Origin of the sequence: Mesorhizobium prunaredense (assembly GCF_900156895.1) — a bacterium.
Taxonomy (GTDB): domain Bacteria; phylum Pseudomonadota; class Alphaproteobacteria; order Rhizobiales; family Rhizobiaceae; genus Mesorhizobium; species Mesorhizobium prunaredense.
This window is the reverse complement of sequence record NZ_FTPD01000017.1, coordinates 57,672-106,083: the sequence shown is the minus strand read 5'-3', so window position 1 is coordinate 106,083 and position 48,412 is coordinate 57,672. Positions and strand designations below refer to the sequence as shown.

Annotated in this window: 43 protein-coding genes and 3 pseudogenes (1 of these 46 running past the window's edge); 28 read left to right on the top strand and 18 right to left on the bottom strand. The window is 60.1% G+C overall.

Annotated elements, in window-relative coordinates; genetic code table 11:
• The 3 genes and pseudogenes from BQ8794_RS14975 to BQ8794_RS14965 form a co-directional block, all read left to right on the top strand.
• On the top strand, window positions 1-731 hold a 731-nt coding region (locus BQ8794_RS14975; RefSeq protein ID WP_244554971.1), incomplete at its 5' end, for a cation:dicarboxylate symporter family transporter.
• A gap of 287 nt (window positions 732-1,018) precedes the next feature.
• Entirely contained in the window at window positions 1,019-2,083 is a 1,065-nt protein-coding gene (locus BQ8794_RS14970; RefSeq protein ID WP_008878216.1) for a LacI family DNA-binding transcriptional regulator, read from the top strand.
• Window positions 2,084-2,244: 161 nt separating this feature from the next.
• Window positions 2,245-3,021 (top strand): annotated as a pseudogene (locus BQ8794_RS14965) (TIM barrel protein); the annotation flags it as partial.
• A gap of 76 nt (window positions 3,022-3,097) precedes the next feature.
• On the opposite strand, the gene BQ8794_RS14960 reads toward BQ8794_RS14965, so the two are convergent.
• Entirely contained in the window at window positions 3,098-4,015 is a 918-nt protein-coding gene (locus tag BQ8794_RS14960) for a LysR family transcriptional regulator (protein ID WP_077378867.1), read from the bottom strand.
• A 158-nt stretch (window positions 4,016-4,173) separates the two neighbouring features.
• Here BQ8794_RS14960 and BQ8794_RS14955 point away from each other — a divergent pair, with 158 nt between their 5' ends.
• From BQ8794_RS14955 to fabG, 4 genes are all read left to right on the top strand, one after another.
• Window positions 4,174-4,764 (top strand): NodA family N-acyltransferase, encoded by a 591-nt coding sequence (locus BQ8794_RS14955; RefSeq protein WP_008878221.1) that lies wholly within the window; start codon window positions 4,174-4,176, stop codon window positions 4,762-4,764.
• A 224-nt stretch (window positions 4,765-4,988) separates the two neighbouring features.
• Window positions 4,989-5,270, top strand: a complete 282-nt coding sequence (locus BQ8794_RS14950) for an acyl carrier protein (RefSeq protein ID WP_008878222.1) — start codon at window positions 4,989-4,991, stop codon at window positions 5,268-5,270.
• Complete coding sequence (locus BQ8794_RS14945; RefSeq protein WP_077378864.1) at window positions 5,271-6,479, top strand: beta-ketoacyl-[acyl-carrier-protein] synthase family protein; 1,209 nt, start codon at window positions 5,271-5,273, stop codon at window positions 6,477-6,479.
• Between the two features lie 322 nt (window positions 6,480-6,801).
• Window positions 6,802-7,539 carry a 3-oxoacyl-[acyl-carrier-protein] reductase gene (gene fabG / locus BQ8794_RS14940; RefSeq protein ID WP_077378861.1) on the top strand — a complete coding sequence of 246 codons (738 nt, stop codon included), beginning with the start codon at window positions 6,802-6,804 and terminating at the stop codon, window positions 7,537-7,539.
• Window positions 7,540-7,631: 92 nt separating this feature from the next.
• Here fabG and BQ8794_RS36460 read toward each other — a convergent pair whose 3' ends face one another.
• Both BQ8794_RS36460 and BQ8794_RS14930 read right to left on the bottom strand, forming a co-directional pair.
• On the bottom strand, window positions 7,632-7,976 hold the full coding sequence (locus tag BQ8794_RS36460) for a hypothetical protein (protein WP_008878225.1): 345 nt from the start codon (window positions 7,974-7,976) through the stop codon (window positions 7,632-7,634).
• Window positions 7,977-8,274: 298 nt separating this feature from the next.
• Complete coding sequence (locus BQ8794_RS14930) at window positions 8,275-9,258, bottom strand: LysR family transcriptional regulator (RefSeq protein WP_008878226.1); 984 nt, start codon at window positions 9,256-9,258, stop codon at window positions 8,275-8,277.
• Window positions 9,259-9,555: 297 nt separating this feature from the next.
• On the opposite strand from BQ8794_RS14930, the gene BQ8794_RS14925 reads away from it, so the two are divergent.
• From BQ8794_RS14925 to BQ8794_RS14885, 9 genes are all read left to right on the top strand, one after another.
• On the top strand, window positions 9,556-10,146 hold the full coding sequence (locus BQ8794_RS14925) for a NodA family N-acyltransferase (RefSeq protein ID WP_008878227.1): 591 nt from the start codon (window positions 9,556-9,558) through the stop codon (window positions 10,144-10,146).
• Window positions 10,143-10,784 carry a chitooligosaccharide deacetylase NodB gene (nodB, locus tag BQ8794_RS14920; protein WP_077378858.1) on the top strand — a complete coding sequence of 214 codons (642 nt, stop codon included), beginning with the start codon at window positions 10,143-10,145 and terminating at the stop codon, window positions 10,782-10,784. Before BQ8794_RS14925 ends, nodB begins: the two co-directional genes overlap by 4 nt.
• A 14-nt stretch (window positions 10,785-10,798) precedes the next feature.
• Complete coding sequence (nodC, locus tag BQ8794_RS14915; RefSeq protein WP_077378855.1) at window positions 10,799-12,154, top strand: chitooligosaccharide synthase NodC; 1,356 nt, start codon at window positions 10,799-10,801, stop codon at window positions 12,152-12,154.
• 231 nt (window positions 12,155-12,385) lie between these two features.
• A complete protein-coding gene (gene nodI / locus BQ8794_RS14910) occupies window positions 12,386-13,300 on the top strand; it encodes a nodulation factor ABC transporter ATP-binding protein NodI (protein WP_008878232.1) in 915 nt (304 codons plus the stop codon).
• A gap of 3 nt (window positions 13,301-13,303) precedes the next feature.
• Window positions 13,304-14,092: an ABC transporter permease gene (locus BQ8794_RS14905; protein WP_008878233.1), complete on the top strand. Its 789-nt coding sequence runs from the start codon at window positions 13,304-13,306 to the stop codon at window positions 14,090-14,092.
• A 274-nt stretch (window positions 14,093-14,366) separates the two neighbouring features.
• Entirely contained in the window at window positions 14,367-15,104 is a 738-nt protein-coding gene (locus tag BQ8794_RS14900; protein ID WP_077378850.1) for a sulfotransferase, read from the top strand.
• Between the two features lie 155 nt (window positions 15,105-15,259).
• On the top strand, window positions 15,260-16,435 hold the full coding sequence (locus tag BQ8794_RS14895; RefSeq protein WP_008878236.1) for an efflux RND transporter periplasmic adaptor subunit: 1,176 nt from the start codon (window positions 15,260-15,262) through the stop codon (window positions 16,433-16,435).
• 80 nt (window positions 16,436-16,515) lie between these two features.
• A complete protein-coding gene (locus BQ8794_RS14890; RefSeq protein ID WP_077378847.1) occupies window positions 16,516-19,692 on the top strand; it encodes an efflux RND transporter permease subunit in 3,177 nt (1,058 codons plus the stop codon).
• 113 nt (window positions 19,693-19,805) lie between these two features.
• Window positions 19,806-19,964: a DUF3309 family protein gene (locus BQ8794_RS14885; RefSeq protein WP_077378844.1), complete on the top strand. Its 159-nt coding sequence runs from the start codon at window positions 19,806-19,808 to the stop codon at window positions 19,962-19,964.
• A gap of 253 nt (window positions 19,965-20,217) precedes the next feature.
• On the opposite strand, the gene BQ8794_RS14875 is transcribed toward BQ8794_RS14885, so the two are convergent.
• Window positions 20,218-20,901 (bottom strand): transposase, encoded by a 684-nt coding sequence (locus BQ8794_RS14875; RefSeq protein WP_244554970.1) that lies wholly within the window; start codon window positions 20,899-20,901, stop codon window positions 20,218-20,220.
• A 475-nt stretch (window positions 20,902-21,376) separates the two neighbouring features.
• Here BQ8794_RS14875 and BQ8794_RS37025 point away from each other — a divergent pair, with 475 nt between their 5' ends.
• Window positions 21,377-21,508 (top strand): hypothetical protein, encoded by a 132-nt coding sequence (locus BQ8794_RS37025; protein WP_280113299.1) that lies wholly within the window; start codon window positions 21,377-21,379, stop codon window positions 21,506-21,508.
• Window positions 21,509-21,569: 61 nt separating this feature from the next.
• Here the strand turns inward: BQ8794_RS37025 and BQ8794_RS37380 are convergent, their stop codons facing one another.
• From BQ8794_RS37380 to pdxR, 5 genes and pseudogenes are all read right to left on the bottom strand, one after another.
• Entirely contained in the window at window positions 21,570-21,800 is a 231-nt protein-coding gene (locus BQ8794_RS37380) for a hypothetical protein (RefSeq protein WP_425293537.1), read from the bottom strand.
• Between the two features lie 343 nt (window positions 21,801-22,143).
• A complete protein-coding gene (locus tag BQ8794_RS14860; protein WP_077379104.1) occupies window positions 22,144-22,986 on the bottom strand; it encodes a TIM barrel protein in 843 nt (280 codons plus the stop codon).
• 548 nt (window positions 22,987-23,534) lie between these two features.
• On the bottom strand, window positions 23,535-24,164 hold the full coding sequence (locus BQ8794_RS14850; protein ID WP_077378831.1) for an FMN-binding negative transcriptional regulator: 630 nt from the start codon (window positions 24,162-24,164) through the stop codon (window positions 23,535-23,537).
• 722 nt (window positions 24,165-24,886) lie between these two features.
• Window positions 24,887-25,596 (bottom strand): annotated as a pseudogene (locus tag BQ8794_RS14845) (B3/B4 domain-containing protein).
• Between the two features lie 187 nt (window positions 25,597-25,783).
• A complete protein-coding gene (gene pdxR / locus BQ8794_RS14840) occupies window positions 25,784-27,322 on the bottom strand; it encodes a MocR-like pyridoxine biosynthesis transcription factor PdxR (protein ID WP_077378828.1) in 1,539 nt (512 codons plus the stop codon).
• 68 nt (window positions 27,323-27,390) lie between these two features.
• Here pdxR and BQ8794_RS14835 point away from each other — a divergent pair, with 68 nt between their 5' ends.
• Together BQ8794_RS14835 and BQ8794_RS14830 are read left to right on the top strand one after the other, a co-directional pair.
• Window positions 27,391-28,629 (top strand): trans-sulfuration enzyme family protein, encoded by a 1,239-nt coding sequence (locus BQ8794_RS14835; protein ID WP_077378825.1) that lies wholly within the window; start codon window positions 27,391-27,393, stop codon window positions 28,627-28,629.
• Window positions 28,630-28,669: 40 nt separating this feature from the next.
• The gene (locus BQ8794_RS14830; RefSeq protein ID WP_077378822.1) at window positions 28,670-29,572 is read left to right on the top strand and encodes a dihydrodipicolinate synthase family protein; all 903 of its coding nucleotides are present in this window, start codon (window positions 28,670-28,672) and stop codon (window positions 29,570-29,572) included.
• A 287-nt stretch (window positions 29,573-29,859) separates the two neighbouring features.
• On the opposite strand, the gene BQ8794_RS14825 is transcribed toward BQ8794_RS14830, so the two are convergent.
• The gene (locus tag BQ8794_RS14825) at window positions 29,860-30,108 is read right to left on the bottom strand and encodes a DUF982 domain-containing protein (RefSeq protein WP_077379103.1); all 249 of its coding nucleotides are present in this window, start codon (window positions 30,106-30,108) and stop codon (window positions 29,860-29,862) included.
• A gap of 623 nt (window positions 30,109-30,731) precedes the next feature.
• Between BQ8794_RS14825 and nodU the strand changes: the two genes are divergently transcribed.
• Window positions 30,732-32,417, top strand: a complete 1,686-nt coding sequence (nodU, locus tag BQ8794_RS14820) for a nodulation protein NodU (RefSeq protein WP_077378819.1) — start codon at window positions 30,732-30,734, stop codon at window positions 32,415-32,417.
• Between the two features lie 154 nt (window positions 32,418-32,571).
• Here the strand turns inward: nodU and BQ8794_RS14815 are convergent, their stop codons facing one another.
• The 3 genes from BQ8794_RS14815 to BQ8794_RS35935 form a co-directional block, all read right to left on the bottom strand.
• On the bottom strand, window positions 32,572-32,760 hold the full coding sequence (locus BQ8794_RS14815) for a hypothetical protein (RefSeq protein ID WP_008871997.1): 189 nt from the start codon (window positions 32,758-32,760) through the stop codon (window positions 32,572-32,574).
• A gap of 454 nt (window positions 32,761-33,214) precedes the next feature.
• Window positions 33,215-35,509, bottom strand: a complete 2,295-nt coding sequence (locus BQ8794_RS14810) for an ATP-binding protein (protein ID WP_174654455.1) — start codon at window positions 35,507-35,509, stop codon at window positions 33,215-33,217.
• Entirely contained in the window at window positions 35,472-35,987 is a 516-nt protein-coding gene (locus BQ8794_RS35935) for a hypothetical protein (RefSeq protein WP_174654452.1), read from the bottom strand. The genes BQ8794_RS14810 and BQ8794_RS35935 overlap by 38 nt, the downstream gene beginning before the upstream one ends.
• Between BQ8794_RS35935 and BQ8794_RS14805 the strand changes: the two genes are divergently transcribed.
• The 3 genes from BQ8794_RS14805 (at window position 35,973) to BQ8794_RS34745 (ending at window position 37,521) form a co-directional block, all read left to right on the top strand.
• Window positions 35,973-36,302 (top strand): beta/alpha barrel domain-containing protein, encoded by a 330-nt coding sequence (locus BQ8794_RS14805; protein ID WP_077378816.1) that lies wholly within the window; start codon window positions 35,973-35,975, stop codon window positions 36,300-36,302. The two genes, BQ8794_RS35935 and BQ8794_RS14805, sit on opposite strands and share 15 nt — an antisense overlap.
• A gap of 584 nt (window positions 36,303-36,886) precedes the next feature.
• Window positions 36,887-37,135, top strand: a complete 249-nt coding sequence (locus tag BQ8794_RS36450; protein ID WP_008872004.1) for a DUF6074 family protein — start codon at window positions 36,887-36,889, stop codon at window positions 37,133-37,135.
• A 152-nt stretch (window positions 37,136-37,287) separates the two neighbouring features.
• Complete coding sequence (locus BQ8794_RS34745) at window positions 37,288-37,521, top strand: hypothetical protein (protein ID WP_143744570.1); 234 nt, start codon at window positions 37,288-37,290, stop codon at window positions 37,519-37,521.
• A 272-nt stretch (window positions 37,522-37,793) separates the two neighbouring features.
• On the opposite strand, the gene BQ8794_RS14795 is transcribed toward BQ8794_RS34745, so the two are convergent.
• The 3 genes and pseudogenes from BQ8794_RS14795 to BQ8794_RS14785 form a co-directional block, all read right to left on the bottom strand.
• The gene (locus BQ8794_RS14795; RefSeq protein WP_077378813.1) at window positions 37,794-38,546 is read right to left on the bottom strand and encodes an acetoacetate decarboxylase; all 753 of its coding nucleotides are present in this window, start codon (window positions 38,544-38,546) and stop codon (window positions 37,794-37,796) included.
• A 540-nt stretch (window positions 38,547-39,086) separates the two neighbouring features.
• A pseudogene (locus BQ8794_RS36445) lies at window positions 39,087-39,350 on the bottom strand (ribbon-helix-helix domain-containing protein); the annotation flags it as partial.
• A 396-nt stretch (window positions 39,351-39,746) separates the two neighbouring features.
• Complete coding sequence (locus BQ8794_RS14785; protein ID WP_244554969.1) at window positions 39,747-42,002, bottom strand: S46 family peptidase; 2,256 nt, start codon at window positions 42,000-42,002, stop codon at window positions 39,747-39,749.
• Window positions 42,003-42,871: 869 nt separating this feature from the next.
• Between BQ8794_RS14785 and BQ8794_RS14780 the strand changes: the two genes are divergently transcribed.
• The gene (locus BQ8794_RS14780) at window positions 42,872-43,462 is read left to right on the top strand and encodes an SOS response-associated peptidase (protein WP_077378805.1); all 591 of its coding nucleotides are present in this window, start codon (window positions 42,872-42,874) and stop codon (window positions 43,460-43,462) included.
• A 26-nt stretch (window positions 43,463-43,488) separates the two neighbouring features.
• Here BQ8794_RS14780 and ligD read toward each other — a convergent pair whose 3' ends face one another.
• Together ligD and BQ8794_RS37020 are read right to left on the bottom strand one after the other, a co-directional pair.
• Entirely contained in the window at window positions 43,489-44,481 is a 993-nt protein-coding gene (gene ligD / locus BQ8794_RS14775) for a non-homologous end-joining DNA ligase (RefSeq protein WP_167378746.1), read from the bottom strand.
• A gap of 550 nt (window positions 44,482-45,031) precedes the next feature.
• The gene (locus BQ8794_RS37020) at window positions 45,032-45,634 is read right to left on the bottom strand and encodes a cold-shock protein (protein ID WP_077379102.1); all 603 of its coding nucleotides are present in this window, start codon (window positions 45,632-45,634) and stop codon (window positions 45,032-45,034) included.
• A 150-nt stretch (window positions 45,635-45,784) separates the two neighbouring features.
• Here BQ8794_RS37020 and msrA point away from each other — a divergent pair, with 150 nt between their 5' ends.
• From msrA to BQ8794_RS14750, 4 genes are all read left to right on the top strand, one after another.
• A complete protein-coding gene (msrA, locus tag BQ8794_RS14765; protein WP_077379101.1) occupies window positions 45,785-46,303 on the top strand; it encodes a peptide-methionine (S)-S-oxide reductase MsrA in 519 nt (172 codons plus the stop codon).
• 543 nt (window positions 46,304-46,846) lie between these two features.
• Window positions 46,847-47,155 (top strand): recombinase family protein, encoded by a 309-nt coding sequence (locus tag BQ8794_RS14760; protein WP_244554968.1) that lies wholly within the window; start codon window positions 46,847-46,849, stop codon window positions 47,153-47,155.
• Between the two features lie 333 nt (window positions 47,156-47,488).
• Entirely contained in the window at window positions 47,489-48,154 is a 666-nt protein-coding gene (locus tag BQ8794_RS14755; RefSeq protein WP_077379100.1) for a DUF6088 family protein, read from the top strand.
• Window positions 48,151-48,412, top strand: partial view of a nucleotidyl transferase AbiEii/AbiGii toxin family protein gene (locus tag BQ8794_RS14750; protein WP_077378794.1) — the 5' end (the start) only. It continues 782 nt past the right edge of the window; the window shows 262 of its 1,044 coding nt (coding positions 1-262); the start codon lies at window positions 48,151-48,153; its stop codon lies off the right edge, out of view. The genes BQ8794_RS14755 and BQ8794_RS14750 overlap by 4 nt, the downstream gene beginning before the upstream one ends.

Genomic DNA, 48,412 nt, shown 5'->3' with positions numbered 1-48,412 from the left:
AGGCGCTCCTTGCGCCGGTGTTCAAGCTGGTCGGCATTCTGATGAGGGCCGCGCCCGTCGGCGCTTTCGGCGCCATGGCCTTCACCATCGGCAAATATGGCATCGGTTCGGTGGCCAACCTCGCGATGCTGGTCGCGACGTTCTATTTCACTGCCTTCTTCTTCGTATTCGGGATTCTCGGCGCGGTCTGCCGATACAACGGCTTCTCGATCTTTTCTCTCGTGCGCTACATCAAGGAAGAGCTGCTGCTGGTCCTGGCAACGTCCTCCTCGGAGGCCGCGCTGCCCTCGCTCATGGAAAAGATGGAGAAGGCCGGCGCCAAGCGTTCTGTCGTGGGTCTCGTTATCCCGACTGGATATTCCTTCAATCTGGACGGCACCAATATCTACATGACGCTTGCCGCCCTCTTCCTCGCCCAGGCGACGAACACGCACTTGTCGATTTCCGACCAGGTCCTCCTATTGCTTGTCGCGATGCTTTCCTCGAAGGGTGCCGCAGGTATAACAGGCGCCGGCTTTATCACCTTGGCCGCTACGCTCTCCGTAATCCCGAGCGTTCCCGTTGCTGGGATGGCTCTGATCCTTGGCGTGGACCGCTTCATGTCCGAATGCCGAGCGCTGACGAATGTAGTCGGCAACGCGGTGGCCTCGCTCGTTGTCGCCCGCTGGGAAGACGAATTGGACGAAGCGCGCATGAAAGCTGCCTTCTGCGGGAGCTTGCCGAGAGATTAAACCGGCCATCCGCCCCAGCAAGATTGCTGCAGCGCGACTAATCCAGTCGCCGGGCTAACATCCGAACGAAACAATCGGCTCGCTGGCTCTAAACAGTGCTTCGCGGGCCACAGATCAGAAGCGCCAAATGCGGTGAGTACAAGAAATATGGACGCCTTATCGAAACGAACCGTAGATCGACACCCGCGCGGTTGCGCCTGGAGCGCCGTTCATTGGATAGGCTGTCGATCGTGCAGGATGCCGAAATTTTCACTTTGCCGCCCCGAACCGTCGCTGGGATGCGCCGGATGACAGAGAGACAGCCGATCAGAATTGGAGCGACGGCAAAGCGCCCCACAATTGTCGATCTCGCCCGCGAAGCCGGGGTGAGCGTGGCGACTGTCGATCGGGTCCTGAACGCTCGCCTGCCGGTGCGGGAGAAGACCGCGCGGCGGGTCCACGAGGCCGCCCACGCGATAGGCTATCATGCTGCGGGTCTCATCAAACAGCGCTTGCAACGGGATCTGCCGCGCTACCGGCTAGGCTTCATCTTGAGAAAACCGGCCCAGCATTTCTACCAGGAGTTCGCGCGCGAGGTCGAAGCGTCGGTGAGTTCGGCCCAGTCCTTCCACGGCATTCCGCTCATCGAATTCGCGCCATCACATTTGCCCGGGGACCTGACCACCCTCCTTAAGGATCTTGGTAGCCGATGCCACGCGATCGCCATGGTGGCGCCGGACCACCCGAAGATCACGGCAGCAGTCGAGGAGCTCAAGGCGAAAGGCATCCCGGTTTTCTCGCTCCTTTCTGACTTCGCCGCTGGCGTGCGCGAGGGTTACATCGGTCTCAACAACCGCAGGGTCGGGCGGACGGCAGCTTGGATGTTCTCCAAGGCCGCTAAACGGCCTGGCAAGGTGGCGGTGTTTGTCGGCAGCCACCGTTTCCAGGGTCACGAGCTACGGGAAAGCGGCTTTCGTTCTTTTTTCCGTGAGAACGAGCCAGCATTCGAGGTGCTCGATACGCTCGTGAACCTTGAGAAACGACAGATCACTTACGAGGCGCTGCTGGACCTTATGCAGCGGGAACCTGAGCTCGTCGGCTTCTACGTGGCCGGCGGTGGCATGGAGGGCGCTATCTCAGCGCTCCGGGAAGAGGGCAAAGGTCAGGATCTCGTGGCGATCGTGAATGAAATCACGCCGGAGTCACGGGAGGCCCTCGCTGATGACATCATCACGATGGCGGTCGCCACGCCACTGCGCCGACTTTGCCAGGAGCTGATGTTGCTGATGGATCGCGCCATCAAGACCGGCACGGCGGAGACGCCGGGGCAGACATTTCTGCCGTTTGACATCTATCTGCCGGAAAACATCTGAAATGATGTGATCTATCGCCATGGCCGACATTCCTTTCATAAATGCAAGAATCGCTCGATTGACTAGCCTGCTCCAATCAGGTTTGTGCATCGGCCTGCAGTGGGGCGCGCGGAGAAGCCAGACAAGACTGGCGCCGCATTTCTGGAAGGAAAGCTCCGCCCATGCGCCAGGTATCTCCCCGCTTTGCGCTCGAAGACATGGCGGCCCCATCGGTCGACGTCAGTGCAATTTTCGCAGTTGCGCGTGATCAGGGCCTGACCGATGTTCAAATCCGTGACCATCATTTCAGCAATCCTGTTACACACGCCATTTCGGCTGCGCAGGTCCGCTCTGCCGCTACCGAAGCCGGCGTCACGATAACCTCGATGAACGCCTTGCAGCGCTTCGACGACTGGACTCCCACCCGTCGGGCGGAGGCGAACAAGCTGGCCGACTACGCGGCGGCGTGCGGGGCTAAGACGGTCGTGCTGGTGCCGGTCAACCACGGCTCGCGGGCCAGCACTGGCGAGCGCCATGACAGTCTCCGCTTCGCTCTAAACGCGCTCAAGCCGATCCTCCAGTCGCGCGGTCTTGTCGGCCTGATCGAGCCGCTGGGCTTTCGAACCTGCTCGCTTCGATCAAAGAAGGAAGCGGCCGATGCCATTGCCGCGGTTGATGGCCAGTCCGTGTTCCGCCTGATGCACGATACTTTTCACCATACCCTGGCTGGGGAGACGTCCTTGTTTGGCGAGCTTACCGGACTGGTGCACATTTCAGGCGTGAACGACCCGACCTTCTGGATTTACCCGGATTGCTTTCTTGGAGGTTCCGACAATGGCAGTCAGATCCAGGCGCTGCTTGACGATGGCTACGCGGGACCCTTCTCGTTCGAGCTGGTCGAGGAAGTGCGCACGTTGGACGAGCTCGCTGGCGCGCTTGCCGCCAGCATTGATTTCGTCCAGCGCGTGCTGTCGACGCGAAAGCAGTTGGTCGCGGAGGTAGTAAATGGAATGGCGCCTAAAGCCTCCCGTGTTGTCACAGCGGAGCAGCCATGCGAGATGCCTCCTGCATCATTATCTCGCGCATCCAGATGCTTGCCGGATCGGTATTGTGGAGTGCCGGCCACTGGGCGGCTTCGGTGAAAGCGGGAAGCGGCAGCGGAAGTTCCACAATCTGAAGGGGGAAGGTTTTTTCGAAGTGCTTAACCAGCCGGAAGGGCATGGTCGCAATACGAGCTGTGCCGGACACCATGGGTGGGATCATGCTGAAGCCCTGCACGGCCACCTCGACACGTCTTTTAAGACCATGCTCAAGTAAGAACCATTCCTCGACGGACGGCATCAGCGAACGTCCGAACCTGACCGAGACGTGCCTCATCGACAGATATCTCTCGAATGTAAGCTGCCGTGGCAGCTGCCTGTTCGTGGGACAGCCGACGCATACGAGCCTCTCGCCGAACAAGGCCACGCTTGAATGCGCGCTCGACGTGAACAAATCCGGGAGAATTACAAAATCGACGTCGCCGCGCCGGAGACGCTCATCGGGGCTATCGTTGATAGGCAGCAATTCGAAGCTGACGGCGGGGGCTTCCCGGGCAACACGCTCCACGACTTTCTCAAAAAAAACGAGCGTGGCGAAATCGGAAATAATGATCCTGAAGCGGCGATCGGATCGAGCCGGGTCAAACGGATCCGAAGAAATAATCGTACGTTGGATGTGCAGGAGAGCGTCGCGGACTGCGGGACCAAGTGCAGCCGCACGTGACGTCAGAATACGTTCGCGGCCGCTCATGCTGAACAGTTCATCGCCGAAAAAATCGCGCAGCCGGGCGACGGCCGCACTCATCGCCGGCTGACTGAGATTTATCCGGCGTGCCGCCGCCGAGAGATTGCGCTCGGCCAGCAATGCGTCCAGCACGACGAGAAGGTTGAGATCAAGCCCCTTGAAACGCATTTCTGCGGCTATCCATAGAGTGGATACCTTCCATCGAAACAAACGATTTTATCATTGTGCTGAAATCTCGCATGGACAAACACCTGACGCACCGATCACCCGCTGCCTCTATGCCGCGATGAGCGTCTTAAGGACAACCCGAAAGGAGAAAATCTTCCATGCGCTCTGCCGTGCAGTGGAGGTTATGCTGGGAAAATAACTTGCAAGTGGCCGACCATGTCGAGCTCTCCGATTTTTTCCGAAACATCTATGGACGAAACGGAGCCTTCGGCGCAAAGCCATTCGAAGGTGGCCGCAGTTGGGCCGGCGCAAGACCGGAACTCCGCTTTATTGCCAGCGACCCTCAGGGCGTAGCGGCACACATCGGTATTCTGCGCCGCTTCATCAGGGTTGGCGAGGTCGATGTCCTAGTGGCTGAGTTGGGCCTGTATGGCGTTCGTCAGGATCTTGAGAAGCTCGGAATCAGCTTTGCAATGCGCACGGTGTATCCAGTCCTGCAGCAGATGGGGGTTCCATTCGCTTTCGGCACGGTTCGGCACGCAATGCGCAACCATGTTGAGAGGTACTGCAGAGAGGGCCTAGCCACCATTGTGCCAAGCGTCCGCGTCCGTTCGAGCCGCGCAAATGTGCATCACGACCTGCCGTCCACGCGCCTGGAGGACGTGCTCGTCTTGGTTTCGCCGATTGGACGCTCGATGGACGAGTGGCCTTCCGGCACGCTGATCGACCGTAACGGTCCGGAGCTATGAAACTCCGGGACTACATATCTGTCCCGAGTGGCTAGCAAAATCGGCTCCCGGCGACGTTCTTCGCCATCGCAGCCTGCGCCGCAGACCAGCCGGACTCATCCGGCTGGTATGAGCATTAAGCTTTGTCAGTTGCACAAGTTTAATGGCTAGTTTCCCGGACGCGCGCTGCCCAGGAGTCAAGTCACCCCAACGTAAAAACAAGCTGAAATGGAAAGAAACAAATAATGTCTGATCAACTTACAACGGAAATCGTAGAGATAATCAGGAAGCGCGTCGAATCGGAGAACGCCGAGGGAACGACTGCAGCATCCGTCGGCGAAATAACCACTGCGACGGAAGTGACTGGGCTCGGCATCGATTCACTGGGATTGGCGGACGTGCTCTGGGATCTCGAACAGGCCTACGGCATCAAGATCGAGATGAACTCGGCCGAGGCGTGGTCTGATCTCCAAACTGTCGGCGACATGGTGGAAGCCATCCGCGGCTTGCTCAACAAGGCGGCTTGAATGGATCGGCGGGTCGTTATCACCGGACTGGGCGGGCTGTGCGGACTGGGCACCGATGTCGGCTCCATCTGGAGAGGCATGCGCGAGGGCCGATCGGCCATCGGTCCCATTGTCAATGCACAGCTTCACGGGCTGGAGGGCACGATCGGCGCCGAGATCAAGACGCTGCCTGAGCACGACGTTGACCCCAGGCAGCTGCTCGCCATGGGCCGTTTTAGCCTGCTTGCCGTGCTTGCAGCACGCGAAGCCATGCGACAGGCCGGACTTTCCTGCAATGAAGGCAATGCCCATCGCTTTGGCGCAACAGTGGGCGTCGCCTTCGGCGGCTACGATGCGACCGAAAAAGGCTACCGCGACGTCCTTTTGGGGGGAGCGTCCCGCGTTGATCTGTTCTCCGGAGTAAAGGCGATGCCGAGCGCGGCTGCGTGCCAAGTCAGCATGAGCCTCGGCCTTCGCGGGCCGGTCTTCGGCGTCACCACCGCCTGTGCATCGGGCAATCATGCGATCGCCTCGGCCGTAGACCAGATCAAGTACGGCCGGGCCGACGTGATGCTTGCGGGAGGCAGCGACGCGCCGTTCGTGTTTATGATGGTGAAGGCATGGGAAGCGATGCGCGTGCTCGCTCCGGATACTTGCCGGCCCTTCTCCGCCGACCGGAAGGGACTGGTGCTGGGCGAAGGTGCGGGCATGGCCGTACTGGAAAGCTATGAGCATGCTACCGCCCGGGGTGCAACGATTCTTGCCGAGGTCGCCGGCATCGGCCTGTCTGCCGATGCCTCCCACATCGCCGCGCCGGCAGTTCACGGGCCGGAGCGCGCGATGCGCGCCTGCCTTGCCGATGCGAAACTGAATCCCGAGGACGTCGAGTACCTGAACGCGCACGGCACCGGCACCAAGGCCAACGATCAAATCGAAACGGCGGCGATCAAGCGCGTCTTCGGTGAGCATGCTTATTCGATGTCCGTCTCTTCCACCAAATCCACCCACGCGCACTGTCAAGGTGCAGCGAGTGCGCTTGAGATGATCGCCTGTGTGATGGCGATTCAGGAGGGCGTCGTACCGCCGACCGCCAACTATCGCGAGCCAGACCCCGATTGCGATCTCGACGTCACGCCCAACGTGCCGCGCGAGCGTAAGGTGCGTGTGGCCATGAGCAACGCGTTTGCCATGGGCGGCGTGAATTCAGTTCTAGCCTTCAAACACGTATAGTAAGCCTCCGACATGTTTGCCGCAAAGCCCTTCCGGGCGCCGTCGCTTTGCTGGCAGTCTGAAGGCTCTCCCAGTGCACCACCAGTCAGCTCCAGGTGGTCAGGTCGGTCGAGCCGCGCCTGGTCTCGCAGCCGAGGCCGGCCGCGGCCAATTGCGCGAACTCGCCCAACGCGGTTTGGGCTGCATAGACGATTCTACCTCGCAGCAGGGGTCCTGGCGCGGATCAGGAGCGGCGAGGAAGCCACTCATTGGAGCCGAGACTTCTGGCTCGGCGACACTCAGAGGTGACCGAATTCACCGGCCTGAAGAATGAGGAGAAAAGATGTTTGAATTGACCGGCCGCAAGGCGCTCGTCACCGGCGCATCGGGGGGCATTGGCGAGGCGATCGCCCGTGTGCTGCATGCGCAGGGCGCCATTGTCGGCCTGCACGGCACCCGCGTCGAGAAACTGGAGACCTTGGCTGACGAACTCGGCGATCGGGTAAAACTTTTCCCGGCCAATCTGTCGAACCGCGACGAGGTCAAGGCGCTCGGCCAGAAGGCGGAGGTCGAGCTCGAAGGCGTTGATATCCTAGTCAACAATGCCGGCATTACCAAGGACGGTCTGTTCGTGCGCATGGCGGACGCCGATTGGGATAGCGTGCTTGAGGTCAATCTGACCGCCGTGTTCCGGCTGACCCGCGAACTCACCCATCCGATGATGCGGCGCCGGCATGGCCGCATCATCAACATCACCTCTGTGGTTGGCGTCACCGGCAATCCCGGCCAGACCAATTACTGCGCCTCCAAGGCCGGCATGATTGGCTTTTCCAAGTCGCTGGCGCAGGAGATCGCCACCCGCAACATCACCGTCAACTGCGTCGCCCCTGGCTTCATCGAATCGGCGATGACCGACAAGCTCAACGACAAGCAGAAAGAGGCGATCATGGCAGCGATCCCGACGCGGCGCATGGGCGCCAGCGCTGAAGTCGCGTCCGCCGTCGCCTACCTCGCCTCCGATGAAGCAGCCTACGTCACCGGCCAGACCATCCACGTCAATGGCGGCATGGCCATGATCTGAGCACGGGGTGACCGGAGCCCTACCTTGTCGTAGGCATCACGCGACAGGTCTCACCGCCGCGGTTTGCAGGGCAAGTGGTGCTGCAATGCGGATCAAACCTCCGCGGCGCTTGTCGTAAACGGTTCATCCCGCAGCCGGGCCACGGCTGCACTCATGGCCGGGCGAATGAGTTGATGCACGTGCCGCGGCAGCGCAAAGGGGGAATCAAAGCCAGGCCACAGGCCCTCCCAAGGTCGACATGAAAGATCCTTGCCCTCACCGATGCGCTCGGCACTCGCGTGCTTCGTCCTCCTGTCAGGAGGCCGCTTCGATACGGTGGGTTTCGCCCGCCCATCAAGGGCGTCGCCTTCGGCGATCCGAACGCCGACACGGGGTTCAATAGCAACACCATCATTGCCGATCTGAACGAGCGCAGCGCCAAGATCGTGATCCAGCACGATCCGAGGCGCGCCTTGCCGCCGCCTCTCGATCTGGAAGCGTCATCTGATCGAGAACTTCTTCTGCACCCAAGCGTATGCCAGCTGACAACTCCAACCAGAGCTTCGAAGCGACCATCGACCGCACCCGCGGCATAAACCCACGATGGCCCCAGCAAGCCTAGACCAAGGCCAGCCAAGCTGCGTATCCGGACGCGGTACCCGACCCAGAGACATGCACTTCGAGTTCCGCTCCTCGCCCCGGGAGTCTCACAGTCTGCAAGCGCAACACCTGCCAATCAGCTGACGATCTGTCGCCTCAGGCAACATGAGAGTGGGCGGTAACGGCCGACACAAGTCCAGGAGCGCTGGGGGCCTCTCGTGGATTCGCAGGAGTAGCCAGCCGGGATGCTTCCTGCACCATTATCTCCCGCATCCAGATGCTGGCCGGATCGCTGTTGTGGTTGGCCAGCCATTGGACGGCTTCGGTGAAAACGGGAAGCGGCAGCGGAAGTTCGACGACCTTAAGGGGGAATGTTTTTTCGAAGTGCTTAACCAGCCGGAGGGGCACGGACGAAATACGAGCTGTGCCGGACACCATTGGCGGCACCATGCTGAAGCCCTGCACCTCGACTTCGACACGTCTTTTCAGGCCGTGCTCAAGCAAGAACAGTTCCTCCATGGAGGGCTTGCGCCAACGTCCGAACCTGACGCAGACGTGCCTCATCGACAGGTATCTCTCAAATGTAAGCTGCCGTGGCAGCTGCTTGTTGGCGGCACAGCCCACGCATACCAGCTTCTCATCGAAAAGCGCCACGCTTGGATGCGCGCCCGACATGAACATATCCGGAAGAATTACAAAGTCGATGTCGCCTCGCCGGAGGAGCTCATTTGGGTTGTCATCGAGAGGCAGCAATTCGAACGTGACGGCGGGGGCTTCCCGAGCGACACGTTCCACGACTTTTTCAAAAAACACCAGCGTGGCGAAATCGGAAATAATGATCCTGAAGCGGCGATCGGATCGATTTGGGTCAAACGGATCGGACGAAATAATCGAGGACTGGATGCGCAGGAGAGCGTCGCGGACTGCGGGGCCAAGTGCTACCGCACGTGACGTCAGAATACGTTCGCGACCGTTCATGCTGAACAGTTCATCGCCGAAAAAATCGCGCAGCCGGGCGACGGCCGCACTCATGGCCGGCTGACTCAGGTTTATGCGGTGTGCCGCCGCCGAGAGATTGCGCTCGGCCAGCAATGCGTCCAGCACAACGAGAAGATTGAGATCAAGTCCCTTGAAACGCATGGGCGCGGCTATCCATCGAGTGGATACCTTTCATCGAAACAAACGATTTTACCAGTTTTGCTGAACGTCGCATAGGGACCTTACAAGGATGTAAGCAAGCCCTAAAGGAACTTAATGCTTGCGTGGGTGCCGGACAGCATTTCTGGCGTATGCCTTCCGGTGTCGGCCGGATCGCATGTCCAGTGCGGCTAAAGTTCCTCGGTGATCTGCGAAAGCCATATCGCGTCTGCTCGACGCGACAAGCTCCCCGTCATTAGGCGCTTACCTCAGGAAAACACGAACTAATGAGGTCTTTCCATGCGCTCTGAAGTGCAGTGGAGGTTGTGTTGGGAAAACGAGTTGCAACTGCATGAGCATGTCGAGCTCTCAGACTTCTTGCACAAAACCTATGGAGGGACTGGCACCTTCTCCGCAAGGCGATTCGAAGGCGGCCGCAGTTGGGCCGGCGCGAGGCCAGAGTTCCGCGCAATTGGTAGGGACGCGCACGGTGTAGCGGCACATCTCGGTCTACTGCGCCGGTTCATCAAAGTTGGCGAGATCGACGTGCTGGTGGCCGAACTCGGATTGTACGGGGTGCGTCGGGATCTTGAGGGCCTCGGCATCAGCTTGTCGATGCGCAGTCTGTATCCAGCGCTGGAGCAGATGGGCGTTCCATTCGCTTTCGGCACGGTTCGGCACGAAATGCGAAATCATATTCAGAGGCTCTGCAATGCGGGGCTTGGGAAGATTGTGCCGGACGTTCGCATCCGCTCGACCCTGGCAGACATACATCCCGACCTGCCGCCCACACGCTTGGAGGACGATCTCGTCCTGGTCTCGCCGATCGGGCGGTCGATGGACGAGTGGCCGTCCGGCACCTTCATCGAGCGGAACGGTCCGGAGCTATGAAACATCTGGACTGTATATGTGAAGTGCCCAGTGACTGCGCTGACGGCACCGAAGAGCGCAGCGTCTATCTCACGTTTGACGACGGCCCCGATCCCGTTTGGACACCGGAGGTCCTCGACCTGCTGGCGCAACACCGGACACCGGCGACGTTCTTCGTGATCGGTGACGCGGCTGTAGACCGGCCGGAGCTTATCCGGCGAATGATTGCCGATGGGCATGAAGTGGCCAATCACACGATGACTCATCCGGACCTGTCCAGATGCGCACCCGGCGAAGTTGAACGTGAAATCGTTGAGGCGAACAGCGCCATCATGATGGCGTGCCCCCACGCTGCGGTGCGGTACTTTCGTGCGCCGTATGGGAGCTGGACCGAAGAAGTTCTCACAGCCTCGGCGAGCACTGGATTGGCACCCCTGCATTGGTCAGTAGACCCGCGAGACTGGTCTCGCCCCGGCGCCGACTCGATTGTCGATTCAGTTCTTGCCGGTCTCCGCCCGGGCGCGATTGTGCTCCTGCACGACGGGTGCGAGCGCTCTCAAAGCGATCCACGCGAGCAGACGGTTATGGCGCTGTCCCGCCTGATTCCAGCGCTGCACGACCGCGGATTCACAGTCCGACCCCTTCCTCAACATCATTGAACAAACGAGATCTTATGGACCCGCTTACCACAGCCAGTACCGTCGCCGTTTCGTGTTATGCGCTGCTCTCGACCGTTTATAAAGGTATGCAAGCGGTTTACGCGCAGCCGGGACACGTTGCATCAATCTCGGACGACTTGCTCGCCTCCGACCTTTGGCCGAGCGTGGATGTCATTATCCCCTGTTACAATGAGGAGCCGCGTACACTTTCGGCCTGTCTGGCTTCGGTTGCCAACCAGGAATACGCCGGAAAGCTGCACGTCTATGTGGTGGATGACGGTTCTGGAAATCGCAAGGCCCTCACGCCGGTGCATCACGCCTACGTAGACGACCCCAGATTCACGTTTATTCAGCTCCCCCACAATGTCGGCAAACGCAAGGCGCAGATCGCAGCGATCCGTGGCTCGTCTGGAGATTTCGTGCTCAGCGTCGACTCTGACACGACTCTCGAGCCCGACGTGATTGCGAAACTTACCGCAAGGATGCGGGATCCAGCGATCGGCGCCGCCATGGGCCAGCTGACGGCATCCAACCGGAGCGACACTTGGTTGACCCGGCTGATTGACATGGAGTATTGGCTCGCCTGCAACGAGGAGCGCGCTGCGCAGGCTCGCTTTGGTGCGGTCATGTGCTGTTGCGGCCCATGTGCAATGTACCGCCGCTCTTCTCTGATGTCGCTGCTAGATCAATACGAGACTCAGCTGTTTAGGGGCAAGCCTAGCGACTTCGGCGAGGACCGCCATCTTACCATCCTGATGCTGAAAGCAGGCTTTCGGACCGAGTACGTTCCGGACGCGATCGCGGCGACAGTCGTTCCGGATAAGCTTGGACCCTATCTACGCCAACAACTACGCTGGGCACGAAGCACTTTCCGCGACACGCTGCTGGCACTGCGCCTGTTGCCGAGCCTCGATCGCTATCTCACGTTGGACGTAATTGGACAGAATCTCGGCCCATTGTTGCTCGCCGTCGCTGTACTAGCCGGGCTCGCAGAGCTCGCATTGACAGATACGGTGCCTTGGCCAACGGCAGTGATCATTGCCGGCATGACGACCATTCGATGCACCGTGATAGCTTTTCGTGCACGCCAATCTCGGTTTTTCGGCTTTTCTCTGCACACGTTCATCAACATCTTTCTCCTCCTTCCCTTGAAAGCTTATGCGTTGTGTACATTGAGCAACAGTGACTGGCTGTCGCGCAAAAATGCTACCCAGCCCCACGGGAGCAAGAAGCCGATCATCATCGCAAACCCGATCACCAGAGCAAATGGTACAGGCAGCCCGGGAATTGCCGGCTCGAATCGTACGGCGGATCGTTCGCGCGATTCTGCACAGCTGGTTAAGCCTGGGGTTCTTCACAGCTCCGACTGACCGAATAACTTTCGTTGCCAATACGTCGAGAGCTTAGGCATGCATCAACGATCGGAACGGGAACCAGCCGAATGCGATCGTAGGCTTTCGACCCTTTTTTGCACGGGAGCGACACGCGTTTCTCCGCTGTCATTTCCCAAAGGACCAGCACAGATACGGCTGCTCTGGACCAGAACCTCGAACGTAGGCAGCCGGCCGGCCGATTGGCCTGTTTCAGCCTGAGATAGACGCATGTCCAATGTAGCAGTCGACCTTAACGACGTAACCAAGTCATTTGGCAGCAAGCTCGTTGTGAACGGGTTGTCATTCGCCGTGGGTACGGGAGAGTGCTTCGGCCTGCTGGGGCCGAACGGTGCAGGCAAGAGCACGATTGCGCGCATGCTCCTCGGCATGACCCGGCCTGACTCGGGTAAGATCACAGTGCTCGGAGTGCCGGTGCCGGCTCGAAGTCGCTTGGCCCGCAAGGGCATAGGCGTCGTTCCGCAGTTCGACAACCTGGACCTGGAATTCACGGTCCGCGAGAACCTGGTGGTGTTCGGGCGGTACTTCGGCATGAGTACACGGGAGATTCAACGGGTCGTTCCATCTCTCCTCGAGTTTGCCCGCCTTGAGAGCAAGGCGGACGCACGCGTCGGCCAGCTATCAGGCGGCATGAAGCGGCGTCTAACGTTGGCACGCGCGCTGATCAACGACCCCCAGCTCCTTATAATGGACGAGCCGACTACCGGCCTCGACCCGCACGCCCGCCACCTGATCTGGGAGCGGCTGCGTTTTCTGCTGGCGAGCGGAAAGACGATTATTTTGACTACCCACTTCATGGAAGAGGCTGAGCGGCTATGCGATCGGCTGTGTGTACTGGAGCGGGGACGCAAGATTGCCGAGGGCAGCCCTCATGCTCTGATAGACGAACATATTGGATGCAATGTGATCGAGATCTTTGGCGGGAATCCGCAGGAGCTGACTTCGCTGATTAAGCCGTACGTTCAGCGCATTGAGGTAAGCGGCGAGACACTCTTTTGCTATGCGCCCGATCCAGAGCAGGTGCGTGTCCAGCTTCGCGGGCGCGCGGGTCTGCGGATTTTGGAGCGCCCACCAAGTCTGGAGGACGTCTTCTTGCGGCTAACCGGACGCGAGATGGAGAAGTGAATGATGCGTGAAGGTCTTGCGGCGGCACTGCCCGCCAACGCGTGGAACTGGATTGCGGTGTGGCGCCGCAACTATCTGGCGTGGAAGAAGGTCGCATTTGCGTCGCTTCTCGGTACTCTTGCCGATCCGATGATTTACCTTTTCGGGCTCGGTACTGGTCTTGGACTAATGGTAGGTCGGGTTGAAGGCGCCTCGTACATTGCCTTCTTGGCAGCCGGGATGGTCGCGACAGGCGCGATGACCGCATCGACCTTCGAAACAATATACGCGGTTTTCAGTCGCATGCGCGACCTGGGCACCTGGGAAGCAATCCTGCATACACAACTTACCCTGGGCGACATCGTTCTCGGTGAATTGGCATGGGCAGCCACCAAGGCCTTTCTGGCCGGCACGGCAATTACCATTGTTGCTGCCACCCTGGGCTATGCGGCGTGGACGTCCGTCCCCTATGTGCTGCCGGTCGTCGCTCTCACCGGCTTCGCCTTTGCCAGCCTGGCAATGGTCGTCATCGCGCTCGCGCCCAGCTACCACTATTTTATATTCTATCAGACGCTCGTCATCACACCCATGCTGTTCCTGTCTGGCGCGGTCTTTCCAGTCGGCCAGCTGCCAGGCGCCTTTCAGCGCCTGGCGGCCTTCTCGCCGCTGGCGAACTCTATCGACCTGATCCGTCCGGTAATGCTTGGCCACGCGGCAGACAACGTCGGGCTGCATATCGGCGCACTTTGTATGTATGCGGTATTGCCGTTTTTCCTCTCTGCTGCGCTGTTTCGTCGACGCCTGATGCGTTGACGCTGCTGACGACGGCCCGAGAAGGAGGCCTCGATGGATCGCGAACTGGTTACCATCAGAGCTGGAGCCAAGCTGCGTGGCACAGCAACACTAAAGCGAAGCCGCCACTTAGCCATTGCCGCAAGCATCCGCCGATGTCGGCCGCGAAAAGTCTAGGAGCGGTCCGGTTGCATGAGGGCGAATCGAGTCCCCGTTCAAGACATAGCAGCCGAGCTTGTTGTGCCCTGGTCTGCCCTAAACCCTCGCGACCACTACTAGCTGGAAACACATAGCAATGACACACCGCACGCCGACACCTCAGCCTTTTGTTATCCTTGCCATGCCAAGGACTGGCACACACTATCTGGAGGAATTGCTAAATGAGCATCCGACCGTACTAAGCAACGGTGAGTTGCTCAATGAGTATGATACCAATTGGCCCGGGAAGGATCGCCTGCTACGCACCGATCGTGAGCTCCTTGAACAAGCCTATTTGCGCTATCCCACGCCAGACTACAGGAACGTGACGCATATCGGCTGCAAGATCAATGAACCCCAATTTCACGATCGCCCAGCTTTTTTTGCTGAACTGACTCGTTGGCCAGCACTCAAGGTAATCCTCGTAACCCGAAACATATTGGAATCGCTACGGTCCTTTGCACAGGCAAGGCAAAGCGGCCAGTGGCTGAAATTCAGTTCGGACGCCGCTCGGCCGCCGCGCGTCAGATTGTCAATCGCTGACTGCGAGGCTTACTTCAAAGCCGCGGACGATTTCCACGCTCGCATCGAGCACTCCTTCACGCCGAGCCACCTGCTTGTAGTCGAATACGAGAGCCTCCTTCACGAACCCGCTGCTTGCCTGGGAAAGGTTTGGGATTTCCTGGGCGCTCCGGCCATTGAGCTATCTGATCGCGCCCTCCTTCAGCGCCAGGAAACGCGAGCGCTAGACCAGACGGTGCAGAATTTTGATGAGTTGCAGCTCCACTTCGCGGATGGACCTTACGCCCGCTTCTTTGACGTCGGTGGTCTCTGACTGGCGCCGTTCTCGGTTCACGCTCGAAGCCAAGCTTCTGTGCCATCTGATCGTGGTCGCGCAACTGCTGCTTCACCTAGGCTGGCTTCTCCTCTCCGGCATCAACGAGGACCGCTTCCCTCATACAGAGGTGAACCCGCAGTGGAAAAATGACGATGCCTAAAATCAGGTTTCACAAGCTTGCAGCCATTGTTGTGCTTATTGGTTTCGCGGCGTGGATGGTGACAGGCGAATTCTCGTCGGTCGGCAGCGTAGCGGCCAACAAGGCCAAGGCAGCCGAAGTCGAGCAGGGCAAGGCGCCGGACGCGAGCAAGCCGAAGACGGCGCAAGCCGAACCGAAGGCGCCGCTGCGCACGGTCGCGGTGGTGACGCCGCCGCGCAAGACCTATGCGCGCGCCATCCGCATTTCCGGGCTGACCGAGGCCGACAAACGCGCGGTGCTGGCAACCCGGGTCGCCGGCGTCATCGACAGGCTGCCGGTCAGCCAAGGCCAGCACGTCAAGACCGGTGACCTCGTGCTGATGCTTGCCGCCGAAGAAAAGATCTCGATGGTCGACAACGCCAAGCAGCTCGTGGCGCAGCGCACGGCCGAGCTCGATGCCGCCGAGCGGCTCGCCAAGACCGGCAATCTGCCCAAGCTGCAGCTCGACACCGCCCGCTCCAATCTGACCCAGGCGCAATCTCAGCTGGATACCGCGCAGGCCGAACTCGACCGCAACGAAGTCAAGGCGCCGTTCGACGGCGTCATCGACCGGGTGCCGGTGGAACTCGGCAGCTCCGTCATGCAGGGCGGCGAGGTGGCGACCATCATCAAGCTCGATCCGGTGATCGCGCGCGGCGAGATCAGCGAGCGCGACCTCGGCTATCTCAAGATCGGTGACAAGGCCAATGTCCGGCTGGTCAGCGGCCAGACCGTGAAAGGCACCGTGCGCTACATCAGCCGCGACGCGTCGTCGGCGACCCGCACCTTCCGTGTCGAGGTCGCGATCCCCAATGCCGATGGCTCCGTGCCGGCCGGCATGACGGCGGAAATCCAGCTCAGCGCGCTGCCGACCGACGCGGTGCTGCTGCCGCGTTCGGTGGTGACGCTCGGCGACAAGGGCGACCTCGGCATCCGCGCCGTCGGCAAGGACAACAAGGTGGCGTTCTTCCCGATCGACCTCGTCGACGACACGCCGACCGGCCTCGTGCTCGGCGGCATACCGGCCGATGCGCGCATCATCGTCGCCGGCCAGGAACTGGTGAAGGAAGGCGATGAGGTCAAGCCGGTCGAGGCCGACCAGGCGACCATCAACAAGCTGATCGGCGAGGCCACGGCCGGGACGCAGTAGCGCAGGCGTGCCGGCGCCGGGCCTCGCCCGGCGACGTCAGTCCGTTCGCCACTCCCCGACAAGCACAGCAGGCATAAGTCATGGATATCGTCAGACTCGCAATCAACAATGCCCGCCTGACCATCTCGGTCCTGGTTTTCCTGCTGATTGCAGGCTGGGTCGCCTATCAGTCGACGCCGAAGGAAGCCGAACCCGACGTTCCGATCCCGATGATGTATGTCAGCCTGATCTATCAAGGCATTTCGCCGGAGGATTCCGAGCGCCTTCTGCTGCGGCCGATGGAAAGCAAGCTGAAAAGCCTGAAGGGCCTCAAGGAAATGCGCTCGGCCGCCTTCCAGGGCGGCGGCTATGTGCTGGTCGAGTTCCAGCCGCAGACGAACCTGGCGACGGCGCTGCAGGATACGCGCTCCAAGGTGCAGGACGGCAAGGCCGACCTGCCGCAGGCGGCCGAGGAGCCCGTCGTCACCGAGGTCAACATTTCCGAATTCCCGGTGCTGGTCGTCACCTTGTCCGGCGAATTGCCCGAACGCGTGCTGGCCGCCGCGGCGCGCGAACTGCGAGACCGCATCGAGGAAGTGCCCGGCGTCCTCGAAGGCTCGCTGCAGGGCTCCCGCGACGATCTCGTCGAGGTCGTCATCGATCCGATGAAACTGTCTTCCTATGGCTTGCAGCTCGACCAGCTGATCGGCGCCGTCGGCGCTTCCAACAGCCTGGTCGCCGCCGGCAACATCGAGGGGTCGCAGGGCAAATACGCCGTCAAGGTGCCGTCATTGATCGAGACGCCGGAGGATGTCGCGGCGCTGCCGGTGGTCGCCGGCCCCAATGCCGTGGTGCAGGCCAAGGACATCGCGACGATCCGCTCGACTTTCAAGGATGCCGAGACGGTGACGCGCCTCAACGGGAAGCCGGCCATCGCCATCGAGGTCAAGAAGCGCATCGGCGCCAATCTGATCGACACGCTCACCAAGGTGAGGGAGGTGTCCGATACCTTCGTCAAGACCATGCCCGAGGGGATGCACGTCACCTACACGCAGGACAAGTCGGTCTTCGTCAACCAGCTGCTCGGCGATCTGCAGAACCACGTGATGATCGCGGTGATCCTGGTGTTCATCGTCATCCTCTACGCGCTGTCCGGCCGCGCCTCGCTGCTCATTGGCCTCGCCATTCCGTCCTCCTTCCTGATCGGCATCCTGCTGCTCGCCATGATGGGTTACACGATCAACATGATCGTGCTGTTCAGCCTCATTCTGGCGGTCGGCATGCTGGTCGACGACGCCATCATCGTCACCGAGTTCGCCGAACGGCGGATGAGCGAGGGCATGCCTAAGCAGGAAGCCTTCGCGCTTGCCGCCAAGCGCATGGCCGGTCCGGTCATCGCGGCGACGATGACGCGTATAGCCGCCTTCTCGCCGCTGCTGTTCTGGCCGGGCATCATCGGCGACTTCATGAAATACATGCCGATCACGCTGATCGTCACGCTTTCGGCCTCGATGCTCTACGCGCTGGTGTTCGCACCGACGCTGGGAGCAATCTTCGCCAAGGCGCCGCAGCATCATGAGGACGGCAATCGCGACGGCTGGTACATGGCTGTCGTCAAGCAAGCGGTGCGCTTCCCCATCACCGTGATTGTGCTGACCGTCGTCTTGCTGGCCGCCATCTTCGTCGGCTATTCGAAGTACGGCGCCGGCGTCGAGTTCTTCCCGAGTGTCGAACCCGACTATGGCCTGCTCTATGTGCATGCCCGCGGCAACCTTTCCGTGGCCGAAATGGACACGGCGACAAAGATCGCCGAAAACCGGCTGCTTGGCTGGCCGGGCGTGAAGTCGGTCTATACACGCGTCGGCAAGTCCGAGGGCGGCGGCCAGGATGTGCCTGAAGACGTCGTCGGCGTCATCAACTATGAGTTCATCGACTGGCGCGAGCGCAAATCCGCGAACGATATCCTGAACGATCTGCGCGGCGTCATGGCGGGCATTCCCGGCGTCGATGTCGAGGTCCGCGTTCCGGAAGCGGGCCCGCCGACCGGCAAGCCGATCCAGATCAGGCTTTCGGCCGTCGACCCCAAGGGATTGGACGAGAAGGCGCGTGCGGTGGCGGCGCGCATCGCCAAGGTGCCCGGCGTCATCGACATTTCCGACGGCTTGCCGCCGCCCGGCGTCGACTGGGCGCTCGAGGTCGACCGGGCCAAGGCTGCCCAGTACGGCATCAGCCCGACCTCGGTCGGCACCGTGGTGCAGCTTGTCACCAACGGTTTGAAGCTCTCAGAATACAGGCCTGCCGGCGCCGACAAGGCGGTCGACATCCGGCTGCGCTTGCCGGAGGACCGGCGCACGCTGTCGACGCTCGACGAGCTTAGGGTGCAAACCTCGCAAGGCTCGGTGCCGATCTCGAACTTCGTCGTGCGCAAGCCCGAACCGACGGTCGGCATCCTCAACCGCATCGACGGCGCGCGTACCGTGGTCGTCCAGGCCAACGTTGCCGCCGGCGCCCAGGTCGCGGCCGTGCAGCAGGAGGTCACCCGGGCCGTCACCGACATGAATCTCGGCAGCGGCATCCGCTGGAAGCTGGCCGGCTCGAACGAGGACAGCGCCGAAGCCAGCGCCTTCCTCAGCAAGGCCTTCGGGGCGGCGATCTTCCTGATCTTCCTGGTGCTGTTAGCGCAGTTCAACAAGTTCACCAGCGTCTGGCTGGTGCTGTCCTGCGTGGTCATGGCGACGATCGGCGTGTTCCTCGGGCTGCTGATAACAGGCGAGACGTTCGGCATCGTCATGTCAGGCATCGGCGTCATCGCGCTTGCCGGCGTGGTGGTGAACAACAACATCGTGCTGATCGACACCTATGACCGGCTGCGCGAAGAGGGTTGGGACAAGATGGACGCCGTGCTGCAGACCTGCCGCGAGCGTGCGCGCCCGGTGGTGCTGACGGCAGTGTCGGCCATCCTTGGCGTGCTGCCGATCGCCTTCGGCCTTGGGCTGGAAATTTTCCATCATGAGTCGACGATCAATGCGCCGTCGACGCAATGGTGGATTTCGCTGTCCTCGGCGATCGTCTTCGGCCTGTCGTTCGCTACGGTGCTGACGCTGGTGGTGACGCCGTCGATGCTGATGGTGTTCACTCGTGCCAAGGTCAAGCCGGGCGCACGGCGCGGCTTGATCAGCCGGTTGTTCCGCCGCGGTAAGGGCGAGATCTCGTCGGACACGCCGACAGCGGACACCGGCACCGAGCCGGCAATCGCCTTCCCGAAAGCCGCCGAATAGACAGGTTTGTCGTTTCGACCGGCAAAGGCCGCCTGGAACTGCCAGGCGGCCTTTTGCATTGTTTCCCCGGCAATGCGAGGGCATTGCCCTGAAGCAAATGCCGGGAATGTCTCATGCCGATCAGCACCATTATCATCATCATCTTGATCCTTGTCCTCATCGGCGCGGTGCCGGCCTGGCCGCATTCGCGCTCCTGGGGCTACGGACCTTCAGGCATTGTCGGTGTGGTGCTGGTGGTGGTTCTGCTGTTGCTGCTGATGGGGCGGCTCTAAGCTTAGGCGTCCCTTTTCGACGTTGCGTTCAGGCGGCTTTGGAAACGCCGTTCACTGTTGCGATGCCGATATCTTTCAGAGCCTCGGCGACAGCCTGATCGAGCGGCGTATGCGGGATTTCGCCGATGATGCCTTCCAGCCGCGTCGAGACCAGCTGGTGCGGTTCGAAGCGCAGATAGGACGCGTAAACTATGAGCTCTCGGATAGCGCGTCGGACAAGAATTCTGGCGCTCCGATCTGCGATTCAGGGTTACTAAAGCCCGAGCTTCCTCTTCAGTTCCGCGTTCTCCTTGCGCAGGCGTTCCGCGAGCAGGCTCTTCAGTCGCTTGTTTTCTTCCTCAAGCGCGACGAGGTCCTTCAGATCGTCACCAACCGGCGCAGGCGGCGAAGCTTTCTTCCATTGATAGTAGGTCTGTTCCGAGATGCCGGCCTGCTTTACGGCGCTCTTGTGGGTGTCGCCGCCACTGATAGACTTTTGGATCAGGGCGAGCATCTGGGCGCGCTCCTTTTCAGAGTAGGTCTTACGTCCGGCCCGGACGGTCGCTGCTGGTGCTTCCTTCGCCTCGGACGCCGCGCTAGGGGCATTCTTCCGAGCAGCCGGCCTGGGCTCAGCCTTCGCCTTCGGCGACCGTTTGGCCTTCTTCTTTTCAAGCGTCTCCAATTTGGCTGCCGGTTGCGTTGCAGTTGTTACTGGTTCTGCGTCCAGGGGATTTGCCATGAGATGCTCCGCTCGCGGTTTGTGCATGTGTTCAGCATCAAGCGCTACGACGCTCGAGTCAACAAGGCGACGATTTGGCAACTCCATCTCCTCGAGTTCCCTTCTTGTTTCGGCCGTTGCTGCGGTGAGATCGACATCGCCCCAGATCGAACGACTCCGTTTTTGAGAACTGCGCTTCTGTCTGATCTCCACCGTGAATGCCCGGGGCTGCCGCCTCATAGGTAGTTCCTTGTTGAACACGAAATTGCGAAGGAAGTCGCGGCAGACGACGATTGAAGGTCCGGCCGCTTCTTCTGTGGTCGAGCTATATGCATCCGACCGCCCGAGCAAGCCCTACTGGCGGCGCACACCCCCGAACAGACTGGGTGTGAGCCCCTAAGAGCAAGTGGCTATGCCATCTCTCGGGATCGACGAGGTGGTGGATTTCCCGCAGCATGCAAAAAACCATCTCCCGCATCTTCGATGGTACATCGATGGCAGGCATACGAACTGAAAGAAGCCGCTCAAGAGCGCGACCCAATCTGCACTGGCAGTGCTGCGGGTCGCGCCCTGGGACGGGGTGTAGCTCGACGGTGGAGAAGCCGCTCGCGAGCGCGCCCTCAACAGCGCGGTAGCGAGCGAGCGGCGTAGCGGGGGTTATCGATGTTTTTCGGTAGGGTTGGGTTGCTGACAACCTGGTTCGAAGGAAGCACCGATGACCAACATGATGGACCTGCGCGGGCTCGTGAAGAAGATCCCGACGCCGATCAATGCGCGAGATGATCGGCTTTGCCGCCGAGCGGCTGATGGAGATGGAAGTGGGCGCGGCGGGATGACTTACAAATGAGAGACGCGAACCCCCAGCTCGGTGCCGAACTCCTGCGCGAACAGCTTCTGTACCATCAATTTTAGCATCCTAAAGGATGGAAGCGTCCGGCTGGAAACAAGCATCTTCTCGAGGGCGGCGTTACAATAGCTTCGGCAGCGTAGAAGGCTACCCGATCGATCTCTTTGAACTGAACCACAGCGGCTGAAAGGCAGTGTTGAATCGCCCCACTTGCGAGCTTGTTGGTGAGCTTGATCCGGTTGAGGCGCTCCTCTTCAACGGTCGCTATTACGTGTCCGTCTCGGACGAGCATCACAGCACCATCGTGCAGAAATGTATTCGCAAACTCGAACGGTTTTCATAGACTTTGTCTAAGAAACGCCAAATTGGCTCGGCGCAAGCCCGCTTCGACTTAGAACGGCTACGTTATGCTTCGCCCCCTGCGATCCCAATCAGACATCGTCAAACTCGAAAGTTCGGATAGCCCGCCGGCCTCAGCATCAGATCCAACCTTCGCCTTGCGGATCCATCGAACTGCCGCGGCCGCCCAAGGCGGTGCAATGGCCAGTCCTGACAATGGTGATCCGGCAAGCACCTGCATGAGCGGGACACAGGAGCGATCTCCAATGACTTCTCCGCTCAATTGCCTACGCGAATTAGACCGGCACTCGCGTGAGTAGCCCGTGTCGGATGAGATCGATGCTGGCGGCAAATGCGCCTGCAGAGTCATTCAACGCGTGGACTTCCTCGACGAGCTCAAGAGAAAAGGGACCGGTATAGCCGCCATCAAGTAGCGCCCGGATCTGGCTGCAATTGTCGGAACCTCCCAGGATGCGATCCGGATGAATCCAGAAGGTTGGATCGTTTATGCCTGAAACGTGCACCAGACCGGTCAGATCGCAGAAGAAGGACGTCTCGCCGGCGAGCGTGTGGTGGAATGTATCGTGCACAAGCCGGAAGACGGACTGGCCATCAACCGAGGCTATAGCGTTAGCCGCTTCGTTCTTCGATCGAAGCGAGGAGGTCTGGAAGCCAAGCGGTTCGATGAGCCCAATCAGACCCCGCGACTGAAGTATCGGCTTGAGCGCCTTTAAGGCGACGCGGAGATTGCCTGGGCGCTCGCCATTGGCGGACCACGAACCGTCGTTCACCGGCACCAGCATAAGCGCCTGGGCGCCACAGGCGGCCGCATAATCGGCGAGCTTGCTGGCCTCGGCCTTGCGGGCGGGAGTCCATTCGTTGAATCGCTGCAAGGCGTTGACTGAGATAATCGTGATGCCTGCTTCGGCAGCGGCAGACCGGACATCCGCCGGCGGATTGCCGCGCACAGCAGCCTTACTGCAGGGATTGTTCCGGATTTGCACGTCGGTCAGACCGAGATCGCGTGCGAGCGCGAAGAACGTCCCGACATCAAGCCCGGGCGTCGCCATGTGGTCGAGTGCAAACCGAAGTGTCGCCTGGCGCACGGAGTGGGTTTCCTTCATCAAGGCGGCCGCCATTATCGGGTGACTGGCTTCTGCCGTTTGTTGATTTACGACGCCGAACTGATCGGCATAGGAAGGCGAGCCAATCGAACTGACCCGCTCTTTATTCACACGATTGTCTCTCATTGTGAGCCGACTTTCACGCAACGGATACTACCGCGCCTCTTGAGAACATTGATCTGCCAGGCGAAATGACCGAAGATGGCTGAAGGCTATCCAGCTGCTTCCACACAGTAAGCGCCAGCCCGGATGTCGCGCCGATCCGGAGCCAAACTGATGTGGCAGGCTGCTTCTTCGTAGCGAGGCCGATGCCCAGCGCGATCATAGCGCCTCCCCGACCTTCCCTCAGGCTCTGGATCCATCCAGGACTCGCCGCCGTGCGGCCTTGAAACAAGCGCAACACGTCAGCGAGCTTGTTGAACGCAATCGGGGCGACCGCCGGCGAGACTGCGGGCGACAACATAGAGTCTCCGCGGACCGGGCGTTATGGCGAGCACGAAGGCCGCGGCAAGGTCTAGGGCGAGTTGGGTTAAATCTGGCATGGTGGTCGATACCGACGAAGTTTATGTTGCTATGGGGATGAGAGAGGCGACCTCACGGTCAGATGCCCGCTCGCTAGAAGAAAGGCCCGCAGCCACTCCGGCGCGGTCGGCCGCGCTCCGATTCTGGCTCATCTTGCGCTTGCCCTCGATCCTCGTGATCGGCATGCGCAGGCCCACAATTCCGCGGAGTTGCGCCTGCACGAAATCCGGCGGCGCGTCCGACACTGCCCAAGGCGAGACGCGCCCACCCTCGTGGTGGTCGGTCAGGCGATGCACGGCGGCCAGCAGCCTACCCGTATCCTCGAAGAACTCGACCGGGCCATAGGCGTGGACGGCGACGTAGTTCCAGGTCGGCACAACCTTCCCGGTTTCCTGTTTGGCCGCATACCACGCCGGGGTCACGTAAGCATCCGGTCCCATGAAGATGGCCAAGCCATCGCATAGCGGCGGAACACGGCACTGCGGATTGGCCTTCGCGAGGTGGCCGTAGATCACGCCGTGCTCGCCCTCGCTTTCATCTAGCAAGAGGGGCAGTGGTGAGGCGAAGAGTCCTTCGGCCGTGGCGGTGACGAAGTTCGCCAGCGGCGCTGCGCGGATGCTCGCTCGCAGGAAATCCATATCATCATCTCGGAAGGCCGGAGGGGTGTACATCGGGGGAACTCCGTGTGTGCGTTGCAGGTTAGATACTGGCAATCTGGCCCTCTGGAAACAGCCAGTTTGTTGCAATTGAAGCCGTCCAGTTGGTGAAGTGGCATCGCGGGACGCGGCGGCTGGCTGTTCCCGGGGCAGCACGCGAGACCGACGCTGCAGATCCATCGGATCGTCGCCGAGACAGCAAAAGCGCCAACACCGTCAAAGGGCCCGGCCGGCACACGCTGCGTCACAGCTTCGCCACCCCTGAAGACGGCGCCTACCTCGGCCTCACCCAGGTCCTGCTGGGGACGCAAGCTCGACACGCGGCGGTCTACGCAAGCTCGCGACCCGCAGATATGCCGCTTGCGGTCCGCTCGAGAAGTTGGCCTTTTCAAGGAGGCGGAGAGTTCGCCCGACGGGTGAGCGTTCGGCATCTCGATCGAGATCGCCGATATTTTCCGTGCTGCCTGGCCTGCCTATCAGGTCGCGCATGCAGGCCAGTTCAGCCTCGGCAGTTGAAGTTGATCAAAGCACCAACCCGAAGGGGTGCGCAATGTTTGGACCGTGGCTACGCTGGGTCGATTCGGTTTATGAAGTGGCGCATCTTCCGCTGGCCTGCCGAGTACGAAATGGCGAGAGGCTTTACCTCCTGTCGACCTTCGCAGCCCCAGGAGGCCCGGACCGCAAAGGAACGCACTGGTTGCGAGCGAACCGATCATACATCCGGACGGGCACGTTCCTCAACCGACCCGCATGTCGGAACTGGCGACCGAGGCTTTAGCGGTGGTGATTTCCTGTTTGTAGACCTTACACCCTGGTGCAAGCTCTCTCAGACCGCTCACGAGCATCTTAGCCGCGCCCTCGAGCGCTTCTTCCGGCATCGCTGCCAAGCTTTCCAAAATAAACCACATGCGGCCGCCCACCGTCTCCAACCGGGTGCGCGTGCCCTGCCGCCAGTTCCAGCGGCGACATGTAGCTCCCAGATCGTCGCGCCAGATGACCTCCCCCTTGGAAGGGCTTTCAACGACCGCGTCCCCATTCAAAACAGTGTGGAAGGACTCCGTTCCTACGGCAATCGTCAGCCGCGGTTTGCCGACATATGCATCGAAATTTTCGCCGCCAACGGGTATTGAGAAACGCAGGCTCACTGCATTGTAGAGGTCAACGATAGGAATTATTGATGGGATGCGGCCATCCTTCTCCACCCGTTTTTTCAATGCCTGCGCCGAGCACGGGGTTTCGCGCCGAACCGGACGTATGCCTCCGCCCAATTGGCCAAGTGCGCTTCTCCCCAGGCGGGTCCCCCCGCTCGGACGAAATCGCAAGCCTCTCCCAACACGTCCCGAGCCATGACGCCTCGCGCGCTGTCCTGTGCATCAACAACAATGCTGATTGCGCGAAAGTCAGGTGCGATCTCTGCTATTTCTTCGTCGATCAGCGGAAAATCCAACAACGCTTTCTCCTTTAAGCAGGCCGCGACGGCGCCTTGCTTCCACCGGATTTGAGAGTCTCCTCAAGAATTCCCTTGCCCAGGTCCCAGGGTCAGAGTCCTGCCCGGGACCCGGACTGGCCGACAGAGCCAGTCCTGGCAAGTCTTGCTGATCCAGTCTGCGATCAATGCCCGCGCGACTCTGGGGTTACGAGCCAGGTCCGCTCGCTGTCAGGGCGGGTATTGAGCATCTTGCCGGATCCTCGGCAAAACTCTTTACCCGTTGGACAGCGCCAGTAAGGAGCCGAACGCCATTCTCGATCTGCCGAATGGTCAGGGCGGAATAGCCCATCACCAGTCCAATCCGGTCAGCGCGGCCTTCATCTCGGATGTACAGCGATGAGATCGGGTGGATGCCAACCCCGACCTGCCGCGCCTCTTCAACCAGGACGTCCTCCAGCGACCGAGAAAGATCCTTGAACCAAACGACGACATGCAGCCCTGCATCGGCCCCCTCGATGGCGATACTGTCTGCGAACGCGCGTCGAAGGACGGCAAGCAGTGCCTCTCGCCGCTCGCCGTTAAGACGGCGGACGCGGCGCACATGGCTTTCATATGCACCGCTCTCGATGAGTGAGGCCAGGGCCTCCTGTTCCGCAACCGGAGAATGCCTGTCCAGAAGCTGCTTGGCCATCGCAAAGACGTCTTGCAACTCGGCCGGAACCACCAGGTAGCCGATGCGCAGCATCGGCGACAGTGTCTTGGAGATCGTGCCAACATAGATTACGGAACTGCGGTCTTCCAGCTTATGCAGCGGGGGCACCGGTCGAATGTCGTACCGGTACTCGCCATCGTAATCGTCCTCGATAATATAGGCGTCATTGCGCCGAGCCCATTCGAGGAGCTGATACCGCCGCGAAATCGACAAGACGCCGCCGAGCGGGAATTGGTGCGACGGGGTGACATAGGCCAGCCGCGCTGGGATCTCCTGCAGCAGCTCGGTCTTCATGCCCTCGTTGTCGACGGCGACAGCGACGGGCGTGGCTCCTGTGCTGGCAAAGACTTGGCGCGCCATTCTATAGCAGGGATCCTCGATCACGAAGCTGTCGGAAGGATCGAGCAGCAGTCGCGCGCACATGTCGAGGCACTGCTGTGATCCGCTGACGACGAGGATCTGCTCGACCTGGCAGCTAAGGGTTCGGGCACGCCACAAATATCCCTGCAGCGCCTGGCGCAAGCGATGCGAGCCGCGTGGATCGTGGTAGGCCAGCCTTCCGGGGCTTTGTGACATCGCCGCGTTCATCGCGCGCTTCCACGTCAGCGCCGGGAAATCAGATGGCGCGAGGTCGCCATAACGGAAATCGACCTTGAAGCGGTTGGGGAGGTAATCGCGCCGTGGCGGACTGGCGCGCAGTCGCTCGCCGTAAGAGGAAAGGTGGATCGGGCCAGTCCGTTTCGGGACCGCGCTGGTCGCTTTACTGCGGACTAGCGAAGATGAAACGCGAGGTCTTGCGCCTTGAAAGACCTCGATGAAACCCTCGGCGACCAGCTGGTCATATGCCACGGTGACCGTGGTTCGCGACACACCGAGTTCATTTGCAAGGCCGCGGGACGATGGCAGCTGGCTGCCCGTTTCATAGATGCCACCCAGGATCTGCTCGCGAAGAGCTTCGCAGATCTGGCGCGCGCCCAGACCTTGCGAGCGAGCTGTCGACGCGGCAGGAGAAGGCTGGACCATTTCTTTCATCGCCAACTGGACGTTCCCTCCGAGTTAGTGTGACGGCATTGTCCTCCAAATCAAGAGGGCTAAAGCCGATGACCAGCGCCGAAGATCAGCTTGAAGCCGACGCAACAACAACGCCGTCCCGGAACGACGTCGATCTCGCATTCGCCACACGGGCCATCCATCATGGCTACGATCCGCCCGGCTTGTCCAATTCCGTTCAGACGCCTGTGTTTCTTACATCGACCTATGGATTTGAAAGCGTGGCAGCAAACGAAGCCGCCGCAGCGCTTGGCGGAAGACTCTACGCACGCGAATACAACCCGACGACCGAGGTCCTGGAAAAACGGCTCGCCAATCTCGAAGGAGCCGAAGCTGGGCTGGTACTCGCCTCGGGGATGGCGGCCTTCGGCACCCTGATCCTTTCGCTGCTTTCGCATGGTGACGAACTCATCGTCCACAAGACACTCTATTCGAATACGCTCGCCATGGTCGAACAGGGGCTGCCGCGATTTGGCATCAAGGTCGTTGCCGTCGACCTGTCGAATCCGAGCAATCTCAATGGCGACATCACTGACAGGACCCGGCTCGTGTTCTTCGAGACGCCGATCAACCCGCTGAGCCGCATCCTCGACATCGCCGCCATTGCCGAACACGCCCATTCTCGCGACGTGAAGGTCGCGGTCGACAGCACCTTCGCCTCGCCCGCTCTCCAGCGTCCGCTGGAACTCGGAGCCGACATCGTGATCCATTCGCTGACCAAGTACATCAATGGCCATGGCGATGCTCTGGGCGGTGTGATACTCGGCGATGCGAAAACACTGCACCTGCTGCGCGAAACTGGCCTGCGCTATCTCACCGGGTCAGCGCTCTCGCCCATGTCGGCGTTCCTGATTTTGCGCGGGTTGAAGACACTCACGTTGCGTATGGAGCGTCACAGTGCCTCTGGGCTTGCGGTCGCTCAGGCGCTCGAGGCGCACCCGACTGTGGCTTGGGTTAGCTATCCATTTCTCGGCTCTCATCCCGACCATGAGATCGCGCGCAGGCAGATGTCGCATGGCTCGGGCATGTTGGCTTTCGGGCTCCAAACGGGGTTCGAGGGGGCGCGCCGTATGATGGACCGGCTCAAGCTGATCATCAGGGCGGTCAGCCTCGGCGATGCTGACAGTCTCATCTATCATCCGGCAAGCCTGACCCGCTCGCGCAAGTCAGTCCGCAAGGATGCGCATTTGCCTGACGGAGTCGGCGACGACCTCATGCGCCTGTCGGTAGGGCTCGAAGACGCCGCCGATTTGATCGCGGATCTAGAGCAGGCGCTGGACGGGGTCTGATGCCCAACGCTTCACCCAATGTAATAACGGGAGCTTCAGCATGGCTTTCCTGAGCGGCCTTTCGGCCTTCCCAATAACGCCAACCGACAGTGACGGCGTCGTCGATGTCCTGGCGCTTCGAAAGCTGATAGCGCGGCTTTGCGCAGCAAAGGTGGATTCCATCGGCCTGCTCGGTAGCACCGGCACGTATATGTATCTGTCGCGCGCGGAACGCCGCCGGGCGATTTGCGAGGCGCTGGACGAGACGCGTGGACGAGTCCCGCTCGTGGTGGGCGTGGGCGCTTTGCGCACCGATGAAGCGGTACACTATGCAAGTGATGCGAAGGCCCTCGGCGCGGCTGCGGGGTTGCTCGCGGCTGTTTCCTACACCCCGCTCACTGACGACGAAGTTTTCGAGCATTTTTCGACAGTAGCGCGCGAAAGCGGCCTACCGATCGTGATCTACGACAATCCTGGAAACACGCATTTTCGCTTCACGCCAGCGCTCATCGAGCGTCTGGGACAGCTGCCTGGGATCCTCTCTATTAAAAACTCAGCCGACCGGGGCGATGCAATCAAAGGCCAACTTGCGCACCAGAAAAAAATTGTGCCGAAAGGATTCTCGATCGGCTACAGCGGCGACTGGAACGCCACCGAGGCCCTGATCGCAGGCGCCGATACATGGTACAGCGTCCTCGGTGGCATCTTGCCCGACCCCTGCCTGAGAATGGTCAGAGCCGCTCAGCACGGCGACTACACAGAAGCACATCGGATCGACGCCACCCTGGCCCCGGTGTGGGAGCTTTTTAAGACGTTCTCGAGCCTTCGCGTCGTCTACGCAATCGCCGAGCTCCTCGAAATCTGTTCCGCCGAGCCCCCACGGCCAATCAAGCCGCTTTCCGCTGCCGCGAAGTGCCAACTCGCCGGCGTCCTGGACCGTCTAGGATCAGGTGTCGGATCGTAAGCCGCGCGACTTCATATCGCCGAGGGAAAAATGTACGCACCGACCCTTTCGATGGGATTAGCCGAGATGTTCTCCATAATCTGATCGGAAACAATGCGCGCGGCGTGCTGATCGCCGATGGGTCGACAGGTCTCGACGCCAATCGCATCCTGTTCGATTGGCAGAACGTCTTATCGGCGAGGGAGGTAGGCTGCGTTCCGGGCCGCCAACGCCTACATTTCTCCGGAAGAGTATTCGGGCCAGACGACTTCCACTCGAAGCACCAAAACCTTGATGTGCTACAGCATTCAATCGCTGCGAAGGATCTTTGCTTCAAGCGCGGCTGCCACAAAAGCCCTTCGAGCAGCTGGTGGATGGGCCTCACCACGCAATACCTGCAGACAAGCGTCCATCGCTACCCTCCGTTTCTCGGTCCGATGATGAAGGTCACGGATCAGGATAGCGGCCGCTTGGTTGACATCGAATACGATACGCTCAGAACTGTGGCGGCCAACCTGAACAACGACCGCCCTCTCAAATCTGTGCAAGCCGGTCATCTCTCCGCCCCCAAGGCGATATCCGTCAATAGGACCCCGCTCGTCTTCTTTGCCGAGCCGACCCGGTACCACTGCATCTATGAGCCGAGACAATGCCCGTTTGACCAACCCCGCGGTAACCTCACACGCGCTTAGCCGCTCTGATCCGCTGCCGATCTGCAGGCGGGATCCGTCGATGTCGGAGGTTGTGCCGCCAACATGACGGCGCGATTCAAAAAGGCGAATTGGGCGCTGCCCTCGCCATCGAAAATCTTGTCGATAGAGACCTAAAGAGTAGCTTGATCAGGGAAGGCTCTAGCGCGACACCTTCGTGCTCAGTACGCGCACGCTCGGTGCCTAGGGAGCGCGGACCTCCTGTGGCGCGGGTGATGCGTGACCGTGCACATCGTTGCCCAGCGGCTTGCGGTGGCCAGCCCTTGTTACTGTGCCGCACAGCGCTGGTGTCAGCCATCTTGTTCTAAATCACGCGGCAGACCTTATCATTCACCGCGCGGATGCCTCACATCCAAACAATCTAATTTACCGGTTCCTCATGATCCTGCATAGCGCAACATCAAAACCCACGGCTATGTTTTCCAGCCGTTTCTGCGGTTGCACCACGGTCACCTCGACAAGGATCTACTATGCGCATTTGCGGTATCAAGCTGACGCACGACGGGGGAATCGCTGTCGTGGAAGACGGCAGATTAGTCTTTTGCATCGAGCAGGAGAAGCTCGACAACAACCCACGATACCAACATATCGAGCGGCTTGAGACGGTCGTCGCCGTTTTGGCGGAAAACGGGCTTGCTCCGCGCGATATCGACCGGTTCGTCATTGACGGATGGGACGGTGAGATCCAGTCGGAATTCCAGGTTCTGAGTAAGGGCTCCCCTATCACTCTCAACGGCGCGCCATATGTGGAGCGGGACGCCGAAAATCCCCTGACAGCCTATCAAGGTTCCGGTCTCATGCTCGACAATGGGGTATTTTCTTATGAAAGCTACCCGCATGTTCTTGGGCACGTAGCTTCCGCATACTGCACCAGCTCATTCGCCAAAGCAGAGGAACCGGCATTTTGTCTGGTATGGGACGGCTGCATCTTTCCGCGGCTTTACTACGTCGAGCCAAGTGGAGTCCGATTTGTTGGGTGCCTGTTTCCGATGATAGGCCATGCCTATGCCGCCGCGGGCCAACATTTCGGTCCTTACAGGCAAGAACTGCGGACTGGCTGGAATCTCGGTATCGCCGGCAAGTTGATGGCCTATATCGCGCTCGGTGTGGTCCATGAACACATCATGAATGTGTTTCAGGAGCTTTACGACTATCATTTCGCCGGGGATACGGACCTTGCCTTTGGCTACAGGAACAACAGCCACAGTGAAGACGCGTTACTCACGGCTGTGCACGACTTCTTCGATGCAAGCGCGTCGCGGTTAATCGCCGAAACGCCCGAGGACATTCTTGCTTCCTTCCATGCCTTCGTAGAGCGTCTTCTCGTCCGGGGGATGACAAGCACGCTGCGTGGGTACTCGGTTCCCGAAACCCGAAACCTGTGCATAGCCGGCGGATGCGGGCTGAACATCAAATGGAACAGCGCCCTTCGGGCGAGCGGTTTGTTCGACGCAGTCTGGGTGCCGCCGTTTCCGAACGACAGCGGATCGGCGATCGGTGCCGCTTGCTGCGCGCTGGCCGGCGATAATGGTTTCGTACATCTCGACTGGTCAGTCTACAGCGGGCCAAATGTGAGCCATGGCAAGGTTCCGCCTGGTTGGCAATCTTCTGCTTGCAGCCTGAAAGAACTTGCCAGCGTGCTCGCCGACAACAAGCCTGTGGTGTTCCTTGCAGGCCGCGCAGAGCTTGGTCCACGTGCTCTGGGAGGCAGAAGCATCCTGGCGGCCGCAACTTCGCCGGAAATGAAGGACCATCTCAACAAAATCAAAGTTCGAGAGCACTTCCGGCCGGTAGCGCCAATATGCTTGGAGGATCGTGCACCTGACATGTTTGACCCCGGCACGCCGGATCCTTACATGCTGTTCGATCACCGAACCCGTTCGGAGTGGAAAGACAAAATCCCCGCGGTCGTCCATCTCGACGGGACAGCGCGACTTCAGACTGTTTCGAGAACTTCTGAACACCCAATTGCAGAACTTCTGATGGAATATGAGAAACTCACGGGCATTTCGCTGCTCTGCAACACGAGCGCAAATCTCAATGGACGTGGTTTTTTTCCGGATGCAGCTGCCGCCTGTGAGTGGGGATGCGTAGACCACGTTTGGTGCGATGGGTTGCTGTTGACCAAGACAGGTGCAAGTCAATTCGAGGGCTGAGCGATCTGCGCCACGTTCCCGTGGCGAACTGAGTTGCCGCGAGCCGAAGTGTGGAAAGCGTTCGCTGGCAAAGGAAGCCCGCCAGGGCGACAGAGCCAAGGGCGGCGTACGACTGCGGTCGGCAGGAGCGCGCGCTGGTGGGTTTGGCAGGGGGCTATAGGGGACCGACCACGCCTTCCATTAGAAAGGCTCCCAGCGCACTCATCAATGCCTCGGCGGTTTCCTTGTCGAGTTGCAGTTCGACCTCATCATCGTCATCCGTGATGAGCAGCAAGGTGCCTTTCAGCGGGTTGCGCGACGTGACCAGCACATCGTCATCCTGGAACTCGACTTCGCGGGCCATAACTCCGACCTCCGTTGCTCGAGTCAGAATGACGCACCAGCCGCAGTAAAGAAAGCATTGAGCGATCCTGAGGCGCGGCGAATTTCGTCGCATTACCTCGATGGTGAAGGCGATAAGCAGGCGGGCATTATTGAAGATGTGGTTGGCGTCCGCCTCTCAATCGCAACCAAACCATACTCGGTTCGTTGACCTACGCTGGTTGATCCCAGCCCACTCCAGACCCTGGCGCATCTTCATCGACATAAGGTCGAATGGTCTGCGGCGTGTTTGGGTCGAATGCCGACTTTCAGCCTTCGAGTGTCCGAAAAATGTCCACATATTTCGGACCAGCATGGCTCTGGCTAACTTGCTACCAACAATACAAGTAGCTGCCGAGCTCGACGTCGTAATCAAATGTTTGGTAGCGCAAAACGCCCTCATGGACGTAGAGCGGTTACGACACAATCACCCATTGCTATCTAAGTTCGTGAATCGCTACGCTCGGCACGACGGCCTTGGCGATCTCACATAGGTGCTGGTGATGCGTAAGATAGATCACCTGACCGGCACTTGCCATTTCGCCAAACAACCTGAAGACCTCCTCGGAACGGACATGGTCGAAGGTTTCCATGATGTCGTCTGCGATGAAGGGCACGGACGGCCGAAACTGCGCAAACTCGTAGTACCCAGCAAGCCTGAGCGCCAGATAGAGCTGAAAGCGCGCGCCCTTTGATAGCGCGTCGGCGACCTTGGATTGTCCATCGCGTTGCAACGCGATGAGCACTTCCCCACCCTTCACAGGTTGAGTTGTCAGGCCAGAATACTGGCCGCGCGTCATGAGGGCGAATGCGTCTGATGCGCGCTCCATCATCCCGGAGCGGTGACGCTCGCGGTAGAGACGCAGAGCATTTCCAGCCGACATTATTCCCAATTTCAACTCGATATAACGGACGGCCTTTTCCTCGATTTCCAGAAGGACGGTGCGCCGTTCGGCATCTATTCGGGCAACAGCACTGTCGCCGCCAATGGCGTCCAGCTTGTCGGTCGCGCGCGTCTGTCGAATGAGCTGCTGGCGTATCGCCTCGTCAGAAGCGTGAAGCCTTTGTTCGGCCTCAGCCTTCTCGATTGCAAGACTGTCGAGATCGACAGCATCTAATATCGAACGCGCCTGCTCGAACCCTTCCACCGCGAGCTCGGACGAAACCTGTTCCTCAAGTTCGGCCACGGTTGTGCGCAGGCGATCCCTGTCGCGCAGCAGTTCGTCGCGTTGCACGACTTCGGATAGCGTGGCCACGCCAAAGACGCTCAGGACCTCGTTTTTGCGGCGCTCATGTGCCGAAATCTCGGCATCGAGGATCTCACGCCCATCCTGCAGGCGCTGCAGGTCATTGACGAGGCTTGCCTTGGCCTCGCGCGTGCGCTCGGCGCGTTCCAGGCGCTCGGCAAGCCGAATCGCCAGCTGTTCCGGTTCGTTGTCGTCGGCCGCCTCGCCCGCTTCGGCTGCAACGGCGGTAACCTCAACCAGGAAATTGTCCCTGTCGGCTTCCATCTTGTCGATACGGAGTTGCATGGCGTCCCGGTCTTGAAGACATTTGGACAGTTCAGCCAATTGATCCAGGACGCCGCCGACGCCGGGCGCCGAGATGCCGTTCTCGAGCCAGGTGCCCTTGAGCGCTTCGGCAACGCCGGCTAGCCATTCATCCTCACGCCGCTCTGCGACTTCGATGGCTCGGCGCCTGCCGGCCAGATCCTCTTGCCTTGTGCCAACGGTCTTGAGCGCCTCGGTGCGCTCAGCGTCCACTTTGAATTGCCTCTCAAGGAACAGCTCTGCCACCGCCATGACCGTTTCCAGGCTGTCACCAGGATCTGAACCGACGCCGACGCTCGCCAGCGCGCCGCTCAGCTCCAGGCGTATTCGGCCTTCCTCATCAACCGCGCGCTCGGTCTTCTTGCGGGAAAGCTCGATCTCCTCCCATGCCGCGAGCGCATCGACCCGGGCAGCAATGCGATCCTCGATCATTTCGATCAGCTGTTCGGGGGATGTTTCCTGGCGCGGTCCGAGCAGGTCTCTTGCCGCTGCGCGAATTTCCAAGAGCACAGCCTCCCGATCTGAGCCGTTGCGTGCAAGCTGGTCGCGCGCATGCGCGATGGTGGCCGCGGTTTCTGCGATGTTCCGGCTTGTGCTACGGATTTCAACGAGTTCCCGGGCGTTGGCCAGACGGCCTTCCGCGACGCGGTCGTCTTGAGCCAGTGCTGCCGCAAAATCATCCGCCGTATCGCCAGTCAGGTCATCGCGATGCCTTGCCCAGGACTCGTCCCGGGCACGCCGAATGACGTCCGCCGCATCATCGTCGGTGACATCGACCGAGGCACGAAGGGCTTCCAGCCGCGCCGAAAGCAAGTCGTGATTGCCTTGGTGCTCGGCAAGACGTTCGGAAAGGACACCCCTGCTCTTCCCGAGCTCTGCTGCCAGCGCCTTCCATGCGCCAAGCTGTCCAGCATTCGGAATGGCGATCCTGGCCAATGCCTGAGCATCGCCCGACCAGGGATGCAAGCGCGTGATCGCGGCCTCCCATCGAATTGTACCCGCATCCGCGGCCTCGCGTGCCGCCTTGGTCTCCTTCATGTACCCGCTGGCCTTCGCCGTAGACAAAGCCGAAACCAGCCTTGCCCTGGCAGGCTCGGGGACGGCCCGTTCTTCGCCGACCCGCTCGCGTGCCGCCTGAAGCGCATCAGCAGCAGCCGCGGCCTCCTCGCGCGCAACGCGCACGCGTAACGATCCCGGATCGCTGCTCGACCATGGTGCGCACAGCGCCTATGGTTGCAGCAGGCAAGAGCAGTTTGGCAGGGTGTGGCTCGGAGGACCTTCCAAGAGCGGCAAGGCAGGTCGCCACGGCATTGTGCAGGATTTGCAGCTCCGTCCTGCGACTTGGCAGGTCGAGGCCGGCCGAGACGTGGCGCACCTTGCGGTCGGCCAGGGCGCGAACCCGTTCGGAAATCGCAAGGATCACCGCGTCCACGTCGACCGAGGCGATTTTCGTCGTCACCCGTTCGAGCTCTTCCACACTCGAGGACAGCCGCGTTCTCAGACTGGCGTCGACCTCGATCATGTCGGCGACACTGCCGGTCCAGGTCCGTGACGGTGAAGCGATCTCAGGCAACTCGGCCAGTTGGGCTTGCTTGCGCCGGATATCGGCAAGCGCGCAGCAGCCTATGAAGCGGCCGGCGCCGACATGATCCTCATCCACTCGAAACAGAAGGCGCCGGACGAAGTCGAAAGCTTCGTGCGTGCCTGGAGCGGCAAGGCGCTAATCGTGATCGTGCCGACTGCGTATCCGGAGATGAACGAGGAACGTATCAAGGCGCTCGGCAGGATCGCGATCGTGATCTATGGCAACCACGCGATCCGCGCTTCGGTCACGGCGATGAAGGATGTCTTCGCGCGCATCCTCAAGGATCGCGGCATCCACAACGTCAACCGAGACATCGTTTCCGTCGAGGAGGTGTTCCGTTTGCAAAGGATGGATCAGGTCAAAGTCGACGAGGAACGCTTTCTGGAGTAACGGCCGACCGAACATTGTGTCTGACTCTGACCAGTGGATGAGCTATCGCGATGACGAAGCGAGAAATTTGCCGGCTGCGGGAAGTCGTCCAAGCCGACATTGGCGCGATGAGGCCGCACGGCTGATCGCTGTCGAGGTGGAACGCATCCTGCGAGGTGGGAACGTGCCGATGACAAGAGCGAGACATTGGATGTGGCGGAAAGGCTGGCTGGCCACGTACTTGTGGCAGTTTTGTCGCTTCCTTCGGAACACCAGTGCGCAGGCGCGTCGCTGCTTGGTCAAGATAGACGGTGTTCCAATGAACGATGGCGCTGACGACGAGATTTGAGACCGGAAGCGCGGAATGCCTTGGCTCTAGAATGTCCCATTGCACTTAGTCGGTGGATGCCGTTTCAACGACTGACCTTCGCGAACCACCTCCCTTTTGCAACGCTCAGGTTGGCCCTCAGACTGACAGCTCAACCCCGGATTGGGCAGTAGTGGGGCCCTTGTTCCACTGATAGGCACTTTGCAAAATTGCGCTGATAACTAAATCTTTTAACCCGCCAATGCTTATTTGCGAGGCTGAAGGCGTGAGGTGATCGATGGGTGAATCAAATATAATCGCGTTTCCGCTGCATCGTCGGCGGAAATTGGTTGAAGGTATCGCGCGGGTCCTGGAATCCAAGAACGGGGAGGACGCGAACGCGTTCTGGCGCAGCACCGTCAAGACAATTCTCGTCCAACTGTCCGAATCAGGAATTGGACCGGGGCTCGCCGAACAGGAAATTGGAATGCTTCTCCGTTCTGTCTTACGCGACATAGCCACCCGGTCTGCGAAACTGGCACGATAGCATCGGCTCGCGAGGAAGGCTTGCCGTGTGAGAACCCCGGGGCCAGGAAAGACCCTCGACCTAATCCTGTTGCCCGGCACGGCGACGCGAGCGCAGCAAGCCGATGAGTAACTTCGAACATTCGTGGCGATCGGCTCAACGCGGACGAGTCCGTGCTGTTCGGGCAACCTTCCTGCGACCAAGAGCGAAATGGAGCGAAAACGGCCATTATCGCCGGCATCGGGTCGATGCCGCTGAAAAGTCGATTCTGTTTTCTTGATGTTTGCCAGGAGAACGGACGATCATGGCTGGTCGCCGATGCCAAATCGGGGAAGCTCGGTTTCGTTTTCTGCTCGGCAACAGGAACTCTTGAATCCACAGCTTTCACCAACTCCATTTTTTACTGACGCGTCGCCCCGCGCTATAGACGCCGCGACATATACAGCGCCCCTCGCAGAGTGGGGCTGTGAGCGCGGGATTCTGTTACGAGATCCGATGACTCCGATCTAGCTTTACGAGGTGGGCTCATCGTCATAGCAACAGTCGTCGCACGGCCACACCGTCCGCGAACGGCACACCGAAAACTTTCCGCAACGGCTTGATGCTGCTTCGTGACAGCCAACTTTCTTTGTTGCCCGACCTACATGCTGGTCGTTTTCTGATCACCTTGACTTCGGGTTCACGCCGCCTGCGGTTCGGCCAGATAGTCGTGAACAACTGTCCCGAGGCCGAGTGTCAGATCCGCGATGAAATGGGCGGCTGAAACGACCTCCAGAACCGGCAGTTCTGCAATCGGCGCGAGTGCATGCGACCGTAAGTCCAAGCCTGCGGGAGCACCCCATGCGCCCTTCAATGTCACGTCCTCCATCTTAAGGCGTACCAACTCGCAGACGCGCAGGCTGCCATCGACATGCGGAATAATCTTCAGGAGGAATGTCGGCTGACACAGCGAGGCCAGAACCTCGCTGTGGTCGAGCGCCCAATGTTTAAAGCCCATGGTGCCTGTTGCGATCCGGACCGGGCCGTAGTCGAGGGTGCCGACCAGTGTGTCTCCATAGACCTCTAACGCAGGATGTGCATATTTCTTCGGGAATCCCCACAACTCACGGCCACCCAAAATTGGCGGTCCGTCGTCCAAATACATGGCATGCGAATAGCCGCCGATCACGTCGTTAAACCTAACGGGAATGACCTGGCCGGACTCAATATAGCTCCCGAAACCCGCAGAGTCGGGCATGCGAATGAACTCAAACTTTACCAAGGGATCATCGAATTCGAGTGGCTGAGGGACTACGGCGCGTAGCCGGTCGGGGTCCGTCCGGTAGGTGATGATAAGGTACTCGCGGTCCACGAAGCGATATGGCCCCGTCGGGTAGGCGGGGCTTGTCAGCGGCATCGAATAGGCTTGGGCACGCACATCTTTGGACTTCAAGGCTTCTACCTCCCCGGTGAGCGCTGCATCCCGGATAAGAACGCTTACACTGCTAAGATCTACATGAAGCTCGCAAGGAGCATGCCAAGGCGGTAATACTTTGATTGATTGATATTTTTCAGGTTTGCTACAACGGCCGCTCAGCTATTAGGTCTGATATGTCCTCTTTTGTAAGCATCCTGCCATTGCGGCATCGGCGACACAGGTATCGCCTAGGGCTTGTGTATATGCGCGAGTTTACAGAGGCTTCGAAATAAGCACCGACCGGGTCGGGCACCTCTGGGCACCATTCCTATCCCCCTGCAGATTTATCCCGTTCCACGAGGGGCGCATCAATGCGAGTCGAGCGAATTACAAACGGTTCGACGCAAACAAGCATTCACCGGCGGAGTCACCTGCTAGGGAAAGAGTCTGCCCAGCGTTCCGCTTGATCCAAGGTCTAGCGACCGAGCAAATTCGTGTCCGCGCGCAGGTGCAAATGCTCCACCTGCGCCCTCTCGCCTTCACGCAGCTTCGCTTGAATTTAAGACGCTCGTGTGAGGGCCGGTAACCGCGCAGATAGAGTGCGCAGGTAGTCCTGAGCATAGACGCGAAGTTCGGGATATCTCCGTTGATCTCGAGTGCCTCGTCACAGAGCTTGGAGATAAATTTCGTCGTTGACAGACCCTGGCTCTCGGCAATTTCGTCGAGAAGTGTCCAAAAAGCGGCCTCGAGCCGGATGCTGGTCGAATGGCCGGCAACACGGACCGAACGGTTGGTCTGGCGGTATCCTTCGGGATCCTGTCTCGCGTAAACCTTGCACATCTGTGGCCTCCCGTTCCTGTGGACCGCCGTTGTTCCTGTCCGGCGGTTTTCATTTCGGCATTTTCTCCACAGAAGAGCTGCATCGTCTTGTCTCCATTGCGAGGGAATAGTCGGTTCAACGCGGCTTCAGAACTCGGGTTGCTCGTTTTCGAGTAGACGAACAAGCGTTGCTCGGTGCGACTGCACCGAGTTACGTCATTGGACGGGTATGCCAAGGGGGAAACGGAATTGGCAACTGCTCAGGCGCTGGCGAACCTTCGAATGTTGCGCATGCGTTGGAGCGCCGGCCGATTCGAGCACGATCAACGATCGCTGTGGCAAGGTCACGTCAATGTCCCGATGTGCCGTTCTGGCTGGCTGACGCCGACTCGTTCGCCTACCGCCAGACTACCCCGCTCAGGAGCGCGACGCCGGTAGCACTCCCATCTCCTTGAGCAACCGGCTAGCGCCGTCAATCTTGTCCATGGTCCAGAGCATGAAGCGACCGTCGACATGGATGCTGCGGCTGCGGTCCGCGTTGCGCTCCCAGTCAGAAATTACGCCCTCGAGCGTGCCGTCGAAGGCGAGACCCACGAACTCGCCGCGTCCGTTCAGCGTCGCCGAGCCGCTGTTGCCGTTGGTGATGTCGGCGGTGGACAGGAAGTTGACCGGTAACGTGCCCAGCGCCGGCGCGACATAGGGGCCATAATCCTTGGCTCGGATCGCTGCGATAGCCGCATCTGGAGCGTCGAACTCACCCTTGCCCGTTTCTTTGGCCAGAAGTCCCTCGGCCGTGGTAAAGGGCATCCAGATCTGCCCGTCGCGTGTTCGCCCCGCCACCTTGCCCCAGGTGATGCGCAGCGAGCCATTCGCGTCGGGATACATCGGCCGGCCGATTGCCTGGCGGTAGGCACGCTGGCCGTGCATATAGATGGCGCGAGCCGCCTGGCTGCGTCCAGCGCGGTCCTTCGCAGCGTGCTTCGCAGCTATGTCGCCGGGATAGAGCGCGACCGCCAGCTTGATGAAAGGATCGTCCGACGCCTCGAAGGCAGCAGCGGGCTTGCCGAGCCAGCCGAGCCGCGTTGCCGTGTCTGCGAGTTTGGTGTCTGCATAAAGTCGGTCAAGGCCAATTTGGTCCAAAGTGGTTTCGAACGCAGTATCGCGGTCCTTTGCGTCCAGCCGGCGATATTCATCGAGCGCAGCCTCGAACAGCTTGCGATCGATGACGGGCAGATAACTGCGTTCGATCTGCGTCAGTTGATCCACGGTCTCGTTACGGTCACGATCTTGAAAGCCGCTTTCGCGATCTTCATCGGGCTTCTCGTGCTCCTTCGCCCAGCGATAGAGAGTGCGTGCCGATGAGAGGATTTGCGCGCGGTCCAGCAGCGCCTGGCGCAGCCTCGCCAGCGAAGCCCGGCTATTCTCGCTCACCATCGCGTCCAGTTCGCGGATTGCTGCGTCGAAGCGCGTCTGCCGTACGGGATACTTAGTGACCCAGGCGCGAAAAGCTTTCTCCTCGTTAGCCTTGCGCCCGTCGAGGCCGATCGCGTCGGCGCCGGCAAGATCGCCCGCCAGCTTCTTCTTGTAGTTTTCCACGCCTCGCAGGATGGAGGCGTAGCGGATCTGCGCTTCGCGATTGCCTGCCGTGGCTTGCTTGATCTGGGCCGCATAATCCGACAGCAAATGCTGCAACAGCGGTTCGTAGTGCGCGAAGTTGAACCGGACTTCATCCGCGGTGAGGAACCGATTGGTTGCTCCGGGAAAGCCGGCGACCATCACGAAATCGCCTTCTTGCACGCCTTTAGAGGCGATGCGCAGCCAGTTCTTCGGCCGGTAGGGCACGTTGTCGCGCGCATAAGGCCGGGAGGAACCATCAGGGGCGACATAGGCGCGATAAAAGCCAAAGTCGCCTGTGTGGCGCGGCCACATCCAATTGTCCGTTTCGCCGCCGAAGTTACCTATGCCGAGCCCGGGCGCATAGACGAGGCGCACGTCCTGAATTTCGAGCTTCTGCTGGAGATAGTAGGAGGCGCCGCCATAATAGGACCCTACGTCGCAGCGGCGATTGGGCTGTTCTTCACATGCGGCGATCAGCGCCTTGCGGTTCGTGTCGAGCCGCTCATAGCGGGCAAAGCCGTTCAGCTTGTCCGATACGCCCTTGAGCATGTCGGCGGTCACATCCGGCATATCCTCGATCACATAGATGCGGCTGCCGGGCACCGCGGGTAATTCCTCACCCAGGCTCTTCGCCAGAAAGCCGTTGGTGAGATAGTCTTGGCTCTCCTTGCTGTTGTACTGCATGGATCGGAACACGCAGTGATGATTGGTCGCGACCAGTCCTTGCGGGCTGACGAAGGAGGCGGAGCATCCGCCCAATGATACGATCGCGTTGAGCGGGGCAGCGTCCAGTCGGCTCAGCTGCGCGGGATCGATCTGGAGCCCATCCGCGCGCATGGCCGCGCCCACTTCCGCAGTCTGGGCCGGCATCCACATGCCTTCGTTCGCCGATGCAGCGGTGGCCGTCCAGAGCAAGGCGATGGCGCTTACCCGAGCAACCATTTCACATTCGCAGTTCATACTGGTGTCTCTCCCATTCTGTCTACTGTTCTCCGCCGACTGGATCGATGGGCTATCGGGCTGGCTGGCGTCCGCCAGCGCCTGCGCGGCTGCCACTGGGTGAAGACTGAGTGGACGGTCAACGCAAAAATCTGGATGACGCTCCCCTCACATTCTATCGGTTCCGTGCAACGTTTGCGGATCATCCGTTGCACTAATCGTGCCAAAGGAATAAAGCTTTCAATGACCTGAATGGTAAGCTGCCGTCCATGTCCGACCCCCGACATTTGGTTGTAGACTCGACACCCTCGTCCTCGCTAGCGACGAAGCCCGCTGCCGAACGGCCGTCGCTGGCCATTAATTGTGAGAGTGCGTGCTATCGTTTCTGTTAAGCATGCGGTGTTGCGCGAGGGCGAGGGCGCGAGGAATGCCCGGAGTTCCCCTGGCCGAAAATCCGCTCGGCGCTTAGCGACAATCGTGCGCATACCCGGCAGACTATGCCGGAGCAGTGGGTTCGAACCGAGCGGCGTCCCAAGCTCTTCACGCGGCGGGCTCGCTGCTGTTTCCGTGCTGTATCTGGGTCGTGTGCGTGACCGACTGCTACCGGTGAAAGCCTTTCCTGGCAGTTGCAAACGTCTGCGTCTGCGGCACCTAGCCGTAAACGCCGAAGACCAGGGATCTGATGCATTTCCTTGCTGGCGTTCGCCGATCGGGAAGTGGAGCGACCGATCTGCGAACATCTGAATTATTATCGCCGCTGGATAGGCGCCGGGCGGTTCAGGAACTGCTCAGCCCGTTCCACACTGCCTTTTATGCGATTTTTGAGGCACAAACCAGAACACTGCGGCGCAGGGGTATTGATTTCCAATCGCCACTTAGTCGGCTGGGCATGTTCCGAAATGAGCGCATTGGGGCCGATAGGGGACCGGCAGGTTTCGGTTCGATCGCGGTGCAATGCGATCGGACGGAGGACAGACGGAGGACCGATGTGCAATGATTATCGATTGACGGTGGATGTCGCTTCGATCGTGGAGGACTTTGCCGACCTGAAGATCAAGATCCGCTTCGGAGAAGGAGCGCCGAACCTCCAGGCGCGCGAGGACATCAAGATCACGGACGTGGCGCCGATCATCAGGACTATCGAGGGCGTCCGAGGCGAAGGCGACATGGTGCAACGGCGCTGGAGCTGGCCCGGACCGAACAAGCGGCCCGTCTATAATTTCCGTTCAGAGGGCCGGGAGTTCTCTTCTAACCGGTGCCTCATCGTCGCGGACGGCTTCTACGAGTTCACCGATCCGATAGATCCCAAGAAGAAGCGAAAAGACAAGTGGCTCTTCACAAAGAATGACGAGCCGATCTTCTGCATTGCTGGAATCTGGCGTGACACGCCGGAGGTCGGCGGAGCCTTCACCATGCTGACGATGGAGCCTGGGCCCGATATCGCGCCCTATCATGACAGGCAGATTGTTATCCTCGATCGCAGCGCGTGGGCGGACTGGCTCGACCCTTCGGTGTCGGCGAAGTCGCTGATCAAGGCCCTTCCCCCCGGCACACTGCAGGTAGGGCAAGTCGGGTGACTTGAAACGAACGGCGCCCGAGTCGATCAGGGATGGGGCGGGGGGCGCACCACTTGCCGGGCTGGCTTGTCCTGACGCTCGCCTTGGTACGAGACCTGGCGCAGGAGATTGTCTTCCGTCCAGGTGAGATAGGTGACCTCGACCACCACTTCAGGCCTGACCCAATGCACCCGCGACAGTTCAAGCGGCGAGCCGAACCGGCTCTCGCGCGGCGGCGGAACGTCGAGGGGCATTCGAGCTGTCTGAAGCGGCCCAAGCCGGCGAGCCAATCGCTTGAGCTCTGCAACCGTGATGCCCGTGCCGGCGCGGCCCGCATATAACAGACGACCATCATCGGTGTAGTAGCCGAGAAGCAGCGAGCCGATGTGCGACCGGCTTCCAGTCGGATCGGTCCAGCCGACGACGATGAATTCCTCTCTGTTGAGACACTTTGACTTGACCCATAGGCCGCGATTGCCGGATGCATAGGCGCTGTCGATCCGCTTTGAGATTGCGCCCTCGAGTGCAAGCCGGCAGGCGTGCTTGCGGAACGCAGGCCCGTTGCCGATCACGTGATCGCTGAAGCGCAGGCCAGGCATGTCGGTCGAAAACAGGCCTTCCAGTCGCGCCTTGCGGTCGATGAGCGGCAGCTTCGCAAAGCTTTCTCCGTTCAGGAACAGAAGATCGAAAGCAAAGAAGGCAAGATCGCCCGTGCGGCCCTCGTCCATAGCGGCCTGCAGGCGGCTGAAGGAGGTGACGCCGTCTGCCCGGACGGCGCACAGCTCCCCGTCGACATATGCCTCTTTCACCGGCAGCGCGCGGAGGGCCGCTATCGTCGCTTGATAGCGATGCGACCAATCGAGGCCGGTGCGGGTGAGCAAGCGGATGTCGCTGCCGTCGATTCGCGCGTGCATGCGGTATCCGTCGTACTTGATTTCGTGAAGCCAATCGGGGCCGTTGGGCGCTTCGTCGACCAGGCGCGTCAGCTGAGGCTCGATCCATTTCGGCGGATGCGTTCTATTCGGCTTTGCCGGATTCACCGTCTTCCGCGCCAATTGAGATGAAGCGTCGTCATGCGGGCCAGACTACCACATGATGACGGTATATCAGCTGCAGCTTTTATCGGAATCGCGGGTCTTCACCTTGATGCTGTCGATATGCTCGTAGGGATCTTATCCCGAGCCGGCAACTATGCCGACTAAGCTGCCTAAACCACGGGACTTTCGATAAGAACGGCCGCGCTCGCTCGGCATAGTATTCTGCCCTCCTTACAACAATGCAAAGGAGGGCAAAATAAAGCCGCCATCTATTGCAACGATTTGGTGGGTGGCTCTTTCGAGACAATGTCGATGCTTGCACCCAGGTAATGCCTTCGCGCATGCGATATGAAATTTGTGCATTGCAATATCTGCGGCGATCGATATGATCCTGTTGCCGGCCATCTACTCCTCCCAGATGCGATGCCGGCGCTGAATGCGGTGCACCTCCTCCCGCGCTGCATTTCAAATCGAGCCCACTGCCACCTCCTCCCGGCAGTGGGCTTTTTCTTTGTATGAGCGCCAATTTGGCCCTTGGCCAACGTATTGGCTTCTAGGCGAGGCGAATGCTCCGGACCTCCAGGCCTTTCTTGCCCTGCCCGCATTCGACAAACACTTTCTGTCCCTCCACCAGCACGCTGAGCCCTGAGCGGGTCAGCGCGGTGGCATGAACGAAGACGTCCTTCTCACCGTTTTCGGGAGAAATGAAGCCGAAGCCCTTTTCGGGATTGTACCATTTGACCGTGCCCTCGCTCTCCAGCTGCGCACCACCCATCCCGGCGATGGACCCCCCAGCAAGGCGCGCATCTGCCGGCGTTTTCGCGATCTGATCGCTGATCTCCAGCACGTGCACGACCTGACGACCTCTTGGACTTTGTTCAACCGCGACTTTGAGACGTGTTCCCTCGGAAACAGCGCGGCTTCCGGCAGCCTCCAACACTCGGATGTGCAGATAAGCTTCCGTGCCGTCCGACAGTTTGACGAAGCCAAAACCCTTGCTGGCATTGAACCACAATATCTCGGCGTCGACAGGGTCTGCGGCCACAATCGCTGGCCGGTGAAAGTAGCTTGGCTCAGAAGCTCGTTCTGAAAAGGAAACGGGGTCATCGTCATGGCGATGCCGGCGTGGTTCGCGATAGTCTCGATATTTGCCCATGATCGTCTCGACTGACGTGGAGCGCACACTGCGCTGGCGTCAGGGTAATCTCCATCGGGCGACGCGTTGGTGTCAAATGGCCTGCGCCTGAAAAAAGATGGCAACAATGCCTATATTGGCGATGAACCCAAATTCAGGAGGTCAGAGACCATGACGACCGAACGCGCTGTGCTTGCAGGCGGCTTCTTCTGGGGTATGCAGGATCTGATCCGCCGCTACCCCGGCGTGATTTCCACCCGCGTCGGCTACACCGGCGGTGAAGTGCCTAACGCTACTTATCGCAATCATGGCAGCCACGCCGAGGCGATCGAGATCGTGTTCGATCCAGACACGATCAGCTATCGCGATCTGCTGGAATTCTTCTTTCAGATCCATGATCCAACGACGCGCAACCGCCAGGGCAACGATGTCGGCGCGAGCTACCGCTCGGCGATCTTCTATAAAGACGACGAGCAAAAGCGCGTTGCGGAAGACACCATCGCCGATGTCGAAACATCCGGGCTTTGGCCCGGTAAGTTCGTGACCGAGGTGGTGCCGGTCAGCGATTTCTGGGAGGCCGAGCCGGAGCATCAGGACTACCTCGAGCGCTATCCCAATGGCTACACCTGTCATTTCCCAAGACCAAACTGGAAGCTTCCGAAGCGAGAGGAAATTCGCCGCGCGGGGTAGGCCGCCGCACTTTACAACTCCTTCTCGGCCAAGTCGCGGAATTGGCCTTTACGTTCATAATAACTGCCGTGGTCGGTTTCCTCTTCTGACCCTTGAACCGTCTTTAACTCCGCGCGAATAGAAGCGCCTGGCGGAAAGCATAGGGAGGCACACACGTGGGCAAGCCCGACCCGAGAGACGAAGGCATAGACGCATTACTGCCTAAAGCTGCCCCGATCGGCCTGCCCTTATCCCCTATTGACCAAAAAGCGACGCTCTTGGCTGCAAGGTTGGGACGAATCCAAAGCGATTGATGAAGAGCAGCGGGAGGCATGGTCGTTTCTGCGATCCATCCTGCGAAGCCCAAATTAGCGCCCGGCACGGCGAACGTGCCGACCAACTAAGCAACTTCGCGCATGCCCTCGTAATTCCTTGCTGGTTGGCGGCGCGGCCTTTCCGTTCATAATAACTGCCGTGCTCGGTTTCCAAGGTCGATAGACTGGCACAGCGGCGCACCTCCGCCAGATCGTCAAGGACCTCGATAAGAAGGGTGTCGGGTTCAAGGTGCAGGACGATGCCTCGCTTGATACGACCACCCGGACGGGGAAGCTCGTGTTTAGCATCCTTTGGATTGCCGAGTTTGAGACGGCTCTCAGGAAGGAACGGCACATGGAAGGGATCGCCAAGGCCAAAGCCAAGGCGGAAGCCAAGGGCGAGCCGTGGAAGACCGGCAGGCCCGTGGTGCTGGACCATGATCTGATCAGGCCGAGCGGCTGTCCGTTAGGCAGGTTGCCAAGGTGGCCGGATGTTCACCTTCGGCGGTCCAGAAGGTTCTCGCTGCGCCGGCGTGAGGGCCATTACCCACACCACTAGGACCACGGCGGGGGTTCATTAGCGAGCGCTGATAGGTGCGCCAGTCGCCGTGTCGTCCTCGCCACCGATGCGGCAGCGCAACGGCTGGCCTGCGCGTCGGCATGCCGGCGAGCAAGGCGCAGGCGCTCGGCCTCATCGACATACGTGCTGTATTGCGCTGGATCGTCGAGAGACACCTACAGCATCCGCGCCCGGGGGTAACTCGTCTGGCGCCGCCAGCGGCGAAATGGCGGCGCGCCTCAGCGCGGGCGCGACCGCGGATTGTCCGAAAATTGTAGCATATTTCGGACTCAAACCTTGCCTTTTGTCCGAAACTTGTCGCATATTTCGGACATGTCCATTGTTGAGCCCAATGCCGATCTTCGCTCGCGCCTGCTTGCCCGCATTGAGTCCAAACCCGACGAGGTCTGGACCCCCGGCGACTTCGCCGATCTCGGCGCGCGCGCCGCCGTGGACAAAACCCTGCAGCGCCTGGCCGCCGCCGGGGAGCTGCGCCGGATCGACCGAGGCCTCTATGACCGGCCGCGCACGAACAACCTGACTGGCCGCGCCACCGTGCCGGATTATCGCGCTGTGATCCGCGCCGTCACGCGCCGCGATCGGGCGCGCGCCGTCATCGATGGTATGACGGCCGCCAACGACCTCGGCCTGACGACCGCCGTCCCCGCCCGAATAGAAGTGCTGGTCGATGCGCGGTTGAAGCCAATCAAGCTCGGCACGCAGGAAATCCACTTCAAATACGCTGCCCCTAGCCGCCTCTATTGGGCGGATCGGCCGGGGATGCGGGTCGTCCAGGCCCTGCATTGGATGCAGGACATGCTGACCCAGAAGGGCGAACGGAAGCGTATCCAGGCGACGTTGCGCCGCCTTTTTGCCGACCCCAAGCACGGCGAGGCCATTCGCGAGGATCTGCGCGCCGGTCTCTCCGCCGTGCCGATCTGGATGCAGGAGTTCCTCCGCGAAATTCTGAGGGCGGACCCGCAGGAGGCGAAGCCATGAGTACCGATGCTTACCGCCAGATCATCGCGGCATCCCCACGTGACCGGCTCGACCTGTTCCTCGCCACGGCCAATCGGATCGGAGCTCCGGTAGGCAATGTCGAAAAGGATTTCTGGGTCTGCTGGACTCTCAATTCGCTCTACCACGAACGGCCTGAGGGGGAGCCACGGCTGCTTTTCAAGGGCGGGACGTCGCTATTAAAAGGCTATGGCCTCATCCAGCGTTTTTCCGAGGACATCGACGTTACCGTGTTCCGCG

Excerpts from the sequence above, each read along its gene's own strand:
- BQ8794_RS14830 (WP_077378822.1), top strand. The coding sequence starts at position 28,670 with ATGGCTTTCCTGAGCGGCCTTTCGGCCTTCCCAATAACGCCAACCGAC.
- BQ8794_RS14930 (WP_008878226.1), bottom strand. The coding sequence starts at position 9,258 with ATGCGTTTCAAGGGACTTGATCTCAATCTTCTCGTTGTGCTGGACGCA.
- BQ8794_RS14825 (WP_077379103.1), bottom strand. The coding sequence starts at position 30,108 with ATGACCGGCTTGCACAGATTTGAGAGGGCGGTCGTTGTTCAGGTTGGC.
- BQ8794_RS14860 (WP_077379104.1), bottom strand. The coding sequence starts at position 22,986 with ATGGCGGCCGCCTTGATGAAGGAAACCCACTCCGTGCGCCAGGCGACA.
- BQ8794_RS14900 (WP_077378850.1), top strand. The coding sequence starts at position 14,367 with ATGACACACCGCACGCCGACACCTCAGCCTTTTGTTATCCTTGCCATG.
- BQ8794_RS14905 (WP_008878233.1), top strand. The coding sequence starts at position 13,304 with ATGCGTGAAGGTCTTGCGGCGGCACTGCCCGCCAACGCGTGGAACTGG.
- fabG (WP_077378861.1), top strand. The coding sequence starts at position 6,802 with ATGTTTGAATTGACCGGCCGCAAGGCGCTCGTCACCGGCGCATCGGGG.
- BQ8794_RS14970 (WP_008878216.1), top strand. The coding sequence starts at position 1,019 with ATGACAGAGAGACAGCCGATCAGAATTGGAGCGACGGCAAAGCGCCCC.
- BQ8794_RS14815 (WP_008871997.1), bottom strand. The coding sequence starts at position 32,760 with ATGGCCCGCGAAGTCGAGTTCCAGGATGACGATGTGCTGGTCACGTCG.
- BQ8794_RS36450 (WP_008872004.1), top strand. The coding sequence starts at position 36,887 with ATGGGTGAATCAAATATAATCGCGTTTCCGCTGCATCGTCGGCGGAAA.
- BQ8794_RS14875 (WP_244554970.1), bottom strand. The coding sequence starts at position 20,901 with ATGAGGCGGCAGCCCCGGGCATTCACGGTGGAGATCAGACAGAAGCGC.
- msrA (WP_077379101.1), top strand. The coding sequence starts at position 45,785 with ATGACGACCGAACGCGCTGTGCTTGCAGGCGGCTTCTTCTGGGGTATG.
- BQ8794_RS14805 (WP_077378816.1), top strand. The coding sequence starts at position 35,973 with ATGATCCTCATCCACTCGAAACAGAAGGCGCCGGACGAAGTCGAAAGC.
- nodI (WP_008878232.1), top strand. The coding sequence starts at position 12,386 with ATGTCCAATGTAGCAGTCGACCTTAACGACGTAACCAAGTCATTTGGC.
- nodB (WP_077378858.1), top strand. The coding sequence starts at position 10,143 with ATGAAACATCTGGACTGTATATGTGAAGTGCCCAGTGACTGCGCTGAC.
- BQ8794_RS14945 (WP_077378864.1), top strand. The coding sequence starts at position 5,271 with ATGGATCGGCGGGTCGTTATCACCGGACTGGGCGGGCTGTGCGGACTG.
- BQ8794_RS14780 (WP_077378805.1), top strand. The coding sequence starts at position 42,872 with ATGTGCAATGATTATCGATTGACGGTGGATGTCGCTTCGATCGTGGAG.
- BQ8794_RS14755 (WP_077379100.1), top strand. The coding sequence starts at position 47,489 with ATGTCCATTGTTGAGCCCAATGCCGATCTTCGCTCGCGCCTGCTTGCC.
- BQ8794_RS37025 (WP_280113299.1), top strand. The coding sequence starts at position 21,377 with ATGACCAACATGATGGACCTGCGCGGGCTCGTGAAGAAGATCCCGACG.
- BQ8794_RS14925 (WP_008878227.1), top strand. The coding sequence starts at position 9,556 with ATGCGCTCTGAAGTGCAGTGGAGGTTGTGTTGGGAAAACGAGTTGCAA.
- BQ8794_RS14885 (WP_077378844.1), top strand. The coding sequence starts at position 19,806 with ATGCCGATCAGCACCATTATCATCATCATCTTGATCCTTGTCCTCATC.
- BQ8794_RS14850 (WP_077378831.1), bottom strand. The coding sequence starts at position 24,164 with ATGTACACCCCTCCGGCCTTCCGAGATGATGATATGGATTTCCTGCGA.
- BQ8794_RS37380 (WP_425293537.1), bottom strand. The coding sequence starts at position 21,800 with ATGCTCGTCCGAGACGGACACGTAATAGCGACCGTTGAAGAGGAGCGC.
- BQ8794_RS14835 (WP_077378825.1), top strand. The coding sequence starts at position 27,391 with ATGACCAGCGCCGAAGATCAGCTTGAAGCCGACGCAACAACAACGCCG.
- BQ8794_RS37020 (WP_077379102.1), bottom strand. The coding sequence starts at position 45,634 with ATGGGCAAATATCGAGACTATCGCGAACCACGCCGGCATCGCCATGAC.
- nodU (WP_077378819.1), top strand. The coding sequence starts at position 30,732 with ATGCGCATTTGCGGTATCAAGCTGACGCACGACGGGGGAATCGCTGTC.
- BQ8794_RS14950 (WP_008878222.1), top strand. The coding sequence starts at position 4,989 with ATGTCTGATCAACTTACAACGGAAATCGTAGAGATAATCAGGAAGCGC.
- BQ8794_RS14890 (WP_077378847.1), top strand. The coding sequence starts at position 16,516 with ATGGATATCGTCAGACTCGCAATCAACAATGCCCGCCTGACCATCTCG.
- nodC (WP_077378855.1), top strand. The coding sequence starts at position 10,799 with ATGGACCCGCTTACCACAGCCAGTACCGTCGCCGTTTCGTGTTATGCG.
- BQ8794_RS14960 (WP_077378867.1), bottom strand. The coding sequence starts at position 4,015 with ATGCGTTTCAAGGGGCTTGATCTCAACCTTCTCGTCGTGCTGGACGCA.
- pdxR (WP_077378828.1), bottom strand. The coding sequence starts at position 27,322 with ATGAAAGAAATGGTCCAGCCTTCTCCTGCCGCGTCGACAGCTCGCTCG.
- BQ8794_RS14955 (WP_008878221.1), top strand. The coding sequence starts at position 4,174 with ATGCGCTCTGCCGTGCAGTGGAGGTTATGCTGGGAAAATAACTTGCAA.
- BQ8794_RS14895 (WP_008878236.1), top strand. The coding sequence starts at position 15,260 with ATGCCTAAAATCAGGTTTCACAAGCTTGCAGCCATTGTTGTGCTTATT.